This window comes from Stenotrophomonas sp. DDT-1, from assembly GCF_001580555.1.
Taxonomy (GTDB): domain Bacteria; phylum Pseudomonadota; class Gammaproteobacteria; order Xanthomonadales; family Xanthomonadaceae; genus Stenotrophomonas; species Stenotrophomonas sepilia.
Genome location: NZ_LEKR01000023.1, coordinates 1 through 55312, shown reverse-complemented (window position 1 = coordinate 55312; position 55312 = coordinate 1). Strand labels below are relative to the sequence as shown.

Annotated in this window: 55 protein-coding genes and 1 pseudogene (1 of these 56 cut by a window edge); 29 read left to right on the top strand and 27 right to left on the bottom strand. The window is 67.4% G+C overall.

Features of this window, described 5'->3' with window-relative positions:
* From AB839_RS12595 to AB839_RS12580, 4 genes are all read left to right on the top strand, one after another.
* A protein-coding gene (locus AB839_RS12595; RefSeq protein ID WP_061479625.1) for an SIS domain-containing protein crosses the window boundary here: on the top strand, positions 1-688 show its 3' portion. Its footprint begins 341 nt before the window's first position; the window shows 688 of its 1029 coding nt (coding positions 342-1029); the start codon falls outside the window, past its left edge; its stop codon occupies positions 686-688.
* The gene (gene nagA, locus AB839_RS12590; protein ID WP_061479624.1) at positions 688-1836 is read left to right on the top strand and encodes an N-acetylglucosamine-6-phosphate deacetylase; all 1149 of its coding nucleotides are present in this window, start codon (positions 688-690) and stop codon (positions 1834-1836) included. Before AB839_RS12595 ends, nagA begins: the two co-directional genes overlap by 1 nt.
* Positions 1836-2903, top strand: coding sequence for a heparan-alpha-glucosaminide N-acetyltransferase domain-containing protein (locus tag AB839_RS12585; RefSeq protein ID WP_061479623.1), 1068 nt, complete (start codon positions 1836-1838; stop codon positions 2901-2903). The genes nagA and AB839_RS12585 overlap by 1 nt, the downstream gene beginning before the upstream one ends.
* Before the next feature lie 262 nt (positions 2904-3165).
* The gene (locus tag AB839_RS12580) at positions 3166-6192 is read left to right on the top strand and encodes an autotransporter outer membrane beta-barrel domain-containing protein (protein WP_061479622.1); all 3027 of its coding nucleotides are present in this window, start codon (positions 3166-3168) and stop codon (positions 6190-6192) included.
* A gap of 103 nt (positions 6193-6295) precedes the next feature.
* Here AB839_RS12580 and AB839_RS12575 read toward each other — a convergent pair whose 3' ends face one another.
* On the bottom strand, positions 6296-6730 hold the full coding sequence (locus AB839_RS12575) for a hypothetical protein (RefSeq protein WP_061479621.1): 435 nt from the start codon (positions 6728-6730) through the stop codon (positions 6296-6298).
* Positions 6731-7145: 415 nt separating this feature from the next.
* On the opposite strand from AB839_RS12575, the gene AB839_RS12570 reads away from it, so the two are divergent.
* From AB839_RS12570 to AB839_RS12550, 6 genes and pseudogenes are all read left to right on the top strand, one after another.
* On the top strand, positions 7146-8189 hold the full coding sequence (locus AB839_RS12570) for a S41 family peptidase (RefSeq protein WP_061479620.1): 1044 nt from the start codon (positions 7146-7148) through the stop codon (positions 8187-8189).
* The gene (locus tag AB839_RS12565; protein ID WP_061479619.1) at positions 8186-8524 is read left to right on the top strand and encodes a hypothetical protein; all 339 of its coding nucleotides are present in this window, start codon (positions 8186-8188) and stop codon (positions 8522-8524) included. Before AB839_RS12570 ends, AB839_RS12565 begins: the two co-directional genes overlap by 4 nt.
* Positions 8525-8573: 49 nt before the next feature.
* Positions 8574-8708: pseudogene (locus tag AB839_RS21940) on the top strand (type II toxin-antitoxin system HigB family toxin); the annotation flags it as partial.
* A 74-nt stretch (positions 8709-8782) separates the two neighbouring features.
* On the top strand, positions 8783-8875 hold the full coding sequence (locus AB839_RS21935; protein WP_241776779.1) for a type II toxin-antitoxin system HigB family toxin: 93 nt from the start codon (positions 8783-8785) through the stop codon (positions 8873-8875).
* Positions 8872-9231 (top strand): hypothetical protein, encoded by a 360-nt coding sequence (locus AB839_RS12555; protein ID WP_061479618.1) that lies wholly within the window; start codon positions 8872-8874, stop codon positions 9229-9231. The genes AB839_RS21935 and AB839_RS12555 overlap by 4 nt, the downstream gene beginning before the upstream one ends.
* 78 nt (positions 9232-9309) lie before the next feature.
* On the top strand, positions 9310-9744 hold the full coding sequence (locus AB839_RS12550; protein ID WP_005419309.1) for an SseB family protein: 435 nt from the start codon (positions 9310-9312) through the stop codon (positions 9742-9744).
* Between the two features lie 342 nt (positions 9745-10086).
* Here AB839_RS12550 and AB839_RS12545 read toward each other — a convergent pair whose 3' ends face one another.
* The 3 genes from AB839_RS12545 to AB839_RS12535 all read right to left on the bottom strand — a co-directional run bounded on the left by AB839_RS12545 (position 10087) and on the right by AB839_RS12535 (position 13653).
* Positions 10087-11307, bottom strand: a complete 1221-nt coding sequence (locus tag AB839_RS12545; RefSeq protein ID WP_061479617.1) for a multifunctional CCA addition/repair protein — start codon at positions 11305-11307, stop codon at positions 10087-10089.
* A 55-nt stretch (positions 11308-11362) separates the two neighbouring features.
* Positions 11363-11599 carry a hypothetical protein gene (locus AB839_RS12540; protein ID WP_019338423.1) on the bottom strand — a complete coding sequence of 79 codons (237 nt, stop codon included), beginning with the start codon at positions 11597-11599 and terminating at the stop codon, positions 11363-11365.
* A gap of 68 nt (positions 11600-11667) precedes the next feature.
* Complete coding sequence (locus AB839_RS12535; RefSeq protein ID WP_061479616.1) at positions 11668-13653, bottom strand: transglycosylase SLT domain-containing protein; 1986 nt, start codon at positions 13651-13653, stop codon at positions 11668-11670.
* 151 nt (positions 13654-13804) lie between these two features.
* Here AB839_RS12535 and AB839_RS12530 point away from each other — a divergent pair, with 151 nt between their 5' ends.
* The 3 genes from AB839_RS12530 (at position 13805) to AB839_RS12520 (ending at position 17603) form a co-directional block, all read left to right on the top strand.
* The gene (locus AB839_RS12530; RefSeq protein ID WP_061479615.1) at positions 13805-14212 is read left to right on the top strand and encodes a biopolymer transporter ExbD; all 408 of its coding nucleotides are present in this window, start codon (positions 13805-13807) and stop codon (positions 14210-14212) included.
* 90 nt (positions 14213-14302) lie between these two features.
* Positions 14303-14497: a hypothetical protein gene (locus tag AB839_RS12525; protein WP_241776778.1), complete on the top strand. Its 195-nt coding sequence runs from the start codon at positions 14303-14305 to the stop codon at positions 14495-14497.
* 244 nt (positions 14498-14741) lie between these two features.
* Positions 14742-17603 carry a TonB-dependent receptor gene (locus AB839_RS12520; RefSeq protein ID WP_061479614.1) on the top strand — a complete coding sequence of 954 codons (2862 nt, stop codon included), beginning with the start codon at positions 14742-14744 and terminating at the stop codon, positions 17601-17603.
* A gap of 132 nt (positions 17604-17735) precedes the next feature.
* Here the strand turns inward: AB839_RS12520 and fhuE are convergent, their stop codons facing one another.
* The 3 genes from fhuE to AB839_RS12505 form a co-directional block, all read right to left on the bottom strand.
* On the bottom strand, positions 17736-19898 hold the full coding sequence (fhuE, locus tag AB839_RS12515) for a ferric-rhodotorulic acid/ferric-coprogen receptor FhuE (RefSeq protein ID WP_061479613.1): 2163 nt from the start codon (positions 19896-19898) through the stop codon (positions 17736-17738).
* 185 nt (positions 19899-20083) lie between these two features.
* Positions 20084-20635: a M23 family metallopeptidase gene (locus AB839_RS12510; RefSeq protein ID WP_061479612.1), complete on the bottom strand. Its 552-nt coding sequence runs from the start codon at positions 20633-20635 to the stop codon at positions 20084-20086.
* A 78-nt stretch (positions 20636-20713) separates the two neighbouring features.
* Positions 20714-21196 carry an Lrp/AsnC family transcriptional regulator gene (locus AB839_RS12505; RefSeq protein ID WP_061479611.1) on the bottom strand — a complete coding sequence of 161 codons (483 nt, stop codon included), beginning with the start codon at positions 21194-21196 and terminating at the stop codon, positions 20714-20716.
* A 72-nt stretch (positions 21197-21268) separates the two neighbouring features.
* Between AB839_RS12505 and AB839_RS12500 the strand changes: the two genes are divergently transcribed.
* Complete coding sequence (locus AB839_RS12500) at positions 21269-22138, top strand: EamA family transporter (protein WP_061479610.1); 870 nt, start codon at positions 21269-21271, stop codon at positions 22136-22138.
* Positions 22139-22248: 110 nt separating this feature from the next.
* On the opposite strand, the gene AB839_RS12495 is transcribed toward AB839_RS12500, so the two are convergent.
* The 4 genes from AB839_RS12495 to AB839_RS12480 all read right to left on the bottom strand — a co-directional run bounded on the left by AB839_RS12495 (position 22249) and on the right by AB839_RS12480 (position 25540).
* Positions 22249-23016, bottom strand: a complete 768-nt coding sequence (locus AB839_RS12495; protein WP_061479609.1) for an endonuclease/exonuclease/phosphatase family protein — start codon at positions 23014-23016, stop codon at positions 22249-22251.
* A gap of 23 nt (positions 23017-23039) precedes the next feature.
* The gene (locus tag AB839_RS12490; protein WP_061479608.1) at positions 23040-23876 is read right to left on the bottom strand and encodes a thiol:disulfide interchange protein DsbA/DsbL; all 837 of its coding nucleotides are present in this window, start codon (positions 23874-23876) and stop codon (positions 23040-23042) included.
* A gap of 106 nt (positions 23877-23982) precedes the next feature.
* Positions 23983-24633: a thiol:disulfide interchange protein DsbA/DsbL gene (locus tag AB839_RS12485; protein WP_061479607.1), complete on the bottom strand. Its 651-nt coding sequence runs from the start codon at positions 24631-24633 to the stop codon at positions 23983-23985.
* A 106-nt stretch (positions 24634-24739) separates the two neighbouring features.
* Complete coding sequence (locus AB839_RS12480) at positions 24740-25540, bottom strand: c-type cytochrome (RefSeq protein ID WP_049414654.1); 801 nt, start codon at positions 25538-25540, stop codon at positions 24740-24742.
* Between the two features lie 156 nt (positions 25541-25696).
* Between AB839_RS12480 and yihA the strand changes: the two genes are divergently transcribed.
* Positions 25697-26299 (top strand): ribosome biogenesis GTP-binding protein YihA/YsxC, encoded by a 603-nt coding sequence (gene yihA / locus AB839_RS12475; protein ID WP_049414655.1) that lies wholly within the window; start codon positions 25697-25699, stop codon positions 26297-26299.
* A gap of 99 nt (positions 26300-26398) precedes the next feature.
* On the opposite strand, the gene AB839_RS12470 is transcribed toward yihA, so the two are convergent.
* The 3 genes from AB839_RS12470 to AB839_RS12460 all read right to left on the bottom strand — a co-directional run bounded on the left by AB839_RS12470 (position 26399) and on the right by AB839_RS12460 (position 29527).
* Positions 26399-27373, bottom strand: coding sequence for an MBL fold metallo-hydrolase (locus AB839_RS12470; RefSeq protein WP_061479606.1), 975 nt, complete (start codon positions 27371-27373; stop codon positions 26399-26401).
* Positions 27374-28001: 628 nt separating this feature from the next.
* Positions 28002-28826, bottom strand: coding sequence for an AraC family transcriptional regulator (locus tag AB839_RS12465; RefSeq protein WP_061479605.1), 825 nt, complete (start codon positions 28824-28826; stop codon positions 28002-28004).
* The gene (locus tag AB839_RS12460; RefSeq protein ID WP_061479604.1) at positions 28823-29527 is read right to left on the bottom strand and encodes a VIT family protein; all 705 of its coding nucleotides are present in this window, start codon (positions 29525-29527) and stop codon (positions 28823-28825) included. The genes AB839_RS12465 and AB839_RS12460 overlap by 4 nt, the downstream gene beginning before the upstream one ends.
* A gap of 152 nt (positions 29528-29679) precedes the next feature.
* On the opposite strand from AB839_RS12460, the gene AB839_RS12455 reads away from it, so the two are divergent.
* On the top strand, positions 29680-31044 hold the full coding sequence (locus AB839_RS12455) for a glutamate--cysteine ligase (protein WP_061479603.1): 1365 nt from the start codon (positions 29680-29682) through the stop codon (positions 31042-31044).
* Positions 31045-31136: 92 nt separating this feature from the next.
* On the opposite strand, the gene AB839_RS12450 is transcribed toward AB839_RS12455, so the two are convergent.
* The gene (locus tag AB839_RS12450) at positions 31137-32195 is read right to left on the bottom strand and encodes an NAD(P)-dependent alcohol dehydrogenase (protein ID WP_061479602.1); all 1059 of its coding nucleotides are present in this window, start codon (positions 32193-32195) and stop codon (positions 31137-31139) included.
* Between the two features lie 107 nt (positions 32196-32302).
* Here AB839_RS12450 and AB839_RS12445 point away from each other — a divergent pair, with 107 nt between their 5' ends.
* Positions 32303-33187, top strand: a complete 885-nt coding sequence (locus AB839_RS12445) for a LysR family transcriptional regulator (protein WP_061479601.1) — start codon at positions 32303-32305, stop codon at positions 33185-33187.
* Positions 33188-33313: 126 nt separating this feature from the next.
* On the opposite strand, the gene AB839_RS12440 is transcribed toward AB839_RS12445, so the two are convergent.
* Positions 33314-33730, bottom strand: a complete 417-nt coding sequence (locus tag AB839_RS12440) for a VOC family protein (protein ID WP_061479630.1) — start codon at positions 33728-33730, stop codon at positions 33314-33316.
* A 114-nt stretch (positions 33731-33844) separates the two neighbouring features.
* Between AB839_RS12440 and AB839_RS12435 the strand changes: the two genes are divergently transcribed.
* Entirely contained in the window at positions 33845-34522 is a 678-nt protein-coding gene (locus tag AB839_RS12435) for an SMI1/KNR4 family protein (protein WP_061479600.1), read from the top strand.
* A 49-nt stretch (positions 34523-34571) separates the two neighbouring features.
* On the opposite strand, the gene AB839_RS12430 is transcribed toward AB839_RS12435, so the two are convergent.
* The gene (locus tag AB839_RS12430; RefSeq protein ID WP_061479629.1) at positions 34572-35675 is read right to left on the bottom strand and encodes an alkene reductase; all 1104 of its coding nucleotides are present in this window, start codon (positions 35673-35675) and stop codon (positions 34572-34574) included.
* Positions 35676-35805: 130 nt separating this feature from the next.
* Here AB839_RS12430 and AB839_RS12425 point away from each other — a divergent pair, with 130 nt between their 5' ends.
* Positions 35806-36711: a LysR family transcriptional regulator gene (locus AB839_RS12425; RefSeq protein ID WP_061479599.1), complete on the top strand. Its 906-nt coding sequence runs from the start codon at positions 35806-35808 to the stop codon at positions 36709-36711.
* 10 nt (positions 36712-36721) lie between these two features.
* On the opposite strand, the gene AB839_RS12420 is transcribed toward AB839_RS12425, so the two are convergent.
* On the bottom strand, positions 36722-37141 hold the full coding sequence (locus AB839_RS12420; protein ID WP_061479598.1) for an Imm70 family immunity protein: 420 nt from the start codon (positions 37139-37141) through the stop codon (positions 36722-36724).
* Positions 37142-37328: 187 nt separating this feature from the next.
* Between AB839_RS12420 and frmR the strand changes: the two genes are divergently transcribed.
* From frmR to AB839_RS12395, 5 genes are all read left to right on the top strand, one after another.
* Positions 37329-37604, top strand: a complete 276-nt coding sequence (frmR, locus tag AB839_RS12415) for a formaldehyde-responsive transcriptional repressor FrmR (protein WP_005411009.1) — start codon at positions 37329-37331, stop codon at positions 37602-37604.
* A 59-nt stretch (positions 37605-37663) separates the two neighbouring features.
* Positions 37664-38773: an S-(hydroxymethyl)glutathione dehydrogenase/class III alcohol dehydrogenase gene (locus tag AB839_RS12410; protein ID WP_061479597.1), complete on the top strand. Its 1110-nt coding sequence runs from the start codon at positions 37664-37666 to the stop codon at positions 38771-38773.
* Positions 38774-38781: 8 nt separating this feature from the next.
* Entirely contained in the window at positions 38782-39129 is a 348-nt protein-coding gene (locus AB839_RS12405; RefSeq protein ID WP_061479596.1) for a YqcC family protein, read from the top strand.
* A 22-nt stretch (positions 39130-39151) separates the two neighbouring features.
* Complete coding sequence (gene fghA / locus AB839_RS12400) at positions 39152-39982, top strand: S-formylglutathione hydrolase (protein WP_061479595.1); 831 nt, start codon at positions 39152-39154, stop codon at positions 39980-39982.
* A gap of 191 nt (positions 39983-40173) precedes the next feature.
* On the top strand, positions 40174-41619 hold the full coding sequence (locus tag AB839_RS12395) for a GGDEF domain-containing protein (protein WP_061479594.1): 1446 nt from the start codon (positions 40174-40176) through the stop codon (positions 41617-41619).
* Positions 41620-41733: 114 nt separating this feature from the next.
* Here AB839_RS12395 and AB839_RS12390 read toward each other — a convergent pair whose 3' ends face one another.
* From AB839_RS12390 to AB839_RS12370, 5 genes are all read right to left on the bottom strand, one after another.
* The gene (locus AB839_RS12390; RefSeq protein WP_006469105.1) at positions 41734-42072 is read right to left on the bottom strand and encodes a hypothetical protein; all 339 of its coding nucleotides are present in this window, start codon (positions 42070-42072) and stop codon (positions 41734-41736) included.
* A 77-nt stretch (positions 42073-42149) separates the two neighbouring features.
* Complete coding sequence (locus AB839_RS12385) at positions 42150-43091, bottom strand: DegV family protein (RefSeq protein WP_019662081.1); 942 nt, start codon at positions 43089-43091, stop codon at positions 42150-42152.
* A 95-nt stretch (positions 43092-43186) separates the two neighbouring features.
* On the bottom strand, positions 43187-43819 hold the full coding sequence (locus tag AB839_RS12380) for a 2-hydroxychromene-2-carboxylate isomerase (RefSeq protein ID WP_061479593.1): 633 nt from the start codon (positions 43817-43819) through the stop codon (positions 43187-43189).
* A gap of 25 nt (positions 43820-43844) precedes the next feature.
* Positions 43845-45107, bottom strand: a complete 1263-nt coding sequence (locus AB839_RS12375) for an amidohydrolase family protein (RefSeq protein WP_061479592.1) — start codon at positions 45105-45107, stop codon at positions 43845-43847.
* Positions 45107-46516 carry an amidohydrolase gene (locus AB839_RS12370; RefSeq protein WP_061479591.1) on the bottom strand — a complete coding sequence of 470 codons (1410 nt, stop codon included), beginning with the start codon at positions 46514-46516 and terminating at the stop codon, positions 45107-45109. The genes AB839_RS12375 and AB839_RS12370 overlap by 1 nt, the downstream gene beginning before the upstream one ends.
* A gap of 152 nt (positions 46517-46668) precedes the next feature.
* Here AB839_RS12370 and AB839_RS12365 point away from each other — a divergent pair, with 152 nt between their 5' ends.
* Together AB839_RS12365 and AB839_RS12360 are read left to right on the top strand one after the other, a co-directional pair.
* On the top strand, positions 46669-47445 hold the full coding sequence (locus tag AB839_RS12365) for an AMP nucleosidase (RefSeq protein WP_049415280.1): 777 nt from the start codon (positions 46669-46671) through the stop codon (positions 47443-47445).
* A gap of 43 nt (positions 47446-47488) precedes the next feature.
* Positions 47489-48028 carry a DUF924 family protein gene (locus tag AB839_RS12360; RefSeq protein ID WP_005419210.1) on the top strand — a complete coding sequence of 180 codons (540 nt, stop codon included), beginning with the start codon at positions 47489-47491 and terminating at the stop codon, positions 48026-48028.
* Between the two features lie 121 nt (positions 48029-48149).
* Here AB839_RS12360 and grxD read toward each other — a convergent pair whose 3' ends face one another.
* Positions 48150-49076 (bottom strand): Grx4 family monothiol glutaredoxin, encoded by a 927-nt coding sequence (gene grxD / locus AB839_RS12355; RefSeq protein ID WP_061479590.1) that lies wholly within the window; start codon positions 49074-49076, stop codon positions 48150-48152.
* Positions 49077-49135: 59 nt separating this feature from the next.
* Here grxD and AB839_RS12350 point away from each other — a divergent pair, with 59 nt between their 5' ends.
* Positions 49136-49915, top strand: a complete 780-nt coding sequence (locus AB839_RS12350) for a polysaccharide deacetylase family protein (RefSeq protein WP_061479589.1) — start codon at positions 49136-49138, stop codon at positions 49913-49915.
* Positions 49916-50040: 125 nt separating this feature from the next.
* Here the strand turns inward: AB839_RS12350 and AB839_RS12345 are convergent, their stop codons facing one another.
* Genes AB839_RS12345 through AB839_RS12335 form a run of 3 tightly spaced genes read right to left on the bottom strand, consistent with a single transcriptional unit; the run spans position 50041 to position 52660 of the window.
* Complete coding sequence (locus AB839_RS12345) at positions 50041-50760, bottom strand: class I SAM-dependent methyltransferase (protein WP_061479588.1); 720 nt, start codon at positions 50758-50760, stop codon at positions 50041-50043.
* A gap of 4 nt (positions 50761-50764) precedes the next feature.
* On the bottom strand, positions 50765-51382 hold the full coding sequence (locus AB839_RS12340) for an SGNH/GDSL hydrolase family protein (protein WP_061479587.1): 618 nt from the start codon (positions 51380-51382) through the stop codon (positions 50765-50767).
* A gap of 3 nt (positions 51383-51385) precedes the next feature.
* Positions 51386-52660 (bottom strand): pyridoxal phosphate-dependent aminotransferase, encoded by a 1275-nt coding sequence (locus AB839_RS12335; RefSeq protein WP_061479586.1) that lies wholly within the window; start codon positions 52658-52660, stop codon positions 51386-51388.
* 113 nt (positions 52661-52773) lie between these two features.
* Here AB839_RS12335 and rsgA point away from each other — a divergent pair, with 113 nt between their 5' ends.
* Positions 52774-53883, top strand: coding sequence for a ribosome small subunit-dependent GTPase A (rsgA, locus tag AB839_RS12330; protein WP_061479585.1), 1110 nt, complete (start codon positions 52774-52776; stop codon positions 53881-53883).
* A 123-nt stretch (positions 53884-54006) separates the two neighbouring features.
* Positions 54007-55260 (top strand): flavohemoglobin expression-modulating QEGLA motif protein, encoded by a 1254-nt coding sequence (locus tag AB839_RS12325; RefSeq protein ID WP_061479584.1) that lies wholly within the window; start codon positions 54007-54009, stop codon positions 55258-55260.
* The last annotated feature ends 52 nt before the right edge of the window (positions 55261-55312 follow it).

Here is a 55312-nt window from a genome sequence, read left to right as displayed (position 1 = left end):
GGCGGCCAAGGCCGCTGGCGCACGCGTGATCGCGCTGGTCAACGTCGAGGATTCGCCGCTGGCGCAGCTGGCCGACACGGTCATTCCGCTGCATGCCGGTGCCGAAAAGAGCGTGGCGGCAACCAAGAGCTACCTGGCCTCGCTGGCGGCGCTGCTGCAGCTGGCCGCCTACTGGAAGCAGGACAGCAGCCTGCGCAACGCGCTGGACCTGCTGCCGGACGCGATGCGTGAAGCCTGGCAGTGCGACTGGAGCGCGGTGACCGAAGGCCTGGTCGAGGCCACCAACCTGTTCGTGCTCGGCCGTGGCCTGGGCCTGGGTGCGGCGCAGGAAGCGGCGCTGAAGTTCAAGGAAACCTGCAGCCTGCACGCCGAAGCCTACAGCTCGGCCGAAGTGAAGCATGGCCCGATGGCACTGGTCGACCGTGGCTTCCCGGTGCTGGCCTTCGCGCAGCCCGATGAAACCGGTGCCGGCACCCGAGCGGTGGTCGAGGAGTTCACTTCGCGCGGCGCGCAGGTGTGGCTGGCCGGTGCCGGCGGCAACCTGCCGGTGGCGCCCGCGCCACACCCGCTGTGCGCACCGCTGCTGACCGTGCAGAGCTTCTATCGCGCGATCAACGCGCTGGCGCTGCGCCGTGGCTTCAACCCGGACCTGCCGCCGCACCTGAACAAGGTGACGGAGACCGTGTGATGGCAACCGTGCTGCGCAATGCCCGCATCCTGACAGGCGATGAGTTCCGCGACGATCTGGCCGTGGTGATCGAAAATGGTCGCATCAGCGCGCTGCTGCCCGACGCCGCACCACAGCTGGGTCCCGCTGCCGAGCAGGTAGACCTGGGCGGTGGCTGGCTGCTGCCCGGCTTCATCGACGTGCAGGTCAATGGTGGTGGCGGCGCGCTGTTCAACAACACGCCGGACGTGGCGGCGCTGCGCACCATTGCGCAGGCGCATCGTCGTTTCGGTACCACCGCGATGCTGCCCACGCTGATCAGCGATGACGTGGCGGTGATGCGCGAAGCCATCGGTGCGATGCGCGAGGCGATCGCGCAGGGCGTGCCGGGCGTGATCGGCATCCATCTGGAAGGGCCTTACATCGCGCCGGCGCGCAAGGGTACGCACGATGCCAGCAAGTTCCGCGTGCCGGACGAAGAAGAGATCGCGCTGGCGGCGTCGCTGGACAACGGCGTGACGCTGCTGACGCTGGCGCCGGAGCGCGTGCCACTGGAAACCATCCGTGCGCTGGTCGAACGTGGCGTGATCGTGGCCGCCGGCCATACCGCAGGCACGTACGAAGAGATCCGCGCCGGCCTGGATGCCGGCGTACGCGGCTTCACCCACCTGTACAACGCGATGTCGCCGCTGCAGGGCCGTGAGCCTGGCGCAGTGGGCGCTGCGCTGGAGGACCGCGACAGCTGGATTGGCATCATCGTCGATGGCGTGCATGTGCATCCGGCCAGCCTGCGCGTGGCGCTGGCGGCTAAGCCGCGCGGTCGCCTGCTGCTGGTGACCGATGCGATGCCGCCGGTCGGTGCCGACGATCCCAGCTACGTGCTGTATGGCGAAACCATCACCGCCATCGATGGCGTGGTGCGCAATGCCGCCGGTTCGCTGGCCGGTTCTGCGCTGGACATGGCCACGGCGGTGCGCAACACCGTGCAGCTGCTGGGCCAGCCGCTGGCCGAGGCCGCGCGCATGGCCTCGACCTACCCGGCACAGTTCCTCAACGTCGACGACCGCCTGGGCCACATCGCCGAGGGCTACCAGGCCGACCTGGTGCTGCTGGATGACGCCCTGCAGGTGCGTGGCACCTGGATTGCAGGTCAGTACGAGGCCGCCTGATGAACAGTACCCCGCCACGCCGTCTGGGCTCGATCGATGCCCTGCGCGGCATCACCGTGGCGGCGATGCTGCTGGTCAACAATCCAGGCGACTGGAGTGCAGTGTTCGCGCCGCTGCGCCATTCGGAATGGCATGGCTGCACGCCCACCGACCTGGTGTTCCCGTTCTTCCTGTTCCTGGTGGGCGTGTCGATGGCCTTCAGCGTGGCACCGCGCGCGTTGGATGCCGCCGCACGCCCGGTGTTGGCGCGCGGCGTGCTGGAGCGCGCACTGCGCATCCTGGTGGCCGGCGTGCTGTTGCATCTGCTGATCTGGTGGGCGCTGCATACGCACCACTTCCGCATCTGGGGCGTGCTGCAACGGATCGCCGTGTGCGCGGCATTGGTGGGCGTGCTGGCGGTGTATGCACGGCCGCGCATGCAGGCCGGCGTGCTTGTTGGACTGCTGGTGGGGTACACGATGCTGCTGCTCGGCATGGGTGACCTGGCGCCGTGGACCAACCCGGCCAGCCGCTTGGACACCACGCTGTTCGCACCGTGGATCTATCAATGGCATGCCGATACCGGCCTCGGCCATGACCCGGAAGGATTGCTGAGCACGCTGGGTGCACTGGCCAGTACCGTGCTCGGCCTGTTGGCCGGTGGCCTGCTGCGCAGCGGGCGTTCGACGGCACTGGCCGGGCTGGGCGTGGCGACCGCCGTGCTGGGCCTGCTGCTGGCCGGGGTGCTGCCGTTGAACAAGCAGCTGTGGACGCCCAGCTACGTGCTGTGGACCGGCGGCCTGGCGGCGCTGGCGCTGTGGCTGGGCCACCTGTTGATCGACCAGAAGGGCTGGCCGGCGCTGGGCCGGCGCTTCGGCGTCAATGCGATCACCGCGTATCTGGGGGCCTCGGTGATGTCGGTGGCGTTGATGGCCAGCGGTGCCTGGGGCTGGATCTGGCAGCAGCTGGCCAACGCGATGCCGGGTGCGCTGGAGCTGGCGTCGATGTTGCAGGCACTGGCGTTTGTCGCGCTGTGGTGGGGCGTGGCCTGGTGGCTGGACCGCCGGAAGATCTACTTGAAGATCTGAGCAGTCCCGGGGTCGGACCCCTTTCCGCAGGAAAGGGCCCTGACCCGATCCGCCAACGGCATCCACGCATGTGCGGCTCCCAACGCCCAGAAAAAATGAACGATTTCAGCCACATCACATTGGCGTGAGGGCCCGGCGATTTCATATCCGAAGTGTGATTTCCTGCACGCAAGTTCACCTATCGAAACGGTTCACATGACGGCAGACTGCACACGCAGCAGCGTGCATCTGCAGTTCCTGATTCCCTGTCCAGGAGGACTGTATGACCCGTGCCGTCCCGCGCGCTTTCCGTCCGCGCCGCCTCACCGTTTCCATGCTTCAGGCACTGGCAGTCCCGTCCATGGTGCTGTTGACCGCCAGCGCCGCCTGGGCCGGCTGCAGCACCGTCGCTCCGGTCGCCGGCCAGACGGTCACCTGCGACGCCAACGCGCCGAATCCGCAGACGGTGCCCATCTCGGCCAGCGGCGAAGCGGGCATCACCGTCAACGTCGCCAGCGGTGCCCAGTTGCAGCAGAGCGGTGGGGCGTCGGCCGTTACCCTGGTCGGTGCAAGTGGTCACTTGTTGACCAACCAGGGCGCGATCAGTTCGGTGGGGGGTGTGGCGGTCCAGCTCGGTGGCGGCAGCCGTGTCGAGAATTCGGGCAGCATCAGCACCGGCAACAACACCGCGCTGCAGTTCGTCGGTGCGGGCGACAGCGTGCTGGTCAACCGCGGAACGATCAGTGGGCGTACCGGCGTACAGTTCGATTCAGGCAACGACCGCCTGGACATGCAGGCCGGCAGCATCAGCGGCGGTGTCCTGCAAGGGGATGGCAACGACGTGCTGCTGCTGGGCAATGGCACCATCGACAGCGTCGACCAGGGCAGTGGCGATGACCAGATGACCGTCACCGGCGGCACCGTCACCGGCCTGGTAGCGCAGGGCAGTGGCCGCGATGATTTCGTCATGAGTGGCGGCACGATCGGCGCGCTGCAGCAGGGCGACAACATCGATACCTTCCGCATGAGCGGTGGTCGCATCATCGGCGCGTTCGAGGATGGCGACCAGGCCTGGATGACCGCTGGCCGCATCGGCCGCGTCAACATGAAGCTGGACAAGAACCTGTGGGACCAGTCCGGCGGCACCGTGGATGGCAACGTGGTGACCGGCTTCGACACCGACACCATCATCATTTCGGGCACGGCCTACATCGGCGGCAACATCAGCGTCAGCGGCGGCAACGACAGCGTGACCATCACCGACGGCACCGTGCGAGGGCAGGTACTGCTCAGCACCGGCGATGACACCTTCAACTGGAACGGCGGTGGCATCGTCTACGGTGCGATCGATATGGGCCCGGACAACGACGTGGCCAACCTCAGCAACCTCAACCAGGGCAACCTGGGTGCGGTGCCGCTGTTCGACGGGGGCAGTGGCATCGACCAGTTCAACCTGAGCAACGTCAAGACCGCAGGCGTGGGCCGCTTCCAGAACTGGGAGGCGATCAGCCTGGCCAACAGCACGGAGCTGAGCTTCGATGGCGACCTGGTGCTGGGCGACAGCGCAACCGGCACCGGTACGCTCACGGTGGACGACACCAGCACCGTCTACGCGGGCAGTGGCGGCCATGCCATCCGCCCGTTCAACAGTGCTGCACTGGTGGAGATGGTCAATGCCGGGCGCATCGACCTGACCGGTACCGGCGCCGGCGACGTGTTCACCGTGCGTGGCAACTACCGCGGTGACGGTGGTGGCCTGTACCTGCGCACCGTGCTGGGCGCGGACAACTCACCCAGCGATCGCTTGGTGATCGATGGCGGTACCGCCACCGGAACCACCGGCATCGGCGTGCTGAATGCCGGTGGCAGCGGCGCGGCCACGCTGGCCGATGGCATCCTGGTGGTGCAGGCCTTGAATGGTGGCCGCACCGCGCCGGGCGCGTTCTCGCTGTTCGCACCGGTCGCGGCCGGTGCCTACGAGTACTTCCTGTTCAAGGGCGGTGTCAGTGCCGGTACCAGCGAGAACTGGTACCTGCGTTCGACGCTGGTGAGCGGCCCGACGCCGGCACCCAACGGTGGTGGCAGTGCCACCCCGCCGCCGCCGACGCCGCCGGTGGCACCACCGCCTCCCATTACCCCGGCGCCGCCACCGCCGCCCGAAGGCGCCACCGATCCGGACCTGACCGCAGGCGAGACCGCACCACCACCACCGCCGCCGGAACCGGCGCCGGTGGCACCGCCCAGCGATCCGGCGGTGCCGGATGTGCCCGTGGCCGGCGGTGCATTGCCCGGTACCGGTGCACCGCCGACGCCGGGTGCACGCCCGGCCGAAGGCGCGGTGGTACCGCTGTACCGCGTGGAAACCGCCGCCTATGCCGTGGTGCCGCCGCTGCTGCGCGAGACCTCGCTGGCCAGCCTCGGTACCTTCCACGAGCGGCAGGGCGAACAGCGCCTGCTGTACAACCAGGGCGCATTCCGCACCGCCTGGGGCCGCCTGGTGGGGCAGAGCAGCGAGATCCACTGGAAGGGCGATGCGCAGCCCGGCTTTGATGGCGATGTAATGGGCCTGCAGGCCGGCCTCGACGTGTGGGCCGCGGCGTCGGACAACCACCGCAACCAGATCGGCGTGTTCGTCGGCCGCACCCGCGCGCAGGGCAAGACCACCGGCCTGGCACTGGGCTGGGAGAACGTACAGGTGGGCCAGAACCGCCTGGACGACAAGCACGTGGGCCTGTACTGGACGTTCACCGACAGCAGCGGTGGCTACATCGACGCCGTGGCGATGCAGAGCCGCTACGACGGCCGCGTGCGTTCCTCGCGCGGGCTCGGCTTCGGCCTGAGCGGCGACGGCACCAGCGTGTCGGTGGAGGCCGGCAAGCCGCTGCTGCACGTCGGGCAGTCCGCATGGTGGCTGGAACCGCAGGTGCAGGTGATCTGGCAGCGCACTTCGCTGGATGACCGTCGCGATGAAGTATCGAGCGTGCGCTTCGACAACGACAACGCCTGGACCGGCCGTGTGGGCCTGCGTTTGGCCGGCGATTACCAGCTGGCCGACAACGGCTGGCAGCCGTATTTCAAGCTGAATTACTGGCATGGTCGTTCCGGCGAGGACCGCGTCGGCTTCGACAACGATACGATCATCAATTCGCAGCGCTCGCGCGCGCTGGAAGCCGGTGTAGGTGTGGTAGGGCGCTTCAACCGCACCATCAGCGCCTATGCCGTGGCCGACTACACGCGCGAGCTGGGCGGCGACCGCAACGAGAAGCGCCGCATCATCGAAGGCAACATCGGGCTGCGCGCGGACTGGTAGCGCGCGGTGCAGATGTCATGACCCGCTCTGGTGGGTGCCGACCTTGGTCGGCACGAATCCCACCGGCGCCATGACCTCCGCGCAGCCGAGCATAGGCTCGGCTCTACAACAGCGGTGCGCAAGCATCCGGTTCCACCAGCGCCCCGGCATGATCGGCCAACACCACCACCGCATGTAGCAACCCTTCCTCCACCTGCGGTGGACACTGTGCCTGCGCGTCATCCATGTCGCGCGCCGATTGTGCGGCCAGCAACACACCGCCGCAGGCGGACAATGCGGCAAGACAGCGCGTCGCCTCGGCCAGTTCCCGACCGCGTGCCTCGCTGAGTTGCCGCTCGCGCCACGCCTGGCCGTCGGCTCCGTGGCTGTGTGCGATGCCGCGCAACCGGGCGAAGAACGCCGACGGCGGCGCCTGTTCGTGGGCTTCGGTGAGCGCATCTTCCAGCGCTTCGGCGGCCGTAGTGGACAGCTGCAGGCCGGGCAGGGCAGCGCCGAGCAGAGCTTGCAGGCGTGGATAGGTGGGGTAGGGCGAGTTCATGGCAGCAACCTCACAAGGCAAGGCCACCTGCGGGATGCAAGGTGGCGGGCGGTGCGGGTTGGCGTGCCGGTGAAGCTCTTCACGAGGAATGACGCCGGCGGATCCGGGGATCCCCACGCACCGCCCGCCGCAGAACGACGGACGGTGCATTGTTCGGGCCGGCAACGACGTTGCAAGCCCGCTCGTGAAAAGCTTCATTCAGGACGCCAATCCCGGTCAGCGCAGGAAGCGCCGACGGAGGCCACCTTGGCGCGTTGTGCGCCGCGATGACATGGGCAAAGTTGCAATGTGGTGACTGCACGCAAGCCGCCTTGCTGCAACCCGCGACCGGGCCGGATACGACAGTTCGCGCGTGGCGCAAGCGATCATGCCCCGGTTATGCTGCGGTCCTGACTCAACGACAAGGAAGCGTCGCATGCAGGTTCGCAAGGGAGTGCGTCGCATCGGCACGCTGATGTTCGTGTTGCTGGCGACCGGCGCCATGGCCGATACGCCAAGCACGGTCGAGGTGCCCTCGCCGGAGACCCTGGCCGAGATCCTTAGCCTGCTTGAACGCCAGGCGCTGTATCGCGATCGGGTGGACTGGCCCGCCATCCGCATCCGCCTGCAATCGGCGCAGGGCGACCCCGCGCAACGGCTGGCCGTTCTGCGCGAAGGCATTGCGCTCAGCACCGGCCACCATGGTGCATGGACCACGACCCAGCGCCAGCGTGAATCCCTTGTGCGCGCGCAGCAGGCCGGTGCCGCCGCCGTGGACCGGGCCAAGGCCGTCGATGCGGTGGATGCGCGCATCGGCTGGGTGGTCATCGAGGGCTATGCCCCTATGCCCGGCGCGACGCCGCAGGAGAAATTCCGCCAGGACATCCAGCGCGCCGCGCGGTGGCAGCAGGTAATCCGTAGCAAGGACGACGGCATGCGCTGTGGCTGGATCGTCGACCTGCGTGACAACAGCGGTGGCAACATGTGGCCGATGCTGCTGGGCATGGCACCGTTGCTGCGCACCTCGGTGGTGAACAACGAAGATGTGGGAGCGTTCGAAGCCGCACAGGGGCCGGAGCGCTGGACGTTGACCGCGACCGCTGTACAGCGTGCAGGCAAGTCGGTGCTGGACTTCGGCCAGTCCGGCTATGTGCTGCGGCAGCCCGGCGCGCCGGTGGCGGTGCTGTTCGGGCCGCGCACCGGCAGTTCGGGCGAGGCCTCGGTGCTGGCGTGGCGTGGTCGTCTGCAGACGCGGAGTTTCGGTCAGCCTACTGCGGGTGTCTCCACTGGCAATGTCGTGCACACGCTTGCCGATGGCAGTCGCCTGCTGTTGACCACCAGCGTGATGCGGGACCGCAATGATCGTGGTGATGGCTTGAAGATCGAGCCCGACCAGCGCGTCGAGGGGGACGCCGCCACCGTGGCCGCCGCCCAAGCCTGGCTGCTGGCCCAGCCCGCCTGCCAAGGCACCCGGTCATGATCCTGATCGGCCAACAGGAACGGGTGCTGATCGTCGGCCCCACCGAAGCCCACCACTGCCTGCGCTGCCAGACCGAAACCGAATTCGCCCCGCAGCTGCGCTACAAAATGGCGCGCATCGACCTGCTGTTCGGCTTCACCTACCAGCGCCGCTACGAACTGGCCTGTACCCGTTGCGAGCACGGCTGGGTGCTGGATACCGAGACCATGGACCAGCAGCTGGGTGGGGTGCCGATCCCGTGGCGGCACCGCTTCGGCCTGCCGTTGATGCTGGTGGTGGTGGCCGGGCTGGCTGCGCTGGGCTGGCTGTGGCGGCACGGATACATCGGCCGCTGATGAAGATGAAACGGTTGCTTATGTCCCATATTGGGACTAGGATGTCCGAATGAAAGTGGTTGCTTTGGCGACGCTGAAACGATTCTGGGAACGTCACCCTGATTCGGAAGCAGCGCTGAGGTCCTGGTATGACGAAGTGAGGCACGCCGTCTGGGACACACCGCATGACGTACGCCAACGTTACGCAAGCGCAAGTTTCGTGGCCAACAGTCATGTGGTGTTCAACATAAAGGGCAACAGCTACGGCTCATCGTCGCTGTGGGTTACAGGTTTCAAGTGGTCTACATCAAGTTCATTGGCACCCACGCCGAGTACGACCGGATCGATGCCGACACTGTGGAGCTTCTATGAACATCCATCCCATCCGTACGGAAAGCGACTACGAAAACGCGCTGCGCGAGATTTCGTTCTATGTCGACAACGAGCCGGAGCTGGGCAGCGAGGATGGCGATCGATTTGAAATTCTCGTAACGCTGGTTGAAGCCTACGAAGCGAAGCACTACCCGATCGAGCCGCCAGATCCTATCGATGCAATCCGCTTCCGCATGGAGCAGGGCGGTCTGACCGTGAAGGATCTGGTGCCCTCCATCGGCCAGCTCAACCGTGTCTATGAAGTGTTGAATCGCAAGCGCGGTCTGACTCTTGAAATGATCCGGAAGCTTCACCGCAACCTGGGCATTCCCGCAGAAAGTCTCATCGGCCGCTGAAGCCCCTGCCGATACGCTGCCGTGCCTCACTCCCGGCCTGTTAAAGTTGCAGCCTGCAACCACGTACCGGAACCGACCATGGACCACGACACCCCGTTCGAACCCCTCAACGACCTCGAGGTGCGCCTGCTGCAGGCCCAGGACGGTACGCTGACCGCAGCGCAGTTCCTCGACGGCCTGCTGACCTCGACGGCGTTCGTGCTGCTGGACAAGGCCATCGGCGAAGATGGCGCCTGGGACGAGAGCATCTCGCCGCTGGTGCTGACCAGCGAGAGCGGTGAGCCGATGTTCGCGGTGTTCACTGCCCCCGAGCGCGCGGGCCTGTGGCACGAGCAGCTGCCGCAGTTTGCGCATGCCATGCCGATCGCGGTGCACGCGCTGCTGGCCGGTATCGGCGACGGCGTCGGCCTGGTGCTGAACCCGGGCCTGGACGTGGGCATGGAGATGATTCCCGATGCCGTGGCCCAGCTGAAGCAGCGTGCGGCGGCGATCACCCGTGGGATGGCGCACTGATCCCGCGATTGTCTGGTTGCCGGCCAGCGGCCGGCACTACCCGTGGTGCCGGACGGCGGCGATGGCTTGCAAGTGCGTCCTGTTCAATGGAGAGGAGCATCGTGGGCAGGCGTTCTAACCGATCGCTGTGGGTCTATGAGATCGGCCTTGTTGCGGGTTTGGCACTGGTAGCTGCGTTCATCACCCGGTTCAATCCGGTGGAGACGCTCCGATTGGGTGGATGGCTGTTCCTCTTGATGCAACCCATCTTGTTGGGTGCTCATGCTGTCGACCACTTCTCGCGTAAGCGTCGTCGATAGACGGGCGATCGGTGCCGGCCAGCAGCCGGCATCACCAGGTGCTTCAGCGGGCGGCGGCGATGGCTTTCACCCGCGCCTTGGCCAGCGCCTCGCCAATGGCCGGCCCCTTCAGGTGCGTGGTATCCAGATCACGTGCCTGCACTGACAGCGCCGCCTGGTGCAGGCGCTTGAGCGTTTCGCCCTGCGGGTAGTCGGCGTCCTCGAAGCCGAGCCGGCCGCGCTTGTCGGCTTCGCAGCACAGTGCGATGCGCGCCACGCGCTCCGGCCGACGCAGCGCATCACAGCGGCCCAGTAGTTCCAGCACGGTGGCATCGCGCAGTTCGTCGATGCGGTGCACGTTCAAGTGCTCGCGGCACACCGCTTCAGCCAGCTGCTGGTGCTCGGCTGGAATCTTCAAACGCGCACACAGTGCCTTCAACGGCTTGATGCCGCGCTGCTCGTGCATGATGTGGCGCGGCCATTCCTCCGGCGGGGTCAGGCCCTTGCCGAGATCGTGGGTGAGGGCAGCGAAGCCGACCAGGTCATCGCCGGGGGCGAGCTTCGCGGCCATGTCGCTGACCATTTCCTGGTGGATGCCGGTGTCGACTTCCGGGTGGAATTCGGCACGCTGCGGTACGCCGTACAGTGCTTCCAGTTCGGGCAGGATCGGGCCCAGTGCCTGCGCATCGTGCAGCGTGCGCAGGAAGGCGGAGGGCCGTTCACTGACCAGCGCCTTGCGCAGTTCCTGCCAGACGCGTTCCGGCACCAGTGCGTCCAGTTCACCGCTGGCGGCGACCTCGCGCATCAGTGCCATGGTCTCTTCGGCGACGCTGAAGCCCAGTGGTGCAAAACGGGCCATGAAGCGCGCCGCGCGCAGCACGCGCAGCGGATCCTCGACGAAGGCCGGCCCGACATGGCGCAGCACGCGCTGTTCCAGGTCACGGACACCGCCATAGGGATCGACCAGCGTGCCGGTGTCTTCGTCGCAGGCAATCGCATTGATGGTGAAGTCGCGGCGCTGCAGGTCTTCTTCCAGCGTCACCGCCGGATCGGCATCGACCACAAAGCCGCGATAGCCGCGGCCGGATTTGCGCTCGGTGCGCGCCAGCGCGTATTCCTCACCGGTCTTCGGGTGCAGGAACACCGGGAAATCACGGCCGACTGCGGTGTAGCCCTGTGCTTCCATCTGCGCGGGCGTGGCGCCGACCACCACCCAGTCGCGGTCGCCGGCAGGGCGCTGCAGCAGGCGGTCGCGTACGGCGCCGCCGACAAGATAGATCTTCATGGGGCGATGATCGCATGGCTGGCGCAGATGTTCCGGCACGACCGATGCTGAGGCCTCACGGCAGGCCGCGCCACTCCGGCACGAACAGGCCGGCCAGGAACCATAGGCCGTAGACGATCCACAGGCAGAGGACGTACAGCTTGATCTGGGCTTCGTCCCACAGGCTGCCCCAGCTGTCGACGAAGGCCAGCGACTTCCAGCCTTCCATCCAGGCCGCGCCACCCCAGCGCAGTACCCAGGTGGCGAACAGGCTCCAGGCGGCGAATATCCCGATCCAGGCCAACAGGCTCATTGCGTTCCCCTCCCCGGGAAATGGCTACCAGGTCGTGCCAGCCAGAAGCCGGCACGACCGCAGTGCGATCAATCGCCGCCCTGCTCAGCGTCGGCCGCGCAGCTGAATTTCTTGCGCTTGTCCACCAGGCGGCCCATCAGGCGGTCGCTCAGCGGCAGCGCATCACCATTGAGGCGCCAGTCGTAGATCACGCTGAAGGCCAGCACGCGGGCGACGTACTCGCGGGTTTCCTTGTAGCTGATGGTCTCGATCCACAGATCCGGATCGAAGCCCGGGCGTTGGCTCTGCCAGCGTGCTGTCGGCGTTGGCCCCGCGTTGTAGGCGGCGATGGTCACGTACGGCAGGCCGTCGTACTTGTTCATCAGCTGGCGCAGGTAGGCGGTGCCGATGGCGATGTTGGTGTCCGGGTCGTACAGGCTGTCGGCGCCGCCGTAGCCGGTCAGGCCGATCGACTTGGCGACGCTGGCACCGGTGGCCGGCAGCACCTGCATCAGGCCCATGGCGTTGGCAGGCGAGCGCGCGCGCGGGGTGAACGTGCTCTCGGCGCGGATCTCCGCGGCCACCCAGGCCGGGTCGATCGCGTTGCGAGCCGATTCGCGGCGGATGGTGGCGTCGTGGTGCAGCGGGAAGCGCAGGTCGTACAGGCGCTGTTCCTGCGGCTGCTTGCCGAGCGCGAACACGGCGCGGTCGAACCAGCCGTTGTCCTGCGCCACGCGCACGGCGAGGCGGCGCTGGGTGTCGTCGAAGCGCGACAGCGCGCTGTTCCATTCGGCCACGGCCCAACCGGCGCGGTCGATCTGGTACAGCGCCATCGCGCGCTGGATGGCCGGGTCGCGCGCGACCGCTGCCTGTGCCTGCGCGCTGTCGTTCGGCTTCCACGGGCACAGGGTATAGCCCTGCTGCAGCTTGTCGGCGGCAAGGAAACCGTGGAAGGTCGGTGCGCGTGCGGCTTCGCGGAACAGCGGCTGCGCCTGCTGGGCCTGGCCGGTCTTCTCCAGCATGCGGCCTTCGAAGTAGCGCCAGCGCGGGTCGCTGCGCTGCTTGCTGCCCATCTTGCGGATCGCGGTCAGCGCCGCCGGCCAGTCGCCGCGCGACATCGCTTCGCGCACGCGCCACTCGTGCAGGCGTTCGTCATAGGCCGACTCCGGCACCGCGTTGAGGCGGCGTGCCGAATCGGGCAGGTAGGAGGCCACCGTCCACAGCGCGATCTGGTACAGCACCTGGCCCTGCTGGTCGGCACTCAGGCCGAGCGCCTGGGCGTACTGCGGCAGCTGCTGCTCGGTGGCGCCGGGGTCGGCCTTGGCCAGCTTGGCCAGGCCATCGGTGGCGATGCGCCGGCTGCGCTCGTTACGCGGCCAGTTCAACGCGCTGGCGTTGGGCTTGTCGACAAAGGCGGCGTAATTGTTCGCCAGCGCCAGGTCGGCGGCGGGCAGGCCGCGTGCGGCGCTGCGCATCACCGCCGGTTGCTGGGCATCGGCGGCGGCATCGATGCGTTCCCAGCGCAGGGCGTCGCTCAGGCCGCCTTGTGCCTGCAGTACGGCAAAAACGGCATCACAGCCGTCCGGCAGCGACTTGCCGTTCTTGCGCCACAGGTCCTGCGCTTCACTGATCCACAGCGGATCGACCTTGCCCGTCACCTGGCGCGCGGTCAGCTGCGCACAGCGCAGGCCGGTGTTGTCGGTGGGCGCCCAGTTGGCCAGCAGGGTCGGCCAGTCCTGGCGGCGTGCGAGCGAGGGCAGCCACACGCTGCGGAAGGTGGTGGCCACGGCCTGGCCGTCGTAGCGCTTGAGGAAGGCCTGGGCCTGCGCGGTATCGACGGTGTCGATGTTGCGCCGCAGGTTGGCGTACTCCAGCCAGCCATAGGCCGGATGGCGGCTGAGCGCAGCGGCCTGGCCAGGATCGTACTGGCCGCGTTCGGCGGCTGCGATCGCGGCTTTCAGCTGCGCGTTCTGGGCATCGAGGGACTGGGCATTGGCGCAGCCGATCAGCAGCGTGGTGGCCAAGGGCAGCAGGGACAGGGCGGTCGAAGTGCGTCGGGTCATGGCATGCAGCATAGCGGGCAGTGGCTGAATTCAGTTTCGCATTGCGTGCACGCCCGGCGGCGGCAACGACAGCTGAATGAATCCGCGCAGGCCCCTGCCGCACGGGGTCGCAGGCGTCGTAACGTCGGCCTTGGGCGAACGGCCCGGCTGCAGGGAGCGGCACATGGCGTTCAGTAGCGCAGGAAGAAGCGGCCCGCTGGCGGACATCAATGTCACGCCACTGGTGGATGTGATGCTGGTGCTGTTGATCATCTTCATTGTGACCGCGCCCATCGTGGCCCGGCCGATTGCGGTGCAGTTGCCGCAGGCCACCGATCGGGTGGTCGACCGTCCCGAACCGCCGCCTCCGATCGAGCTGCGCCTGGATGCCTCGAACCAGCTGAGCTGGGATGGCCAGCCGATGGCCATCGGCGATCTGCAGGCGCGCCTGCAGGCGCAGGTGGACGAAAATGTCGGCAACCTGCCGGAGCTGCGCATCGCCACCGATCCGTCGGCCGAGTACGAAGGCATGGCGAGGATTCTGGCCGCGGCCGAGGCGACCGGTATGGAGCGCATCGCCTTCGTGCGTTGAGTCCGGCAACGGGCGGTCTGCCATCGGCGGGCCGCGCTTCCTGCCGGGGAACGTGGCGTGCGATACGGGACACAGCGCGCCACCTCCTTGGTGGCCACTCCCAATCTGGCACCGCTGGTGCAGGCGCAGCAGATGCCGCAGCAGCATCGCTCCCCGGTGCATCTGGCGACCGCCGACGACACCGACTATGAAGATATGGCGCGCAGCCCATGCTGGCTGTCAGCCAGCATGGGCTGCGCGTCGACGCGCCCGGTCACTAGCGCTGGCATCGACAAGGCCCCTTGATGAGCTGTGGCGGATCTCGGCGCGCGCTGTCGCCACCGGCATCACAGCGAAGGGCGTTGAACAGTACCGTCCGGTTCTAAACGGCCCCCATTTGACGCAAATGGCCGTCAATTGCGTCAATTCCGCGTGAAAGAGTGTCGATCGTCACGCCGTGATTTTTACCGCTTGTTTACAAAGGAGACGCTGCCGCCATGCAGGGGGGTGCGGCAGTCCATGTCCCGACATTCCTTTGGAGAGAGAGCGAATGAATCACCTGCACCACCGCCCTTTGGCGGTTGCCGTCGCGCTGTGCGTGATGACCCTGGCACCGTTGGGTGCCGCTGCACAATCCACCACCAACCTGGATGCGGTGGAAGTCACCGGTACCCGCATCAAGCGCGCTGAGGTGGAGGGCCAGGTGCCGATCCAGACGCTGACGCGCGGCGATATCGAACGCACCGGCCTGACCTCGATCGGCGAAGTGCTGCAGCAGCTCACCGGTTCCGGTTCGGCGCTCAACGCCAAGTTCAACTCATCCGGCAACTTCGGTTTCCCGCCCGATGGCAGTGGCGTGGGTGCCGGTTCGGCGCAGGTCGATCTGCGCCACCTGGGTGCCAAGCGTGTGCTGGTGCTGGTTGACGGCATCCGCTGGGTCAACGAGTCGTCCGCATCGGGCGTCGGTGCGGCCACCGACCTCAACACCATTCCGCTGGCCATCGTCGAACGCATCGAGGTGCTGGAAGACGGCGCGTCGTCGCTGTACGGCTCCGATGCCATCGCCGGCGTGGTCAACATCATCACCCGCCGCGACTTCGATGGCGGGCAGGTGACCCTGAACTATGGTGAGTACAGCAAGGGCGACGGCACCCAGAAGGGCGTGGACCTGGCGTGGGGCAAGAGCGGCGACCGCTTCAGCCTGTTCCTGGGCGCCAGCTGGACCAAGCAGGACCCGGTATTCGCCAAGGATCGCGAGCAGTCGCGCTTCCCGATTCCGGGCACCGGCCTGGCCTTCGGCAGCGGCGGCATTCCACAGGGCCGCTTCGCCTTCGTCGACCCCAACACCGGTGCCGAGCAGGACATCGTGCCCAACAGCGGCGTGCCCAACCCGCGCTATGACGGCAGCGCCGGCTGCAACCGCAGCGATGACTACCACTGCTTCACCAGCGCCGACCGCTTCAACTTCGCCGAATACAACATGGTGCTCACGCCGTCCGAGCGCAAAGGCCTGTTCGGCCAGTTCCGCTTCGACATCACTGACAACGTGCAGTGGTACATCAAGGCGCTGGGCAACCGCCGCGAGTCGACCAACCAGGCCGGTCCGGAGCCGCTGTTCTTCGGTCCTGACGGCGCCACCGGCAATCCGCTGGCCGACAACATCGTGGTCTCGCGCCTGAACCCGTACAACCCGTTCGGTTTCGATCTGGTGTCCGGCGACAACATGAGCCTGATCGGGCGCCGGCCGGTGGAAGGTGGCGCGCGCGTGTTCAAGCAGGAGGTCAACACGACCTACGTGGCCACCGGCCTGGTCGGCAACTTCCAGGCCGCCGACCGCAGCTGGTATTGGGACGTCAACGGCATGTACAGCAAGAACAAGGCCGAACAGACCAACTACGGCAGCTACAACATCTACAACGTCAACATGGCGCTGGGTGACCCGGCGGTGTGCGCGGCAACCCCGGGCTGCGTGCCGTTGAACATCTTTGGTGGCGTCGGTTCGATCACCCCGGACATGCTGAAGTGGATCCAGCCGGTGGTGCACGACCGCAGCCAGAACGAGCTGAGCCTGTTCACCGCCAACCTGTCCAGCGAGCTGTTCTCGCTGCCGGCCGGCCCGGTGTCCTTCGCCACCGGTTTCGAGTACCGCAAGTACGAGGGCTGGTACCAGCCGGATCCGCTGACGGTGATCGGCCACTACAACGGCGTGCCGTCGCAGCCGACCTCCGGTTCCTACGACGTCAACGAGGCCTACCTGGAGTTGAGCGTGCCGATCTTCGCCGACTCCTCGTTCGGCAAGAAGCTGGACCTGAGCCTGGCCGGCCGCTATTCGGACTACTCCACTTTCGGTGGCGAGTTCACGCCCAAGTACGGCCTGCGCTGGCAGGTGACCGATGACTTCGTGCTGCGCACCACGTACGCCGAGGGTTTCCGCGCACCGTCCATTGGCGAACTGTACGGCTCGGCCGCACGTGCCGACCTGCAGCTGTTCGATCCGTGCTCGGTGGGCCTGGGCGGTACGCCGCCGCGTGGCAGTGCCGCCAATTGTGCCGCGCTGGGCGTGCCGGCCGGCTTCCAGCAGGCCAACTCGCAGATCTCGGTGACCACCGGCGGCAATCGTGATCTGGAACCGGAGCGCTCGCGCAGCTTCAGCACCGGCTTCGTGTGGAGCCCGTGGTTCGGCAACAACGCGTCGTGGTCGGAGCGCTTCGACGTGGAAGTGACCTTCTACCGCCACGCCATCGATGGTGCGATCCAGGCCATCAACGCCCAGACCCAGCTGGACCTGTGCGTGGACACGCTCGACCCGGTGTACTGCGATGGCATCACCCGCGCCAGCACGGGTGCGGTCAGCAGCTTCAACAACCGCTTGACCAATCTGGGCTCGATCAAGACCGACGGCTGGGACGTGGACCTGTTCTGGACGTTGCCGCAGACCTCCTTCGGCCAGTTCAAGCTGGCGTGGAAGAACACGTTCGTCGGTCGTTACGAAGCCACCGGCGCGGCCGGGCAGAAGCAGCCGCAGAAGCCGGGCGTGGAAGTGGCCGACAGCTCCATTCCGGAGTGGACCAGCAACGCCAGCATCGCCTGGACGATGGATCGCTGGAGTGCGAACTGGACGGTGCGGCACATCTCCGAGCTGACCGAGAACTGCGGCGATGCCGTGGCATTCCCGGTGTGCAGCAACCAGGCCGACGGCACCAACACGCTCTCGGCCACCACCTTCCACGACATGCAGGTGGGCTACAAGATCGACTGGATGAAGGGGCTGCAGCTGACCGCGGGCCTGAACAATGTGTTCGACAAGGATCCGCCGATCTGCCTGTCGTGCTCGTTGAACGGGTATGACGCTTCGACCTACGACATCCCGCGCGGTCGTTACTGGTACCTGCGCGCGGACCTGCGGTTCTGATGTGAGGGGGGCAGCGCCGGTCAGTTCCGGCGCTGCCTTGCGGATGTAGCGCCGAGTCCGCGCTCGGCTGATTCTCTGAGCCGAGCATGGGCTCGGCTCTACAGGTGCGGGGCGGTCGTACCCCGCGTCTGATCAGAACGCCCAGGTGAACGTCAGTGAGCCATTGCGGCCATCGCCGTACGCACCGTAGCCGGTGATCTGCGAGTAGTACTTCTTGTCCAGCAGATTGTTGAGGTTGGCCTGCACGCTCCATTCCGGCGACAGGCGGTAACGCACGAAGGCGCTGACCAGGGCGTAGCCGCTCTGTTCGATGCGGCCGTAAGCCGGCACCGCGTAGTAGATGCGGTTCTGCCAGTTGGCGCCGCCGCCGACGGTCAGTGCCTGCAGCGACTGCGGGGTGTAGCTGGTGAACAGTTTCAGCGCGGTCTGCGGCAGGTTGGTGTTGATGTCGGCGCCGTTGATGTCCTTGGCCACGTAGCGCGAAGCACCGAAGGTCGCGTTCCAGCCGGGCGTCAGTTCGCCGTTCACTTCGAACTCGAAGCCACGGCTGACGGTGCCGCGCGCGGCCACGTAGGCCGTTTCGCCGCCGGTGCCGCCGATGACCGGCTCGCCGGTGGACTGGCCGACGTTGTCCTGCTCGATGCGGAACACCGCCACCGAGGCATTCAGTCGGTTGTCGAACCAGGCACCCTTCACGCCCACTTCGTAGCTCTTGCCGTCCACCGGGTCCAGGTAGCTGCCGTTGCGGTCCTTCAGCATCTGCGGCTGGAAGATCTCGGTGTACGAGGCATAGGTGGAATAAGTGTCGTTGATGTCGAACACCAGGCCCGCATACGGGGTGGTGACTTTGTGCGAACGGTCGGCGCCTTCGCCTTCGCTCTTCCAGTCGGTGTAGCGCGCGCCCACGATCAACTTCAGCGGATCAGCCAGCGACAGGCGTGCTGCAGCATAGGCGGCCTTCTGGGTGATGGCGCCTTCGCTGGCCAGGGCCAGCGGATTCCAGTTCGGTTCGCTGATGTTGCCGTTCCAGTTCAGGTAGCTGGAGAAGGGGTCCCAGGCGAGGCCGGCGCCGCCGATCTGGTAGTCGCCGTAGTTGGCGTACTCGCGCTTGTTGTAGCTCAGGCCGCCCATCACTTCGTGCTTCAGGCCAAACAGCTCGAACGCGCCACTGAAGTAGCCGTCCACCGCATTGACCTTGCGTTCGGTGTTGTAGAAGCCGGCCGACGGCGAAATGCCGGCACCGGTGTTCTTGTCGAAGAACGAAGCGCCGGTGACCCAGTCGTTGTAGGCCGGGTAGAACAGCTTGTCGTCGGCCTTGGTTTCGTCGTGGGTGGCGCCGATGCGGACTTTCCAGTCATCGTTGAAGGCGTGTTCCAACGTGGCGAACGCGCGCTTGCTGGTGGTGTCCCAGTAGGTCCAGCTCGGGTTCGGATTGAACGATTCGTCGTAGCCGGTGCTGGTTCCATCGGAGAACAGCATCGGGAAACCACCCCAGGTGGCGCCGTTGGCGCGCTTCTGCTGGTAGTCGTAGCCCACGCTCAGCTGGGTGTCCGGGGTCAGGTCGGCGTCGATGACGGCGTAGCCCAGCGTCTTGTGCTGGTTGTAGCGGTCCATCTGCGCGTCGGTGTCCAGGTAGCTGCCGATCACGCGGGCGCGCACCGAACCGCTCTTGTTCAGCGGGGTGGTCACGTCCACGGTGCTGCGGGTGCGGCCCCAGCTGCCGACGTTCACCGAGACGCTGCCGGTCAGTTCGGCGCTGTCGGCGTGCTTGCGCACCAGGTTCACCGACGCCGACGGGTTGCCGGCACCGGTCAGCAGGCCGGTGGCGCCACGCACCACTTCCACGCGGTCATACAGCGCCAGGTCCAGGCCGGAATCGCCGTAGCTCCAGTTCTGCACCATCTGCGTCGGCAGGCCATCGAACTGGTAGCTATCGATGTAGAAGCCACGCGAATAGAACTCGGTGCGCTCGCTGTCGGACTGGGTGCTGCTGACGCCGGTGGTGTTGGCCAGCACGTCGATGATGTCGTCCAGGTTCTGATCTTCGATGCGCTGGTGGCTGATGATGCTGAGCGACTGCGGGATCTCGCGCGGCGCCAGGTCGAAGCGGGTACCGGCCGAGGTGCGGCGCACCGAATAGCCTTCGGCGCGTTCGCCCTTGACCACCACTTTGTCGAGCGTGGTCGGGTCGGCGGCGGTGTCGGCGAAGGCGGCCGGGGCCACGGCGCAGAGTGCAGCGAGCACGGCAACGGACAGCCGTTGCGGCTGCGGGACACGGAAGGCGGAACGGTTCATGGGGGTCCTGGACGAGCACGCGCGCTCGGCCAGCATCCAGAAGGCGAGGCGCTACGGGTGGGAAACGGGCGGGCAGGCCGTCCTGGCACCACCGGAAACGAAAGAAATAGTAATACGAACTATTCCTATTTACAAACCATGAACGCGGAAGGCGCTCACGCAGGACTCGACGCAGCACATGGCGTTCAGCGCAGCAGCGGCAGTGGATCGCGGGCACCGTCGGTGCCGTAGATGCCCCAGTGCAGGTGCGGCGGCGTGCCCTTGGCGTTGCCGCTGTCGCCGACGTGGCCGAGAAGGTCGCCGGCCTGGACCACCTGGCCGCGCGCCAGGCCCTCGGCCCAGTCGTCCAGATGGGCGTAGTAGTAGCGCTCGCGCCCGGGCCCGATCACCCACACCTGGCGGCCACCGAGGCCGCGGTCGCTGACATCCACGACGACGCCGGCGGTGGCACTGCGCACCGGGGTGCCGCGCCTGGCGAAGATGTCGATGCCGGCGTGGGAACGGTCACGGCCGCGCGGAGCGCCGAACGTATCGGCGATCTGGCGGGGCCGCACACCTTCCACCGGCACCGGAAGCTCGGTGGCCGGAGGCATCCGCGAGAGTGTCCACAGCAGTTTCGGTGCAGCGGCCCATGGGCTGTTCCACAGCGCCATCGCGGCAACGATCGCGATGGCCAGCCACAGGCCGCGCAGCAGCCAGCGGCGCAGGCGACGGGCGGGGGAGGGCGGTGTGTTCATGGTCTCCGACTGTAGCGCCGAGCCACGCTCGGCGGCTGTTACTTTGTGGTCAAAGCGCAGTCGAGCATGGCTCATGCGCTACAGAACCGGGGCCAGCGGCACTTCGAAACTGCGCTTCAACGTTCCCAGTGCCACCGAGGTGCGGAAGCGCTCGATGTTGTCATCGCCACCGAACAGGCGCTCGGTGATCGCTTCGTACTCCTCCATCGACGCGGCCGAAAGCAGCAGCAGGAAATCGCCATCGCCGGTGATCGAGTAGCACTGCTGCACCGCCGGGTCGTCCTGCACGCGGCGCTTGAACGGCGCCACGCGTTCACGCAGCTCGCTGACCACGCGCACCTCGACGATGATGGTCAGCGGCCGGCCGATCTTTGCAGCATCGATCACCGCCACATTGGCCGCGATCACGCCGCTGTCCTGCAGCCGCTTGATGCGTCGCTGCACGGCCGGGGTGGACAGGTGCACGGCCTCGGCGATCTCGCGCTGCGGCAGGGTGTTGTCCCGCTGCAGCAGGTCGAGGATGGCGCGGTCGAAGCTGTCGAGCACGGGGGCGGTGGCCATGGCGAGCAGAAGTTGCACGAACGGGCTGTCAATTGAGCCAAGTGCTCGGCGCCGGCGCAATAGACTTTGCCCATGCAGACCTCACGACTTGCGCCGATGTTGCCGGCGCTGGCGGTGCTCGGCTCGGTCACCTCGCTGGCCATCGGCACTTCCTACGCCAAACACCTGTTCCCGCTGATCGGCGCACAGGGCACCAGTGCGCTGCGCGTGGGCTTCTCGGCACTGTTGCTGCTGATGTTCTGGCGGCCATGGCGCTGGAAGACCCGCCGCGTGGACGCGATCACCATCCTGCGCTACGGGCTCACCCTGGGCCTGATGAACCTGCTGTTCTACATGGCGCTGCGCACGATTCCCTTCGGCATCGCGGTGGCCATCGAGTTCACCGGGCCGCTGACGGTAGCGATGCTGTCATCACGACGCCCCATCGACTTCGTCTGGGTGGGCTGCGCGGCGGTGGGGCTGTTGCTGCTGCTGCCGATCGGCGGTGGACCGGCGCTGGATCCGGCCGGCGTGCTGTATGCCATGGGCGCAGCGGCGTGCTGGGGCCTGTACATCGTGTTCGGCAAGCGTGCCGGCCACCTGCACGCCGGGCATTCGGTGTCGCTGGGGCTGCTGGCGGCTTCGCTGGTGGTGGTGCCGGTGGGCGTGGCGCATGCCGGTGCCGCGCTGCTCGATCCGAAGATCCTGGCGGCCGGCCTGCTGGTGGCGCTGGTCTCCAGCGCGATCCCGATGTCGCTGGAGATGATGGCGCTCAAGCGCCTGCCAAAGGAAACCTTCGGCATCCTGATCAGCATGGAGCCGGCGGTGGCCGCGCTGTGGGCGATGCTGCTGCTGCACGAGCACCTGCATGGATTGCAGTGGCTGGCGATCGGCTGCACGGTGCTGGCTTCGGTGGGCAGCACGATGACTGCGCGGGGGTTGAAGGCGTCGGCCACCGCCTGAAAAAAGGGGACGGAGGGGATTAAGTCGTTCATGCCCTGATTTAGGGGGCGCCAGGCGGCGGCAGGCGCGAAGCGTGCGGACCAACGGTCCGCACCTACCAGGGGGGCGGTTCAGCGCAGGGCGTCGGCCGGGACGTCGATCTGCATCGCCAGGGCGAGGTGATCGGAGAACGCGGCCGGTATGGCTTCCACGGTGCGGGTCTGCAGGCCACTGCTGACCAGGATGTGGTCGATGGCGCGGTCGGGGCGCCAGCTGGGGAAGGTCGGCACGATGCAGCCGGGCGGCTGCAGCCGGGTCTTCTGGTACAGCACCTGCATTTCCGGGCGTTCTGCCAGGCAGTTGAAGTCGCCCATCAGCACCGCGTTGGGATGGTCGGACAGCAGTTCGGCGATGAAGCCCAGCTGCGACATCCGCGATCCCGCGCCCAATGACAGATGCGCCACCGCCACCGCCAGGCCGTCGGTACCGTCGCCGAACTTGGCCAGCAGCACGCCGCGCCCGCCGATGCGGCCGGGCAGGGCGTGGTCCTGCACTTCCACCGGTTCGAGCTTGCTCAGCAGGCCATTGGCGCTGGAGGCGACCCCGCCCATGCGCCGGTTTGGCTGGTGGCTCCAGTAGTTGAAGCCGGCGCGCTGGGCCAGGTAATGGGTCTGGTTGGTGAAGCCCGAGCGCAGGCTGCCCGGGTCGGCCTCCTGCAGGCCGACGATGTCATGTTCGCGCGCCAAGGTGGCGATCGCGTCCAGGCTGCTGCGCTTGCGACCCGCCGGCAGCGCATGTGACCAGCTGCGGGTCACATAGTCGCTGTAACGGCGGGTACTTGAGCCGGCCTGGATGTTGGCCGTCAGCAAGCGCAGGGTCCGTGTACGGGGGGAATTCACGGCCGGGAAATGCTTCTCTTGGATCAGTGAGCCTGGGCCGCACCGCGTTCGCGGGCGATCAGGTGATCGGCGATGCGCAGCATGTCCGGGAAGCTCTTGCCCTTCACCAGGTACTTGCCGTTGACGATGATCGACGGGGTGCCGCTGATCTGGCTGCGCTGGGCGAACTGCTTGGCCGAGTTGGTCTTGGCATTCACCGCGAAGCTGCCCATGGTGGCCGCGAACTGCTTCGGATCGACGCCGTAGGCGGCGTAGAACTTGGCGATGTCTTCCACCGAGTCACGGCCGCGCTCGCCCTTCAGGGTCTTCTGCGAGTGGATGGCGGCGTACAGCGCTTCGTGGGTCTTCTCCTGCACGCCCAGGGTCTGCGCGGCGTAGAAGGCACGCGCGTAGTCATCCCAGGTGCCGCCGAACATGGCCGGCACGTAGACGAAGTTCACGTCGCTGGGCAGGCCGGCCTTCCACGGGCCGACCAGCGGCTGGAACGCGGCGCAGGCCGGGCAGACGTAGCCGAAGATCTCGGTCACTTCGATCTTGCCGGCGGCCGGCTGGAACGGCTGGCCGTTCGGGATCACCTGGTAGTCGGCACCTTCCACCGGAGCCGGGCCGGTCAGTGCGGCGGTGGTCGGGGCCGGTGCGGCGGCCGGCGCCGCTTCGGCCGGGGCCTTCTCGCCTTCAGCGGCAGCCGGCGCGGCGCCTTCGCTGCCCGCTGCCGGCGCAGCAGCCGGTTCGGTGCTGGCTGCCGGGGTGGCTGCCGGTTCGGCCGGGGCTGCGGTGGTGTTGGTGCTGCCGTCGTCGGCCTTGCAGGCGGCCAGGATCGGCAGCAGCGCTGCGAGGGCGAGGGCGTAACGGATCTTCATGGAAACGTCTCCAGCATCTGGAAAGGTGGGGCCGGCGGCATGCGCCGGCCAAGGGGAAATGATGACATGCGGCGGCGACAACGCCGTGTCGGTGGTGGGTGTTGGTTCAGCGGCCGCGGGCGGCGCGCGCCTGCGCGATCAGCGCCGAGGCAATGCGCAGCTGGTCGTCGAAGCTGTTGCCGCGCACCAGGTACTGGCCGTTGATGATGATGGCCGGGGTGCCCGGAATCTTGGTGCGCTGGGCGAACGCGCGCGCGGCGTCGACCTTCTTCTGCACGGCATCGCCGCGCAGGGCCTGGATGTAGCGGTCCGGGGTCACGCCGTAGGCCTTGTAGAAGGTGGCGAGCTCATCGGCCGAGACGTTCTGCATCGGCAGCGACCCCTGCTCGTGCAGGGCCTTGAACACGGCGGCATGGCTGCGCTTGGCCACGCCGACTTCATCGGCGGCGTAGTAGGCCAGGGCCCAGGCATCCCAGGCACCGCCGAAGGCCGCCGGGACCGGGGTGAAGCGCACGTCGGCCGGCAGCTTGGCCGCCCAGGCTTCCAGCTGCGGTTCGAAATGGGCGCAGTGCGGGCAGGTGTAGCCGAAGACTTCGACCACCTCGATCTTGCCGGCCAGCGGCTGGAACGGGCCCGGCTGGGCGATGCGCTCGTAGTCTTTGCCCTCGACCAGCGGGGCATTGGCGGGAGTGGCGGCGCAGGCTGCCAGCGGCAGCAGCACCAGCAAGGACAACAGCAGGCGGGAAATCAACCTCATCGACACGCATCTCCGTTGAAAAAAGCAACGCCGGCGCAGCCGCCGGCGTGAAGGAAACATACCGCAGCCGTGGGCCGACGTCGCGGCCCGGGCCGACCAGTGGTGGTCAGGGGGCGGCAGCCGGTTGTGCTGGCGTGGCCGTGGTGGCCACATCGTCGGCCTTGTTGTGCAGGCCCTGCAGGTAGCTCGACAGCGCCTGCACCTCCTGCTCGCTGAGCTTCTGCGCGACCGTGGCCATGATCTGGAAGTGCGCCTTGTCGGTCTCGTTGGTCTGGCCGGCCTGGTACTCCTGCAGGCGGCGCGCGACATAGCTGGCGTGCTGGCCACCGAGATGCGGATAGGCCGGGCCGGGATTGCCGGCACCGCTGGGGCCATGGCAGGCCATGCAGGCCGGCAGGCCACGCTTGGCATCGCCGCCGCGGTACAGCTGCTGGCCGATCTCGTAGAACTTCATGCCCTTGTAGGGACCCTCGGTGACCGCCGTGTCATCGGCGATGCCGGCGTTGGCTTTCTGCGTGGCGAAGTAGGCGCCGATATCACGCATGTCCTGCGGGGTGAGGTTCTGCACGAACGGCACCATCGCCACTGCCGCGCCGGAACTGCGCTGGCCGTTGGCGATCAGGGCCATCTGCTGGGCCACGTAGCGCTCGCTCTGGCCGGCAATGGACGGATACATCTCCACCGTGGAATTGCCGTCGACGCCATGACAGGCCGCGCAGGCCGAGGCCTTGGCCTGGCCGGCCTTGGCATCGCCCCAGTGGGTCTTGCTGAAATCCACCTCCAGCGAGGCGGTGTTGATCGGCCCATTGTCGGGCAGCGGGGTCAACGTGGTCTGCGCGAACGCAGCAGCGGCAACGACTACAGCAGTGGCAAGGGCGGATACGGCAAGAACGCGAGCGTGGCGCATGCTGAAGCTCCGTATGGACCGGGCCGGGCGGTGGCCGCCGGCATCGTTCGGATTATCAACGCCGTTTCCGCGCACGGTCAACGCAGCAGTGCAGCAAAATGCCCGCAAAGGCCGCCGGCACGGGCGCGCGGCGCCGCAACATGCGATCCTAGGCACATGTCATTGCTCATCGAACGCGCCCGTTACCACCTTTCGGCCCATAACGTGCGGCAGCTGCCGCCCGACGAAGGGGCCGAAGTGGCCTTCGCCGGCCGCTCCAACGCCGGCAAGTCCAGTGCGCTCAACGCGCTGACCCGCCAGAACGCCCTGGCGCGTGTCTCCAAGACCCCCGGCCGTACCCAGCAGCTGGTGTTCTTCCAGGTCACCCCGGAGGCGCATCTGGTCGACCTGCCCGGTTACGGCTACGCCAAGGTGCCGCTGGACCTGCAGGCGCACTGGCAGGCCTTCATCGACAAGTACTTCCGCACCCGCGAGGCCCTGAAGGGGCTGGTGGTGGTGATGGACATCCGTCATCCGCTGAAGGACTACGACCGGCAGATGCTGTCCTATGCCGTGCAGCGCGGCCTGCCGGCGCACGCCCTGCTGACCAAGGCCGACAAGCTCAGCCGCAGCCAGCAGATGCAGTCCCTGCAGAAGGTGCGCAAGGAGCTGCAATCGGCCTACGGTGACAGCGTCAGCGTGCAGGTGTTCTCCGGCGAAGACCGTACCGGCGTGGACGAAGCCCGCGCCGTGATCGGCGGCTGGCTGGGGCTGGAATAGGGCCTTCCCTGCCTTCCTGTAGAGCCGAGCCTACGCTCGGCTGCGGAATCCCGGCACGCTGCGCGTGGTAGCCGGGCATGGGCTCGGCGCTACACGAGGTCATTTCAACGGCGAATACTCCGCCGGCACCCAAGCGTAGGCCTGGCCTTCGCTGCGGACGTGGCCCAGGCCCGGGAACGGCAGGTGCGCACCGGCCACCCACCAGCCGTTGGCGGTGGCCTGCTGCAGCAGCCCGCGACGGCTGGCGATGGCCGCCTTGCGGTCCGAATCGGCCTCGAACGAGGCCTCCGGGTGCGCGAACTGCACCGCATGGAAGTGCAGCACGTCGCCCCACACCAGCAGTGACTGGCCCTGGCTGTCGAACCGGTAGGAGACGTGGCCGGGGGTGTGGCCATGGGTGTCCATCGCCACCGCGCCGCCGGGCAGGGCATCGCCGGGGTTGAACGTGCGCAGGTGGCCACTGGCCTGGTACGGCGCCACCGCGTTGCGCGCCAGCGGGAAGGCGAAGCGCACACCCTTCGGCGCAGAAGCCTCGCTGGCCGGGTTGAGCCAGTAGTCGGCATCGGCCCTGGACAGCCACACCGTGGCATTCGGGTAGGCCGGCTTGCCCTGCGCATCGAGCACCCCGCACAGGTGGTCCGGATGGGCGTGGGTCAGCAGCACCTCGTCCACCTCGGCCGGGTCCACGCCGGAGGCGCGCAGGTTGCCCAGCACCTGGCCCAGGCCGGGGCCGAAGCACTGCGCGGTGCCGGTATCGACCAGGGTCAGGTGGTTGCCCTGGCGCACCAGGAAGGCGTTGATCGCGGTCTGCAGGCCCTTCTTGTCTTCGGGCACGTAGCGGCCTTCCAACAGGCGGCTGACCAGTGTCGGCGGCACGTCGACCACTTCCTGCCGACCCAGCGCGACCACGCCGTCGAACAGGGCGGTGACCTGCAGCGCACCGACGCGCTGGTGGTAGACGCCGGGCACCTGCTGGGTGGGCGCGGGCGAGGTGGCTTCGGCCAGCGCGGCCAGTGGCAGGGCGGACAGGGCCAGCAGCAGGGCGGTGCGCAGGGGCAGGTAACGCAGGGTCATGGCGGTTCTCGGTGGACGACGGGCGATTCCGTTGCTGCATAGCGTGCCGCGGCCGGCGTGTGCACGGCGCTCAAACCACTACGTGGAATGCTCAGGGAAGGGTGGGGCAGGGCTGCGCCCTGCACCCGCAGAGGCAACAGCAACAGCAACAGCAACAGCAACAGCAACAGCAACAGCGGGCTATCCGTGGGATGGCGGGGCGGGTCCGGTTGCGGGGGACGCCGCAAGTACGTCCCTGTAGGCTCGGTCGCGCCATCCATGGCGCTCACGCCCCCGCAACCGGACCCACCCCGCCTTCGACAGTTTTCCGCGAACTGTTGGAGATGCTCTTGGGGTCAGATCCGTTTTCCGCAGGAAAACGGATCTGACCCCAGAGTTTCATTCGATATCTGACAGATGTGTCGACCAAGGTCGACACCTACCAACAGCCGAGTGAACCTGTCGAAGGTGGGGCGGTGTCGGAGTGCGGGGTGTCAGCCGCATGGATGCGGCTGCCAAGCCTACAGGGACGTACTTGCGGCGTCCCCGCACTCCGGCACCGCCCTGCCATCCCACGGATAGCCCGGTGTTGCTGTTGCTTCTGCCGTTGCCTCTGCAGGTGCAGGGCTGCAAGCCCTGCCGCCCCCCCTCAAATGTCTGTGGGAGCCAGCCCGTACTGCTCGGCGAAGCGCTTGCTGAAACTGGCCGCAGACCGGTAGCCCGCGCGTGCGGCTACGGTCTTCAGCGGCAGGTCGGTGGTGTAGAGCAACTGCATGCCATGCGCCAGCCGGGCCTCGGTGAGCAGCTGGCGCAGGCTGGTGTCCTCGGCGGCGAGCCGACGGCGCAGGGTCGCGCCGCTCAGCGCGAACAGCGCTTCCACATCACGCGATTGCCAGTCGCGAGCCGGCTCGGCGGCGATGCGGTCGCGGATCTGTTCGCCCAGGCTCGGCGCCTGCGGCAGCAGCAGGTTGCCGTGGCCCTGCCGGCACAGGGTCAGTACCAACGAGGCCAGGGCCAGCCGCGCTTCGCTGTAACGGCCGTCCTGCAGCGATTGCCGCCACTGGCGCAGCACCACGCCATGATCGATCAACGGCAGTCGCGCCATCGCATGACCGGCGGCGGGAAGCTCCCCGCTCCACAGCGTACGTGCGGCCGCCAGCACTTCGGCACACAGCGGCACGATGGCGCTGAGGTAGCGGCCACTGCGTGGGTCGGGGGTGTTGACCACATCGATGCGGCAGCGCTGGGTCAGCAGCAGGATGTCGCCGGGGATGAACTCCAGCGACTGGTGCGCGGTACGCACCTGCTTGCGGCCTTCCAGCAGGATCGCGAACTGTGGTTGTGGAATCTCCACCGAGCTGGCGCCATGTTCGCGCCGAGCGGTGATGCACGCATAACCTTCGGCGCGTGCGCAGCCGGCCAGGCTGGCCATCTCGGCCAGCAGTGCGGTGGCCGGTGGCAGCATGGCGGTCATGACACGTGGGCACCGAACAGGCGACCGACGCCGGCCGCCGCGGCCATCGCCAATGCGCCCCAGAACATCACCCGGATCGCGCCGCGAACCGGCGGTGCGCCGCCGGCCCCGGCCGCCACTGCGCCGGTCAGGCACAGGCCGAGCAGGGTACTGGCCGTGGTCATCAGTGCGACCCTGTCGGCCGGCGCGAGCAGGGCGGTCAGCACCGGCAGCGCCGCGCCGCAGGTGAACGCACCGGCCGAGGCCAACGCTGCCTGCAGCGGGCGGGCGCGCAGGGTATCGGTGATGCCCAGTTCGTCGCGGGCGTGGGCACCCAGCGCATCATGGGCGGTGAGCTGTTCGGCCACCTGCCGTGCCAGCGCAGGCTCCAGGCCGCGGTGGCGATAGATCGCGGCCAGCTCCTCCAGCTCGCTGTGCGGATTTTCGCGCAGCTCGCGCTTTTCCATTGCCAGGTCTGCGTCTTCGGTGTCGGCCTGGGTCTGTACCGAGACGTACTCGCCGGCGGCCATCGACATCGCGCCGGCCACGGTGCCGGCCACGCCGGTGGCGAGGATGGTGGTAGCGGAGGCGCCGCCGGCGGCCACGCCCACCACCAGGCCGGCCACCGAGACGATGCCATCATTGGCGCCCAGCACGGCGGCACGCAGCCAGCCGACGCGCTCGGAGCGGTGCAGTTCGGGGTGTCGTGAATGGCGGCTCATGACGTTGAGTGTACGAGGGTCAAGAGGGCGTCGGTAGGATGCTGAAACCCGTCACCGTCGCATGACGCAACGAGGTGCCACGCTATAGTGCGCCCTTGCGATGGAAGGCCGCGAGCCCCACATCCCCCGCCACCGTCCAGCGAGCCTTCCCCTTGTCGAGCCCCAGCCACGTCGCCGATACCCCCATTACCGACCGCTCGCAGCTGGTGGAGGTGATCGCCTCCGGCGAGAAGCCCCGCGCGCAGTGGCGCATCGGCACCGAGCACGAGAAGTTCGGGTTCCGCCTGGATGACCTGCGCCCGCCGACCTTCGAGGGGGAGCGCGGCATCGAAGCACTGCTCAACGGCCTGGTCCGCTTCGGCTGGGAGCCGGTACAGGAGAATGGCCGCACCATCGCCCTGCTGCGCGATGGGGCCTCGGTGACGCTGGAACCGGCCGGCCAGCTGGAGCTGTCCGGTGCGGCGCTGGAGACCATCCACCAGACCTGCGTGGAGACCGGCACCCACCTCAACGAAGTGGCGCAGGTGGCCGGCGAACTGCAGCTGGGCTTCCTCGGCATGGGCTTCCAGCCGAAGTGGAAGCGCGATGAAATGCCGTGGATGCCGAAGGGCCGCTACAAGATCATGCGTTCGTACATGCCCAAGGTCGGTTCGCTGGGCCTGGACATGATGACCCGCACCTGCACGGTGCAGGTGAACCTGGACTACGCCACCGAAGCGGACATGGTGAAGAAGTTCCGCGTGTCGCTGGCGCTGCAGCCGATCGCCACCGCGCTGTTCGCCGATTCGCCGTTCACCGAAGGCAAGCCGAACGGCTACCTGAGCTATCGCTCGCACATCTGGACCGACACCGACGCCGACCGCACCGGCATGCTCGACTTCGTGTTCGAGGATGGATTCGGCTACGAGCGCTATGTCGATTACCTGCTCGACGTGCCGATGTACTTCTCCTATCGCGACGGCACCTACCACGACGCCAGCGGGCAGAGTTTCCGCGACTTCATGCAGGGCAAGCTGCCGGTGCTGCCGGGCGCGTTGCCGACCCTGCGCGACTGGTCGGACCACATGACCACCGCGTTCCCGGAAGTGCGCCTGAAGAAGTACCTGGAAATGCGCGGCGCCGATGGTGGCCCGTGGAGCCGCCTGTGTGCGCTGCCGGCGTTCTGGGTGGGCCTGCTGTACGACGACACTGCGCTGGACGCTGCCTGGGACCTGGTGCGTGACTTCACCCTGGCCGAGCGCCATGCGCTGCGTGACGGCGTGCCGAAGCATGCAATGAACCTGCCGTTCCGCAACGGCACGGTGCGCGACCTGGCCCGGGAAGCGGTCAGGATTTCCGTGGAAGGCCTCAAGCGCCGTGCGGCGCGCAATGCCGATGGCCAGGACGAGAGCAAGTTCCTGGACGTGCTGCAGGAGATCGTCGAATCCGGCCTGACCCCGGCCGAGCGCAAGCTGGCGCTGTTCCATGGCCGCTGGCATGGTGACGTCGATCCGGTGTTCCGCGAGTTCGCGTACTGACCGTCATGCGGGGTTGCCGGCCAGCGGCCGGCATTACCCAAAAGAAAAACCCCGGCATTGCCGGGGTTTTTCATTTCCAGATCCGTCTTGGCTCAGGCCGCGTTCTTCAACGTCGCCATGTCGATCACGAAGCGGTAGCGCACATCGTTCTTCGCCATGCGCTCCCAGGCTTCGTTGACGTTCCTGATGTCGATCATCTCCACATCGCTGACGATGCCGTGCTCGGCACAGAAGTCCATCATTTCCTGGGTTTCGGCCATGCCGCCGATCGCCGAGCCGGTCAGGTGCTTGCGGCCGAAGATCACGCTGCCGCCGGTCAGCGGCGGGTCCAGTTCGGTCAGCACGCCCACCAGGCACATGGTGGCTTCGCGCTTGAGCAGGCCCATGTACGGATTGGTGTCATGGCTGACCGGGATGGTATTGAGCAGGAAGTCGAAGCTGCCGGCGTGCGCCTTCATCTGCGCCGCATCGCGCGAGACCAGCACCTCATCGGCGCCCAGGCGCTTGGCATCGGCGCCCTTTTCCGGGGTGGTGGTGATCATCACCACGTGCGCGCCGAGCGCCTTGGCGAACTTCACGCCCATGTGGCCGAGGCCGCCGAGGCCGATCACGCCGACCTTCTGGCCCGGGCCGACCTTCCAATGGCGCAGCGGCGACCACGTGGTAATGCCGGCGCACAGCAGCGGTGCGGCCGCCTTCAGGTCGAGGGTATCGGAGACCTTCACCACGAAGCGCTGCTCTACCACCACGTGGTCGGAATAGCCGCCGTAGGTCGGTGCGCCGCTTTCGCGTTCACGGCCGTTGTAGGTCCAGGTCGCGCCCTCGGCGCAGTACTGCTCCAGGTCGTGCTGGCAGGCGTCGCAGTGGCGGCAGGAGTCGACCATGCAACCCACGCCGGCGTGGTCGCCGACCTTGAAGCGGGTAACGTTGCTGCCGACCTCGGTGACGCGGCCGATGATCTCGTGGCCCGGCACCATCGGGTAGATCGAGCCACCCCAGTCATCGCGGGCCTGGTGCAGGTCGGAGTGGCAGATGCCGCTGTAGAGGATCTCGATGCGCACATCGTCGGGACCGACCGCACGGCGTTCGAACTCATAGGGGACCAGCGGAGCGGTATGGGAATGGGCGGCGTAACCACGGGCGAGGGACATGGGGAATCCTTGGCAGGGTTTATCGAAAGGCGCTTTACAATACGCCGCGTTCCCAATGGCAAGAAGCGTGGATATCGGCATGATTCATCAAGTGAAACTGCACAATCATGGCCACTGACAACCTTTCCCACCTGGCCGCGTTCGCGGCGGTTGCCCGCCACCGCAGCTTCCGCCGCGCTGGCGCCGAGCTGGCGCTGTCGACCTCGGCGGTGAGCTATGCGATCCGCGCGCTGGAAGAACGACTGGGCGTGGGCCTGTTCCACCGCACCACGCGCAGCGTGGCCCTGACCGAGGCCGGGCAGCGCCTGCTGGAGCGCTTGCAGCCGGCGCTGGGGCAGGTGCATGACGCGTTGGAAGAAATGAACCACTTCCGCGCCGCCCCGGCCGGCCTGCTGCGCATCAACGCCACCCGCGCGGCGGTGGCGACCCAGCTGCGGCCGCGGCTGGCGCGCTTCCTGCACGCTCATCCCGACGTGCGGGTGGAGCTGACCGAAAATGATGGGCTGGTCGACATCGTCGCCGAGGGCTACGACGCCGGCGTGCGCCTGCACGAGTTCGTGCCCGAGGACATGGTGGCGGTGCCGATGGGGCCGCCGCTGCGTGGGCTGATCGTCGGCTCGCCGGATTACCTGCGGCGGCATCCGGCGCCGCTGCATCCGCGCGACCTGGCCGCGCATGAATGCATCCGCTTCCGCTTTGCCAGCGGGCATCTGTACAAATGGCAGTTCGAGCGCGGTGGGCAGGCGCTGGAAATCGACGTGCCCGGACGGCTGACGCTGAGCGAGCAGGGCACCGTGGTCGGCGCGGTACTTGATGGCATCGGCCTGGCCTACGTGCTGGAAGACACCGCGCGGCCGTATATCGAATCGGGGCAGATGGTGGCGGTGCTGGAAGACTGGAGCGAGCCGTTCGCCGGGTTTGCGCTGTACTACCCGAAGCAACGGCAGATGCCCGGTGCGTTGCGTGCGTTCGTGGATATGCTGCGCGAGTGAGGTGCGGTGGTTTGCATCCACGCCGTGCGTGGATCTACTGCCGAACGACAACCTCCATGCGTTGCTTGAAGCGGATCAGTAGATCCGCGCCATGCGTGGATTGGCGCCCGCGACGCAGCCAGCAATTCATTCGACCAGCGCGTCGTAGCCTTCGCCACTGAACTGGATCAGGCAGAAGCCGTGCCCGAACGGATCGGCCAGCACGGCGATACGGCCCCAGCGGCGCTCGCGCACCGGTTGCTCGAGCATCGCCCCGGCCGCGACCGCACGCATCAACGCGGCATCGATGTCCTCCACCACCCAGTCCAGGTGCAGCGGGGTCCAGTGGCGCTCGTAGTCACGCACGTCGCCGTCTTCGGTGGCGGCGCTGCCAGCCTCGTTCTGCAGCAGATAGAGCGGTGTTGGCCCACCGAGCAGTTCCACCGCGCCGGTACCGAGCCGACGACCGATGCGCAATCCAAATGAGGCCAGGTAGAACGCTTCGGCGGCGGCCAGGTCGGGCACGTCGATGTTGATGATGAAGTTGCGGGCAGTGGCGTTCATGGCAGTGATTTCCAGCATCCGGTGATTGCAGTCTAGTCCCGCCACCTGTTGCTGCCGGTTCATCTCCTGCGAGGATTCGGGCAAGCTGGGCGACCTCTATCGACAAGGACTTCCATGAGCGCGCTATCCGACATCGAACAGGCCACCGGCCAGGCCTTCCCGCCCCTGTTCAAGCAGTTGCATGCAGCGGGTCGGTTGAGCTGGGGCAGTCCGCATCCGGAATGGTCCGAGGTGGTGTTCCCGACGCTGCAGGCGGATCCGCCGGTGCTGCTGTACGCGCAGGAATACGAACCACTGGAACACGATGAGCTGCTCGAAGCGTGGCAGGAGCTGACCGCCGAGGATCATTACAATCCCCTGCGTCCCGACCTGCAGTTGCTGCCGTTTGCGCGGACCGGCGGCGGCGACAGCTACTGCTTCTGGAGCAACGCGCCCGATTCTGCCGAGCCGCCCGTCGTGCTCGTGTGGCATGACGATGATCGTGCCGATGTGCTGGCCGCCAACTACCAGGATTTCCTGTTCCGCAAGATGGTCGAAGCCGTTGCCGACTACCAAGCGCCGTATACGCTGCTGTCGCACGGCGAGCTGGCCGGCAATCTGCAGCGCTGGCTGCAGAGCCACCAGTCGTTCCTGCGCGGCGACCAGTTCGCGGCGTTGCAGCGGTTGTTCGCCCGCGTTGACGATATTGAAGAAGGAAACATCAGCGAAGACGACGCACAGGCCATCGTCGTTGAAGTGATCGGCTTCGAGCGGTTGGACGAGTCGTTCGCTTACGTGCGCGAGGAGGCTTGAACCAAGGGTCGGAGCCGCACCTGTGGCGGGGATCCGACCCCGTGCGGGATCAGCCTGCGGCCGGGTAATCGAGGTAGCCTGCCTCGCCGCCCCCGTAATAGGTGCTGCGGTCCGGCGTGGCCAGCGCGACGTTGCGCTGCAGGCGCTCGACCAGATCCGGGTTGGCGATGAACGGCTGGCCAAACGCGGCCAGGTCGATGGTGCCAGCTTCGACCAGCTGCAGGGCGCGTTCGCGGGTCATGCCACCTGCCAGGATGACGGTGCCGCCGTAGGCCTGCTTGAACTGCCGCAGGAACACCTCGCCCAGCACCGACTGGCCCGCCTGCAGGTTGTCGTTGAGATGCACATAGGCCAGGCCGCGCTTGCCCAGCTCCTCGGCCAGGTACAGGTAGGTGGCCTCGTTGTCGGGGTAGAACGGCATGTCGAAGGTGAGGTTGTTCGGCGCCAGGCGCACGCCGATCCGCTGCGCACCGATGCGCTGGGTCATCGCATCGACGGTCTCCAGGATCAAGCGCGCACGATTGGGCAACGAGCCGCCATAGCGGTCCTCGCGCTGGTTGATGAGCGGGTTGAGGAACTGTTCGAACAGGTAGCCGTTGGCGGCATGCAGTTCGATGCCATCGAAACCGGCGGCGATGGCGTTGTCGGCGCCGCGCGCGAAGTCGTCGACGATGCCGGGGATCTCTTCGGTGGCCAGCGCACGTGCCGGCGTGGGATCGGCGTGGCCGCGGCTGCCGTCGTCCAGATAGACGAACGAGGTGTTCTTCGGTGCGCTGGCGACCGGCCGGGTACCGGCGCTTACCGGTTGGCCACCGTCGGGCTGCAGCGAGTAATGCGACATGCGGCCGACGTGCCAGAGCTGGGCGAAGATCGTGCCCTGTGCGGCATGCACCGCCTCGGTGACGAGCTTCCACCCGGCAACCTGCTTGGCCGACCAGATACCCGGCACGTCGATGTAACCCTGGCCCTGCGGCGAGACCGGGGTGCCTTCACTGATGATCAGGCCGGCGCTGGCGCGCTGCCGGTAGTACTGCGCGGTGAGTTCATTGGCCACCGCGCCGGGGTTGCGGGCGCGGGTCATCGGGGCCATCACGATGCGGTTGCGCAGGGCGATGCCTGCCAGATCGAAGGGGCGGAACAGGGCGGCGGTCATGTCGGTCATCTTGGTGCGGGGAGGAGGCGCCAGCGGCGCGATGCACACAGAATGGAGTTGACATGCAGGCGCATAAAGCGCTTCGATCTCCCCAGGTGCGGGACTATTTGTCCCCAATGGAGCGCGATAGATGCTGCCGCTGGAATCATTGAATGGCCTGGTCACGTTCGTTACCACGGCCCGCTCAGGCAGCTTCACCGAGGCTGCCGACGCGCTGGGCATCTCACGCTCGGCGGTCGGCAAGGCCATCGCCCGGCTGGAAGCGCGGCTGGGCGTGCGCCTGTTCCACCGCACCACGCGGCGCATCGCGCTGACCACCGACGGCGAAGCGTACTACGCATCGTGTGCGGCGGCGCTGGAAGAAATCTCCGCCGCCGAGGCCTGCCTGGGGTCGGCCGGCCTGCCCAGCGGACGGCTGCGCATCGACATGCCATCCTCGTTCGGGCGCCTGGTGGTGCTGCCGGTGCTGCTGCGCCTGTGCCGGCAATACCCGGACCTGCAACTGACGATGACCTTCACCGATCACTTCGTCGATCCGGTCGAAGAGGGCATCGACCTGCTGATCCGCTTCGGCGGATTGCACCAGGCCGAGCATCTGGTCGCGCGCCGGCTGGGTCGCCAACGACTGGTCACCTGCGCATCGCCGGAGTACCTGCAGGCGCATGGCGTGCCGGCCTCCGTGGAGGATCTGGCGCAGCACCGCAGCGTCGTTGGTTTCCGCCACGGCCAGCCGGTGGCGTGGCGGATCGGCAGGGACGATGCCGAGGGAACGTTCATCCCGAATGCGACCTACCAGCTCAACGATGGTGACGCGGTGATCGATGCGGCCATCGCTGGGCTGGGCATCTGCCAGATGCCCGTTTCACTGGTACGCCGTCATCTGGAATCCGGGGCGCTGCAATCGGTGCTGGATGCGCACATGCAGCGGCATATCGACATCCATGCGCTGTGGCCACCGACCCGCCACCTGCGGCCCAAGGTGCGCTACGTGGTAGATGAGCTGGCGCGGTTGGCGGCTCAGGGCGTGTTTGATTGAGCGTAGGGCATCAGTAGTTGATGATCCGGGCGGACGTGTCTTCGCCTTCCTGAAGTGCTTCAAACACCTCGGCCAGAAGCGCGATCAGATCGCGCCCATGTGAGGTGACGAAGTAGGTCGCCAGGCTGTCGATGTCGCCAGCGATATCGTCTCCCCACGGTGGACGCTGGGTTCTATCCTCGAACGACCATATGACACGGGCTGGCGCAAGCTCGGCCAGCTCTCGGCGGACCCTATGTAGTTCGGCCAGCGCGGCGGCAGCATCTGATTGCTGCAGTCTGCCGGCGTATAGCTGATTCAAGAGGATTGGGAATCGACTTCCCCAGCCATTCGGCTCCAGGTTGCCGGATATGGTCGAGAAGAAGGCATAGAGAAACGCGCCACTGCCGATCTCATCGGTGATGCGCCCGGGTTGGATGCCAACACCCATTGCCTGGTTCCTGATTCTGCCGATCCTACAGCATGCCCCGATGCGTTAACGGTAGAAGCGCAATTGCTCTAATTGATTGATATGAAAGGATTCAACGGCACTATCGCGGAGGCGGGAGATGCCATTTCCGTCACTTTGCCAATACGCATGTATACTATCCCCCAGTATAGTTCCGAGCTGGCCCGCCATGCCGCACTCCCCCGAAGAGAAGAAGAAGGTCCTGGCCCGCGTGCGCCGCATCCGCGGCCAGTGCGATGCGCTTGACCGCGCGCTCGAAGCTGGCGCCGACTGCGGGCCGGTGCTGCAGCAGATCGCCGCCATCCGTGGCGCGGTCAACGGCCTGATGTCCGAGGTGATGGAGGCCCATCTGCGCGAGGAATTCGGCCAGCCCGCCGCCTCCGACGAACAACGCGCCGAACGCGTGCGCGACATGAGCGCGTTGATCCGCTCGTACCTGAAGTAAACGACGGCGCAACATGGCGCCGCCCATCCTGTCATTGCCTGTCTCTGGAGAGTCCACCCATGAAATCCCGTGCCGCCGTCGCCTTTGGTCCCGGCCAGCCGCTGCAGATCGTCGAGATCGACGTCGCCCCGCCGAAGAAGGGCGAAGTGCTGGTGAAGATTACCCACACCGGTGTCTGCCACACCGACGCGTTCACCCTGTCCGGCGATGACCCGGAAGGCCTGTTCCCGGTGGTGCTGGGCCATGAAGGCGCCGGCATCGTGGTGGAAGTGGGCGAGGGCGTGACCAGCGTCAAGCCGGGCGACCACGTGATTCCGCTGTATACCGCCGAGTGCGGCGAGTGCCTGTTCTGCAAGAGCGGCAAGACCAACCTGTGCGTGTCGGTGCGCGCCACCCAGGGCAAGGGCGTGATGCCCGATGGCACCAGCCGCTTCAGCTACAACGGCGAGCCGCTGTATCACTACATGGGCTGCTCGACCTTCAGCGAGTACACCGTTGTTGCCGAAGTCTCGCTGGCGAAGATCAACCCGGACGCCAACCCGGAACACGTCTGCCTGCTCGGCTGTGGCGTCACCACTGGCATCGGCGCGGTGCACAACACCGCCAAGGTGCAGGAAGGCGACAGCGTGGCGGTGTTCGGCCTGGGTGGCATCGGCCTGGCGGTGATCCAGGGTGCGCGCCAGGCCAAGGCCGGCCGCATCATCGCGGTGGACACCAATCCGTCCAAGTTCGAACTGGCGCGCGAATTCGGCGCCACCGACTGCATCAACCCGAAGGACTTCGACAAGCCGATCCAGCAGGTCATCGTGGAAATGACCACCTGGGGTGTGGACCACAGCTTCGAGTGCATCGGCAACGTCAACGTGATGCGCGCGGCGCTGGAATGCGCGCACCGTGGCTGGGGCCAGAGCGTGGTGATCGGCGTGGCCGGTGCCGGGCAGGAGATCTCCACCCGCCCGTTCCAGCTGGTAACCGGCCGCAAGTGGATGGGCACTGCCTTCGGTGGCGTGAAGGGCCGCAGCCAGCTGCCGGGCATGGTCGAGGACGCGATGAAGGGCGACATCGAACTGGCCCCGTTCGTCACTCACACCATGGACCTGGACAGGATCAACGACGCCTTCGACCTGATGCATGAAGGCAAGTCGATCCGTTCGGTGGTCCACTACTGAGGCGCGGCGTGGGCTGGTTCGATGCCCTGCGCCGGCCGCGTGCGGAAGACCCGCGCGCGGCCCTGGTGGCGCCGATCGAGCAGGCGTTGCGTGCGCTGGGCTGGGTCGACGGCGAGGTGGGACCACCGCGTGCGGTGACTTCGGCCTTCGGCAGCGACGATGGCATACCGTTCGAGCAGTGGCTTGCGCAGGTATTCCTGCCGCGCCTGCACGAAGCCCGCGCCGACGGCCAGTGGCCACCGCGCAGCGACGTGGCGGTGGCGGCGTACCGCAATCTGGATGGCCAGCCTGGCGTCGAATCGCTTCTGCGCCTGCTGTCGCAGCTGGATGAGTTGATCAACACACGTGACGGCTGACGCCGCCGCGCAGGAGAGCACCATGGAACGCATTGAACACCGCGCCTGTTTCGGCGGCTGGCAGGACGTCTACCGGCATCATTCCACCACGCTGGGCTGCGACATGCAGTTCGCCGTGTACCTGCCGCCGCAGGCGGAAACGCAGAAGCTGCCGGTGCTGTATTGGCTGAGCGGCCTGACCTGCACCGAGCAGAATTTCATCACCAAGGCCGGCGCGCAGCGCTATGCGGCCGAGCACGGTGTGATCATCGTCGCGCCCGACACCAGCCCGCGCGGTGATGACGTTGCCGATGCCGAGGGCTACGACCTGGGCAAGGGGGCAGGCTTCTACCTCAATGCCACCCGTGCTCCGTGGGCGAAGCACTACCGCATGCACGACTACGTGGCGCAGGAACTGCCGGCGCTGATCGAGGCGAACTTCGCGGTGACCGACGCGCGCGCGATCAGTGGCCATTCGATGGGAGGCCATGGCGCGCTGGTGATCGCGCTGCGCAACCCCGGGCGCTATCGCAGCGTGTCGGCGTTTTCGCCGATCGTCGCGCCCAGCCACGTGTCGTGGGGGCAGAAGGCCTTCCATGCCTATCTGGGCGACAACCCGGCCGACTGGGCGCAATGGGATGCCTGCGAGCTGATCGCTATGGCTGACGAGCGCCTGCCGCTGCTGGTCGACCAGGGCGAGGCGGACGAGTTCCTGCAGACCCAGCTGCAGCCGCAGCGCCTGCAGCAGGCCTGCGCGGCCGCCGGCCATCCGCTGACCCTGCGTCTGCAGCCGGGCTACGACCACAGCTACTACTTCATCGCCAGCTTCATCGGCGAGCACATCGCCCACCACGCCCGCGCCCTGCAGGGCTGAGCGCGTTCCGGTGGTGCCGGCCGCTGGCCGGCACCACCGGAACGCCCAGGGATTCCCCGGAATTGCCGGCCAGCCGCCGGCACTACCATGGTGATGCACGCGGAGTGTCGTTTTGCCGCAGTGGATCACGCCGCTGTGGCGTGCCGGCGCGCTATCGTGCGCTCAGACGGCCTTGCGGATCGGGGGGATGCATGCCGGTAGTGCTGGCGCTGCTGTACGTGCTCTGCCATGGGCTGGCCGTGGCGTTCTGGCCGAGCCCGGCGGGCGTGGGCTCTTTCCTGTTCCTGACCGGCGCACCGCTGCTGGCCGCCGCCGCGTGCCTGGTGCGGGCGCAACGTGACCGCGCCGCTCTGGGCTGGCGTTCTACCGCGATGGCACTGCTGCTGTGGGCCGGTGGCATGACGTTCAACATGGTGGATGCGCTGGGCGCCGGCCGGGCTGACTTCACCCCACGCGTCAGCCTGTTGTTGTACGTGCTGTATGGCGTGCCGCTGGTGTTCATCCTGGCCCGGGCACGCCGCGAGCGCCCGAGCATCAGCCTGATCGATGCGGCGATGGCGGCGCTGCTGGGTGTGCTGTTCTTCGTGCACACCGCATCGTTCGCCGCCCGTGTCGAGGTCGACGCCCATGCCATGTCCAACATGCAGCGCATGTTCGACATCCAGAACCTGTGTATCGCCGCGTTCGCCGTGGTGCGATGGCTGGCCGGCGACGTGCCCGAACGGCGCAGGTTCTTCCGTGCACTGGCGTTGTACGCACTGGCCTATCTGCTGGCGGCCTACTACATCAACCACTACACCTCCGATGATGCATTCGGTGCGTTCAACGACCTGCTGATCGACGTCCCTTTTCTGCTGATCGCCTGCATGGCGCTGGACACGGCGCCGGACACAGGCACCACGGCACACCCGCGGCTGGCGAGGACGGTGCAGGCCGCCGGTCCGATCATCCTGCCGTTGCTGCTGCTGGTGGTCGGCACGCTGGTGGTCGATCATGCGCGGCCGTTGGCCGTCGCGGGCTTCGTCGTAGCCACCCTTGGTTTCGGCCTGCGCAGCGTCCTGCTGCAGACCGATCTGCTGGAGCGTCAGGCAGCGCTGGATCAACTGGCGCGGCAGGATGGCCTCACCGGCGTGGCCAATCGCCGCGAGTTCGACGCGCGGCTGACCTCCGAGTGGAATCGCGCGCGGCGCAGCGGCACCGAGCTGGGCCTGCTGCTGGTGGATATCGACCACTTCAAGGCCTTCAACGACCGGCACGGCCATCCGGCCGGTGATCGTTGCCTGCAGACGGTGGCCGGGGTGCTGAAGGGCGTCGCAGGTCGCGGCGGTGACAGCGTTGCGCGTTATGGCGGTGAAGAATTCGCTGTCATCGTGCCTGGAAGCCCACTGTCGGGCGTGCTGGCGCTGGCCGAGCGCCTGCGCGAAGCGGTCGAAGCGCTGCCATTGCCGGAAGGCCCGGTCAGCATCAGCGTCGGCGTGGGCTACCTGCACCCACCGGCGCTGGCCAGTGCCGACCAGCTGCTGGCCGATGCCGATGCCGGCCTGTATGCCGCAAAGCGTGCCGGCCGCAACCGGGTGGTCCTGCATGCGCGCGTGCTGGATGACGAGGGCAACGCGCACGGCACCATGGACTGTTGAGCGGACCAGCCCATGGCGTGCCGCCCGTCCAGGGACATCGCACTGGGTAGTGCCGGCCGGTGGCCGGCATCTCCTCGGTTGCCGGCCAGCGGCCGGCACTACCACGGCGTGGCCTCAACGCACGTCGCGCAGTTCCCAGTGGTGGCCGGCCAGCAGGCGCAGGCGCTGCTTGAACACGTCACTGTCGATACGGGTGGTGGCGACCAGGTTGATGCGCAGGTCCTTCTGCTCGCCGGTCACGGTGGCGTCCGGATCGGTCACGCCCCACTGCGGTTCCACCGCATCCGGGTCGGGTTGCTTGGCTTTCCAGCGCTCGAACAGCGTGCCGCTGCGCAGGGCGTCCTGCAGCTCTTCGGCGAAACCGGCGGCGCCCTGCGAATGGAAGGACAGGTCAGGGTCGTTGCCGCGGGCTTTGGACGGGTCGGGCAGGCTGATGTGGTACTGCGCAGGCATGAAGTTCTCCTTGAAGTGCGGCAAGACTGGCACAACCGCGGTGGAATCGATGTGCAGATTCCAGCCACGGTCGGCCTTCATTCAAACCGGTGTGGCCCATCGGCGAAACCCACCGTGACCGCGCCCTTGCCGACATTGACCATGCCGGTCAGGCTCATCACCGATTCGTAGACGGTCACGCCATGGCCGGCGCAGACCTCTTTCAGCTGTGCGTAGCCGGGCAGGGCACGCAGCTCGTCCAGTTCTCCGCCGTAGCTGACGCACACCGTCGGCGTCATCAGCCCGGCACGCACGCGCTGGCCGACCACCGCGAACAGCTTCTGCACGGCGCTGTCGAAGCCCTTGATCTTGGCGACCGGCCCGGTTTCGCCGCGGTAGCCGTGCAGCACCGGCTTGATGTCCAGTGCGCTGCCCAGCGCCGCACTGAGCAGGCCGACGCTGCGGTCGCCCTTATGCCGGGCGCGCGCACGCATGTAGTACAGATCACGGGTGACCATGTAGCCGTGCACGTTGCCGGCCAGTTCTTCCAGCCGCTCGCGGATCTGCTGCACGCTGGCGCCACTGTCACGCAGGCGAACCGCCTCCACCGCAGTCACCGCCTGCGCAGCGAACAGGTTCTGGGTATCGAGCACGCGCAGCGCGAACGGTGAGTTGTAGCCCGCTGCCTGCCGAACCGGCTTGTAATCGTTGAGGATGGCGAAGCTGGCCTGCAGCGCATTGTCGTGGATCGGGCTGCGGGTCTTGGTGATGGTCATGCAGAACACGTGGTCGTAATCGATGACCAGCTGCTGCAGGAACAGGTCGCGGATCTGGTTGACACTGAAGGGGATGGTCTCCGCCTCGGCACCGTGCTCGGCCACGTGTGCATGCAGGAAACTCAGCGTGGCCTGCTCATCGCGATGATCGGCCAGCACGGCTTCGCCGATGCGGACGGTGATCGGCAGCAGCACGATGTTGTGCTCGGCAATGAAGTCCTGCGGCAGGTCGCAGGCCGAGTCGACGACGATTCCGATGCGCATCCGCGGCTCCCCCTCCAGGGCGGTTGTAGGTTCGGAAACGTGAAATCTATCTCAAATTATGGCGTGGCGCGCGAGGGAAATGCGCCAGGCCCTGTTCAGCGACTGCGCTGCACGGCCACCGGAAGTTCGGCCAGGCGCTGCCATTCGGGCTGCTGCAGCAGGGCGGGATCGGCCAGCACGGCGGCCATCAACGGATGGGCGTCGTTGCCCCAGAACAGTTCGTCATCGATGGCCAGGGTCGGTACCCCGAACACGCCGGCAGCAATGGCGGCCTCGGTGTTCCTCCGCAGCTGCTCCTTGACCGCGGGGGCCGCGATGGCGCTGGCGACATCCTCGATGCCCAGCCGCGCAGCCGGTTCGCGCAGGGCCTCGGCGCTATCGGCGGCATTGCCGTCGCGCCAGATCCAGTCGAACAGCACGTCCACCGCCTGCACGCTGCCACCGGCGGCCAGGCACAGCCGCAGGGCAGACAACGGGTTGAACGGGTGGCCCGGCGGGAACCGCAGCGGTGTGCCTTCGGCCTGCGCAGTCCACAGCAGCTGGCGGTACATGAAGCGGCGCTTGGCCGGAATCTCGGCCGGCCCGAGGTTGCCCAGGTGATGCAGCACCGCACCGAAGGCGATCGGCACGGTCTGAATCTGTGCGAACTGGGGCAGCTGCTTCAGCTTCTGCCAGTGCAGGTAGGAATAGGGCGAGACGAAGTCGAAGTACCAGCGCAGGGTGGCCATGCGGGTTTCCTTGGATGACTGGAGGTCAGGGCTGCGCGTTGCGCTGCAGGTAGCGGTCGCGCAGCTCGGTCTGGCGCGAGCGCATCGGCATCGCCCGGCCGCCCAGCCAGACCTGTTCGGCATAGTGCGCCACGTCCAGCGGGTCGCCTTCCCACAGCACCAGGTCGGCACGCTTGCCCGGCTCGATGCTGCCGATCTGGTCGGCCACGCCGAACGCCTGCGCCGGCACCCGGGTCAGGCCGGCCAGGCCGTCGGCCCAGGGCAAACCGTTGGCCACGGCATTGCCGGCCAGCTGGCGCATCTTGCGGGCGTTGTGCGAGGCGTCGCCACGCTGCACGAACGAGACCGCCACGCCGGAACGTTGCAGGCGTGCCGCATTTTCCAGCGTGGCGCCGATCTGGTCGAAGTTGGCCGGCAGGTTGGACAACACATCGACGAACACCGGTACCTGTGCGGCGGCCAGCTCCGGCGCCAGCTGCCAGGCTTCGCTGCCACCGGCGATGGCGATCTTCACCTTTTCGCGGGCGGCCCAGCGCAGCAGCTGGCGAATGTCCGCCGCGCGGTCCACCTCCACCACGATGCGGCCGTGCCCGGCCAGGTAGCGGCTGAGCGTGCGGCGCCCGGCCGGCGTCAGCAGCGCGTGCGGTGAGTCCGCGGCAACCTGGCCACGCGCCTCGTCCACCATCTGCTGCAGCAGCATCCATTGCGCTGCACGCGACTGCCCGGTCAGCTCCACTGCGGCCGACCCCAGGCGCAGGAACAGCGCGCGCGGCCCGAGGGGATCGGCGCTGCCGTCCAGCCGCATCACGCCACCCTGGCCTGCAACGAAGCCGCCGCCGGTGGCCGCCCCCAGGGCGGTGAAGCCGATGCCGTCCAGGCGTGCCACCGGGATCAGCACCGAGGCCGGGTTGTACGCCAGGGTGACATCGAACTCGGGGCGCAACGGTTGTTCGCCGATCTTCAACGTGCTGTCGACCGTGCTCGCTTCACCGGAGACCTCTTCGATGCCGATCTCGGTGATGCCCCCGAACAGCGCCGGTGTCAGCGGGCGGCCATCGGCCTCGACCACGCTGGCCCCGGCCGGGGCGGACAGCCCGCTGCCGACTGCGCGGATGATCCCGCCCTGCACCAGCACATCGGCGTGCTGCAGGCTGCCGCGCGTGCTGGCCGTATGCACGGTCGCGTTTCGCACCAGCAGGTCCTGCGCCTGCGCGGATGCGGAGAGGCAGGCCAGCACCATGACCGTAGCGCCGAGCCATGCCCGGCGACGCTTGTTCAACGCGCCCATCAGTGCACCTCCTGGCCAAGCTGGAAGTCGGAACGTGGCGTGGCCGCAGGTGCGCTGCGGTCGTACAGGCGGCGGCCGTCGATGAAGACCTGCTCGGCCAGCGCGTACGAGCTGAAGGGGTTGCCGTTCCACACCACCACGTCGGCCATCTTGCCGGCCTCCAGGGTGCCGGTCTGGCCTTCAATCCCCAGCGCCCTGGCGGCGTTGGCGGTCATCCAGGTGATGGCGTGTTCGGGGGGGATCTCCGGCATGCGTGCGCGGCGCGCGGCGGCGATCACCTTGGCCGCTTCCTGGTTCAGGCGCTGGATGCCTTCGGGTGAATCGGAATGGACGATGGCGCAGCTGTTCTTCGGGCGATCGACCAGTGCGATGTTCTCCGGAATGCCGTCGAAGGCTTCCATCTTGAAGCCCCACCAGTCGGCCCACAGCGCGCCGCAGACGCCGTCGGCGGCCAGCCGGTCGGCCAGCTTGTAGGCCTCCACGCCGTGGTGGAAGGCGGCCACCTTGAAGCCGAATTCCTTGGCCAGGTCGAGCATGGTGGCCATCTCGTCGGCGCGGTAGCAATGGATATGCACGCGGATGTCGCCCTCGATCGCACCGGCCAGCGTGTCCAGCTTGAGATCGCGCTTGCCGCCGGCATCACCGGCGCTGTCGCCCTTGTCGCTGCCGAACCAGCTCCTGCGCTTGGCCGGCTTCGGTTTGTTCTTGGCGATGTAGTCGGCGGCATCGATGAAGGCGGCGCGGTAACCGGCAACGTTGCCCATCCGCGTGGCCGGAGCGACGCCCTTGCCTCCGCCGTACACCCGCTTCGGGTTCTCGCCACAGGCCATCTTCAGTCCCCACGGTGCGCCGGGAAACTTCATCGCCTGGTAGGTGATGGCGGGGACGTTCTTCAGGGTCACACCACGACCACCGACCAGGTTGGCCGAGCCCGGCAGCACCTGCATGCTGGTCACGCCGCCGGCCAGTGCGGTGGCGAAACCCGGGTCCTGCGGCCACACCGAGTGCTCGGCCCAGACGTTGGCGGTGACCGGCGCGGTCATCTCGTTGCCGTCGCTGTGCGCGCCGACGCCCGGGCTGGGGTACACGCCCAGGTGCGAGTGCACGTCGATCAGGCCGGGTGTGACCCACTTGCCCTGCGCATCGATGCGGGTGACACCGGCATCGGCCTGCAGCTGGCGGCCGACGGCAACGATGCGGCCCTCGCGCAGCAGCACGTCGGCGTTGTCCAGGCGCTGGCCGGTGCCGGTCAGCACGGTGGCGTTCTGGATCAGCACCGGTGCATCGGGGTGTGCCTGGTAGGTGCTGGGGTAGGGATCGGCGACGAAGCGCGAGGCGCCCACCGCCGGTGCCGTGCTCAATGAAACCAGCGCCAGTGCCACCCCGGTGCGCAACAACGTCGATGCCATGCAGTTCCCCTTGCAGCCTGGTCCAACCGCCGACGCTAGCCCGGAGGCGGCGGGCTTGCCAAGTGACCTTCTTCACAGGCCTGCCGACGGTAGCTCGACGGCACCGGCCGGGTGGCTGAAAATACCCGGTCCCACGCCGTACCGGACCGCCCATGAAGAGCAAGCAGGAAATCGTCGACAACTGGCTGCCGCGCTACACCGGCGTGCCGCTGGACCAGTTCGGCCAGCACATCCTGCTGACCAACTTCGGCGGCTACCTGCACACCTTTTCCGAGCTGACCGGTGCGCCCATCATCGGCCTGGACCGGCCGATGGCCAGCGCCACCATCGATGGCATCACCATGATCAACTTCGGCATGGGCAGCCCCAATGCCGCGATCATCATGGACCTGCTGTCGGCAGTGATGCCCAAGGCGGTACTGTTCCTGGGCAAGTGCGGTGGCCTCAAGCGCAAGAACCAGCTGGGTGACCTGGTGCTGCCGATCGCGGCGATCCGCGGCGAAGGTACGTCGGGCGACTACCTGCCGCCGGAAGTGCCAGCCTTGCCGGCGTTTGCGCTGCAGCGTGCAGTCTCGACCATGATCCGCGACCTCGGCCACGACTACTGGACCGGCACCGTCTACACCACCAACCGCCGGGTCTGGGAGCACGACGAGGCCTTCAAGGAGCGGCTGCGGGCGATGCGCTGCATGGCCATCGACATGGAAACCGCCACGGTGTTCGCGGCCGGTTTCGCCAACCACATTCCCAGTGGCGCGCTGCTGCTGGTCTCGGACCAGCCGATGATCCCCGACGGGGTCAAGACCGAGGCTTCCGATGCCAAGGTCAGCTCCCAGTTCGTGGAAAACCATATCCAGATCGGTATCGAGGCGCTTAAGCTTATCCGGCGCAACGGCAAGTCGGTCCGCCACCTGCGCTTCGATGAATGATGATGATGGCCTGGCGCGGCGCGCCGGCCCTGGGGAGTAGGTCATGGACGTTGCCGCGCAAGTGGTGGATTTCTGGAAAGAAGCGGGCCCTGCGAAGTGGTTCGCCCGCGACGATGCGTTCGACGCGCAGTTCCGCCAGTTGTTCCTGGATGAGCATTTCGCCGCCGCTTCGCGTGGGCGTGAACACTGGCTGGGCAGTGCCGAGGGCGCACTGGCGCTGATGCTGCTGCTGGACCAGTTCCCGCGCAACTGCTTCCGCGGTACTGCCCATTCCTATGCCACCGATGGCCTGGCCCGGCACTACGCCATGCGCGCCATCGAGGAAGGCCTGGACCTGCAGCTGGTGCCGAAGCTGCGCGCCTTCATCTACCTGCCGTTCGAGCACTCCGAGGACCCGTTGGACCAGGACCGTTCGGTGGCGATGTTCGATGTGCTGGGCGACAAGGAATACCTGCAGTACGCCGAGCTGCACCGCGACATCATCCGCCGCTTCGGCCGTTTCCCGCACCGCAACGCCGTGCTGGGGCGCATTCCCTCGCCGGAGGAACTGGACTACCTGGCCGAAGGCGGTTTCGCCGGCTGAAAGAAAGGGGACGGAGGGGATTAAGTCGTTTGTGGCATAAACGACTTAATCCCCTCCGTCCCCTTTTTTTGGGGGCCAGATCCGCTTTCCGCAGGAAAGGGCGCTGACCCCGCGCCGTCAATCAGTACTTCGGCACGCCGTTGTCGACGTCTTCCGACCAGGCGTTGATGCCGCCGGTCACGTTGAACACCTTGGTGAAGCCCAGGGCGCGGAACTGCTCGGCGGCCTGCGCGCTGCGACCACCGTGGTGGCACATGAAGGCCAGTGCGGTGTCCTTCGGCAGGGCTTCCAGCGCGGCACGGCCGTTGCCGTCGAAGGTCTTGAACGGCACGCCGACGGCGGCGATCTCACGTTCGTCGGCCGGGCGCACGTCCACCAGGGTGATGTTGCCGGCACGCACCAGGTCGTCGGCATCGCGCACGCTGATTTCCTGCACCGGCTTGGGCGCGTTCGGGTTGTCGATGGCCAGGCCCTTGCCGCGGATGTCGTCCACCCAGTCGATGGTGATGCCGTTGGCGCGACGGGCACTGGCCAGGTCGAACTGCACGCGCAGGCCATTGGACTCGGCAGCGATCGCGCCTTTGTCGTGCGGGGCCAGCTGGAAGTTCGGCTGGAAACCGGCGTCGATGGACAGCTGCAGGGCCGCGCCCGGGGCATCGGCCAGCGCGCCCTTGAGCATTTCCACGGCGGCCGGGGTGACGGTGATGCTCGGCGGGGTACGGTCCGGCGCAGCCAGGCCCAGCACGCTGCTCAGCTCGCCGCTGGCGGCCATCTGCAGCACGATGTCGCTGCCGCCGACCAGTTCGCCGTCGATGTACAGCTGCGGGATGGTCGGCCAGTCGCCATAGGCCTTGATGCCTTCACGGATTTCCTGGTCGGCCAGCACATTGACGTGGGCGAACTCGACGCCCAGGTCCTGCAGGGCACCCACGGCCTTGGCCGAGAAACCGCACTGCGGCATCGACGGCTGGCCCTTCATGAACAGCACGACGCGGTTGGCGTTGAGGATGGATTCGATGCGCGAACGCAGGGCGGGATCGAGGGACATGGACGTCGGGGTTCCGGGAATTCGAACCATCGATTCTACCCCTCATGGCATCATGGGGGATGAGCAACGCAGGAACATTGCATCGCATTCCGACCCGGCCCTGGCGCTGGCTGCCCTGGCTGGTGGCGTCGCAGCTGCTGGTGATCCTGGTCTGGGTCCTGGCGGGCTGGCACTGGGGGTTGCCGCTGATGGTGGCCAGCCACGCGCTGTTCTTGGTGCCGGTGTTCCTGCCCAACAGTCGCTTCTATGCGCCGGTGCTGAGCCGGTTGCCGGATGCCGGCAACAGCGTCTGGTTGACCATTGATGACGGTCCTGGCCCGGAAACCCGTGCCGTCCTCGACCTGCTGGACCGCCACCAGGCCCACGCTACCTTTTTCCTGGTGGGCGAGCGCGCGCTGGCGCAGCCGGAACTGGTGCAGGAGATCCTGCGCCGCGGCCACGACCTGGGCAACCACAGCCACAGCCATCCGCAGGCGCGCTTCTGGCGGCTGGGCCCGGCGGCGATGCGCGCCGAGATCGAGGGCTGCCAGCACGCGCTGCAGGCGGTAAGCGGTCGCCCGGTGCGCTGGTACCGCTCGGTGGTGGGCATGACCAATCCGTTCGTGGCGCCGGTGCTGCAGCGGCTGGGCCTGGTCCGGGTCGGCTGGAGCGCGCGCGGCTTCGACGGCATCGGTTGCACGGCGCAGGGGGTGCTCGACCGCCTGCTGCCGGATCTGCGACCGGGGGCCATCGTGCTGCTGCATGAGGGGGCCGCCCACGGCCACAACCTGGCGATCATCGAGGGCGTGCTGCAGGCACTGGACGAGCGCGGGCTGAAAGCGCGGCTGCCGGTCCCGTAACGCCGGCCCTGGTGATGTAGAGCAGCCGGGCATGGGCTCGGCTCTACAAGGGGGGCGCTACTGTAGCGCCCGAGCCGATGCTCGGGCGGCGGTGCGCAGCACCGGAAAAACGTCGCAGCGCGGCTCTACAGCGCGGGGCGTTCGGCCACCAGCAACCAGCTGTTGAATGGCGTGCGCCCATGCAGGGGACGCGGCGCCGTCACCTGCAATCCGGCCTCGGCCAGTGTCGCTTGCAGCACGTGCGGGTCGGGGTAGTGGCGCGGCCGCGTGCCCATCCAGCCGACCAGCCAGGCCAACCGGTCCGCCACCCGCGTGGTGCGGTCGCGACCATCGCCGGTGGCCAGCGGCGTGCGCAGCAGCAGGCGGCCGCCGGCGGCCACCCGCGCGCTGGCCGCACGCAGCAGTGCCAGTTGTGGGCCCGCGTCCAGGTACTGCAACACATCCAGCAACAGGACGTGTCCGGGCTGCGCCGGCAGTGGCGCCTGCACGTCCAGGCAGTCGAAGCGCACAGCGTGCAGGCCGGTGGCGGCACGCTGGGCACGGGTGATCTTGCCGGCATCCACGTCCACGCCGAGGTAGGGGTGGGTGCCGCCGCGCTGGCGCAGCACATGGGCGAACAGCCCCAACCCGCAGCCCAGGTCCAGCACCGGCTGCCCGTCGTCGCGCAGATGCTGCAGCACGCCGTCATACAGCGGGTCGCTGCCGAGCTTGCCGCGGGTGTAGTAGTAGTCGCGATGGCTGCCCCAGGCCCGTGCCGGGCGGAACGCTTCGGCGATCGCGCGGGCCTGCGGGGCGGTCAGCGGTGTGCAGGGCAGGGGCGGGCCGTTCCGTGGCTTACCATCCATCGTGTCAGTCCGTTCCGCCGAGCAGGCGTGCGGCGACCGGCAGCGCGCGCGCGCTCCACAATGCGTACATCCGCGCCGACGGGTGCAGGCCGTCTTCGGCGATCATTGCCGGGTTGCCGCCCTGGTCACGGCTGATGTCGGTGATGTCGACGAAGGCCACGCCCTGCTGGGTGCTGATCACCTCGGCCGCTGCGTTGAACTCGTCGGTCTCGATCTCGATGGTGGCCAGGTCGCGGCCGCTGCCGGCACCGAACGGCGTCGCGCCCCAGTCGGGGAAGGACAGCACCAGCACGCGCCCGGGGCGGCCACCGGCAAAGCCGATCGCCCGCTGCAGCAGGGCCTGGAACTGTACGCGGTACTCGTCCAGCGGCCGGCCGCGGTACTGGTTGTTGACGCCGATCAGCAGGCTGACGAAATCGAACGGGCCCTGGGGCGCAGCCGCATCGATGCCGGCGTCCAGCTCGTCGGTGGTCCAGCCGGTGGTGGCGATGGTCTGCGGGTCGGCCAGCGCCACATCCTGCGCACGCAGGGCGGCGGCCAGCTGGTGCGGCCAGCGGTCTTCGACGGCAACGGCTTCTCCGACGGTGTACGAGTCGCCCAGCGCCAGGTAGGACAGCGCCACCGCTCAGGCCACCGAACGGCGCGGCTTCAGCGGCACGACCTTGGTCGCGTCCTCGGCACGCCGGGCCAGCACGCGGTCGATGCGGGCGAACACATCGCGCATCACCGAGGCTTCCGGCAACAGGGTCACGCGGAAATGATGGCGGTAGGGCACGTTGAAGCTGGAACCCGGTACCACCAGCACGCCTTCGTTGTTCATCAGGTCCAGCGCGAAGGTGTGGTCGTCAAAGCCCTTGGCAGCGGCACCGACCACGGCCGGGAACGCATACAGCGCACCGGCCGGCGCGACCAGCGACAGGTGCTCGCTGGCTTCGCAGGCGTCGATCACCGCGCGGCGGGTTTCATACAGGCGGCCGCCCGGGGTGCACAGTTCGGAGATGGTGTCCGGGCCGTTCACTGCGGCCTCGATGGCGTACTGGCCCGGTACGTTGGCGCACAGGCGCAGCGCGCCCAGCAGGTCCAGCGCGGCGCGGAAGTCGCCCAGGCGCGCGTCGTCGCCGCTGAGATGGGCCCAGCCCACACGCCAGCCGCAGGCACGGTGCACCTTGCTCAGGCCGCTGAAGGTCAGGCACGGATGGTCGCCGGCCAGCGGCGCGACCGGCTGGAACACCGCATCGTCGTACAGGATCTGGTCGTAGATCTCATCGACCAGCAGCAGCAGGTTGTGGCGGCGTGCGATCTCGACCACGCGCTCCAGCAGTTCGCGCGGGTAGCTGGCGCCGCTGGGGTTGTTCGGGTTGATCAGCACGATGGCGCGGGTGCGCGAGGACACCAGCGTCTCGATCTCGCTCGGGTCCGGCTGGAAGCCGTTTTCGGCGGCGCAGCGGTAGTACACCGGTCGGCCATCGTTGAGGATGGTGGAGGCCGACCACAGCGGGTAGTCCGGCGACGGCACCAGCACCTCATCGCCCGGATTGAGCAGTGCGCGCAGCGACAGGTCGATCAGCTCGCTGACACCGTTGCCGACGAACACGCGGTCCGGATGTGCATCCGGTGCGCCGCGGCGGGCGTAGTAATCGGCGATGGCTTCACGCGCCACCGGCAGGCCCTGCTGGTGGGTGTACGGGTCGGTGCGGCCCATGTCGTCGGCGATCGCGCGCTGCAGGTGCTCGGGTGCGCGGAAACCGAAGTTGCCCGGGTTGCCGATGTTGAGCTTGATCAGCTTGCGGCCCTGCGCCTCCAGCTCCCGCGCTCGCCGGGCCAGTTCTCCGCGGATTTCGTAGCGCACTTCGGAAAGGCGCTCGCGGATGGCCAGGGGCTTGGGCGAGATGGTGGACATGAGGCTGGGCCGTCAAAAGGCATGGGGATTCCATCCTACCGGAATTGCTGCAGTGCATGGCAATGGCTCCGGGCCTGCCATTGCTGGGCTGGCCGGGGGCCGTCACAGGTAGAATGGCGGCGATGACCCAGACCCCCGATTTCATCGCCCTGCAGACCATCGGCTGGCCCTGGCCGGGCCCGGCGCAGCAGGCCGACTGGCAGGCCGAGATGGCCGCACACCCGCAGGCCCGCCCGGCGCGGGTGATCGAGCAGCACCGGACCCATTACGTGGTGGCCGATGGCCCGGATGCGGCGATCAAGGCCGAGTCACTGCCGGAATGGCAGCGCCCGCGCTTTCCCAGCCACGAGCGGCCGGCCGTGGGCGACTGGGTGCTGCTGGACGGCGTCCGCATCGTCGCGCTGCTGCCACGTCGCACCGCGATCAAGCGTGGCGCCGCCGGTGAGCACTACCACCAGCAGGTGATCGCAGCGAACATCGATACGGTGTTCATCGTCTGTGGGCTGGATGCCGACTTCAATCCGCGCCGCATCGAGCGCTACCTGCTGCTGGTCGGCGGTGGCGGCGCCGAACCGGTGGTGGTGCTGACCAAGGCCGACCAGACCGAGTACAGCGAGGATGCGCTGGCAGTGCTGGAAGAGCTGGAGATGCAGGGCATCGCGCTGCATGCGATCAATGGCCTGGATGCCGACAGCGTGGCGGTGCTGCGGCCGTGGCTGGGCCCGGGGCGCACGGTGGTGCTGGTGGGCTCCTCCGGTGCCGGCAAATCCACGCTGACCAACACCCTGCTCGGCGAGCAGCGGATGAAGACCAACGCGGTGCGCGCCAACGATTCGCGCGGCCGCCACACCACCACCCATCGCGCGTTGATGCCGCTTCCGACCGGCGCCTGCCTGATCGACACCCCCGGCATGCGCGAGCTGAAACCGACCGGCGAAGAAACGCTGTCCGAAGGTGGCTTCGCCGATATCGAAGCGCTGGCCACGCAGTGCCGTTTCAACGACTGCAAGCATCAGCAGGAACCGGGCTGCGCTGTTCGTGCAGCGATCGACGCTGGCGAGATCGAAGAGAGCCGGCTGCTGAACTACTTCAAGCTGAAGGAAGAAGTGGCTGCCGCTGCCGCCAAGCTGGCGGTGCGCCAGGCCGAGACCGCGCAGGAACGTGGCGGCAAGAAGGGCAAAGGCCAGCAGTTCCGCCCGGCCGGAAAGCCACGCCGGCGCTGACAGTGCAGCCGAGCGTGGGCTCGGCTCTACAACCGTTGTATCCCGGGACACCTTGTAGCGCCCGAGCCAATGCTCGGGCGGCGGCGCACTGCGCCTGGCACGGCAGGGCGCTATAGTCCGCGCATGGAACCGACCGCGACGCTGGACCGTGAGGTGGCCCACCATGCAGCGCTCGATGCGCGCCTGGTCGAGGCCGTGGGAGGCATCCGCCTGCTGGGGCTGACCAGCTGGCCGGCCACGGTGCAGGTACCGTTCCTGGACAGCGTGGCGCGCGGCCAGCCGGTGCTGCCGAAGGTGGATTACCCTCGGCTGGACTTCAGCGAAGAGCGCCGTGCGCTGGCCGCGATCGCCGCCGACTGCGATGACAGCCACCCGCTGGGCCACTATGTGCAGCAGTCGGCGCAGAGCTGGGACCTGGCCGCGCAGCTGCTTGAGGGGCTGGGCACTGCCGCCGTCGATACCTGTTCGGTGCAGCTGTTCGGCGCGCCCGAGCAGCCGCTGCCGGGCAATGGCCCGAGTACGCGCGACGCGGCACGCCACTTCATCCAGATTGCCGCCGAACTGGACCACGAACTGCTGGCACCGGAAGAGCAGGTACCGGTCTCGGCCATCGCCCTGCAACTGCAGTTGCAGAACGACCTAGATGCGTTCTTCGAATCGCGCATCATCCAGGTGCAGCTGGATCCGGAGCTGGTGTCCAAGGCGGCTGCCGGCCCGACCCGCATCCGCCTGCGTACCAGTGCGCGCTTCAGTGCCTACGACCGCGCGCAGCTGTTCCACCACGAAGCGCTGGTGCATTCGCTGACCGCATTGAACGGCCGCGAACAACCGGTGCTGCCCAGCCTGGCGTTGTCCTCGCCGCGGGTGACGGCCACCCAGGAAGGGCTGGCGACGTTTGCCGAGCAGATCACCGGCAGCATCGACATCGAGCGCCTCAAGCGCATCAGCCTGCGTACCGAAGCGATTGCGATGGCACGCGAAGGCGCCGACTTCATCGAGGTATTCCGCTATTTCTGCGACGCGGGACAGAACGCGGAAGAGAGTTTCGCCTCGGCGCAGCGCGTGTTCCGCGGCGTGCCGCCCCGTGGCGGCCTGGCCTTCACCAAGGACACGGTGTACCTGCGCGGCCTGGTGTCGGTGCACACCTTCTTCCGCCACATGCTGGCCGAGGACCGCCTGCAGGTCTGCCGCTGGTTGTTTGCCGGCAAGATGAGCCTGGCCGATGCGATCGCGTTCGCGCCGCTGTTCGAGGCGGGGGTATTGAAGCCACCGCGCTGGCTGCCGCACTGGGTGAGCCGGGCGAACGGCCTGGCCGGCATGCTGGCGTTTTCGCTGTTTGCCAACCGGATACGGATGGACCAGCTGGCACCGGAATGAAATGCGTTGGCGGGATGATGCGCTGGCGCCTCGATGGATATCGCTGGGCGGC

Bases quoted from the DNA above. Each gene is read 5' to 3' on its own strand.
- AB839_RS12375 (WP_061479592.1), bottom strand. From the start codon at position 45,107: ATGGGCGCGTTGAACAAGCGTCGCCGGGCATGGCTCGGCGCTACGGTC.
- AB839_RS12345 (WP_061479588.1), bottom strand. From the start codon at position 50,760: ATGGATGGTAAGCCACGGAACGGCCCGCCCCTGCCCTGCACACCGCTG.
- AB839_RS12435 (WP_061479600.1), top strand. From the start codon at position 33,845: ATGAGCGCGCTATCCGACATCGAACAGGCCACCGGCCAGGCCTTCCCG.
- AB839_RS12335 (WP_061479586.1), bottom strand. From the start codon at position 52,660: ATGTCCACCATCTCGCCCAAGCCCCTGGCCATCCGCGAGCGCCTTTCC.
- grxD (WP_061479590.1), bottom strand. From the start codon at position 49,076: ATGTCCCTCGATCCCGCCCTGCGTTCGCGCATCGAATCCATCCTCAAC.
- AB839_RS12465 (WP_061479605.1), bottom strand. From the start codon at position 28,826: ATGACCGCCATGCTGCCACCGGCCACCGCACTGCTGGCCGAGATGGCC.
- fghA (WP_061479595.1), top strand. From the start codon at position 39,152: ATGGAACGCATTGAACACCGCGCCTGTTTCGGCGGCTGGCAGGACGTC.
- AB839_RS12565 (WP_061479619.1), top strand. From the start codon at position 8,186: ATGATCCTGATCGGCCAACAGGAACGGGTGCTGATCGTCGGCCCCACC.
- AB839_RS12440 (WP_061479630.1), bottom strand. From the start codon at position 33,730: ATGAACGCCACTGCCCGCAACTTCATCATCAACATCGACGTGCCCGAC.
- AB839_RS12445 (WP_061479601.1), top strand. From the start codon at position 32,303: ATGGCCACTGACAACCTTTCCCACCTGGCCGCGTTCGCGGCGGTTGCC.
- AB839_RS12395 (WP_061479594.1), top strand. From the start codon at position 40,174: ATGCCGGTAGTGCTGGCGCTGCTGTACGTGCTCTGCCATGGGCTGGCC.
- AB839_RS12325 (WP_061479584.1), top strand. From the start codon at position 54,007: ATGGAACCGACCGCGACGCTGGACCGTGAGGTGGCCCACCATGCAGCG.
- AB839_RS12585 (WP_061479623.1), top strand. From the start codon at position 1,836: ATGAACAGTACCCCGCCACGCCGTCTGGGCTCGATCGATGCCCTGCGC.
- AB839_RS12500 (WP_061479610.1), top strand. From the start codon at position 21,269: ATGCAGACCTCACGACTTGCGCCGATGTTGCCGGCGCTGGCGGTGCTC.
- AB839_RS12385 (WP_019662081.1), bottom strand. From the start codon at position 43,091: ATGCGCATCGGAATCGTCGTCGACTCGGCCTGCGACCTGCCGCAGGAC.
- fhuE (WP_061479613.1), bottom strand. From the start codon at position 19,898: ATGAACCGTTCCGCCTTCCGTGTCCCGCAGCCGCAACGGCTGTCCGTT.
- AB839_RS12575 (WP_061479621.1), bottom strand. From the start codon at position 6,730: ATGAACTCGCCCTACCCCACCTATCCACGCCTGCAAGCTCTGCTCGGC.
- AB839_RS12490 (WP_061479608.1), bottom strand. From the start codon at position 23,876: ATGAAGATCCGTTACGCCCTCGCCCTCGCAGCGCTGCTGCCGATCCTG.
- AB839_RS12505 (WP_061479611.1), bottom strand. From the start codon at position 21,196: ATGGCCACCGCCCCCGTGCTCGACAGCTTCGACCGCGCCATCCTCGAC.
- AB839_RS12360 (WP_005419210.1), top strand. From the start codon at position 47,489: ATGGACGTTGCCGCGCAAGTGGTGGATTTCTGGAAAGAAGCGGGCCCT.
- AB839_RS12580 (WP_061479622.1), top strand. From the start codon at position 3,166: ATGACCCGTGCCGTCCCGCGCGCTTTCCGTCCGCGCCGCCTCACCGTT.
- AB839_RS12545 (WP_061479617.1), bottom strand. From the start codon at position 11,307: ATGAAGATCTATCTTGTCGGCGGCGCCGTACGCGACCGCCTGCTGCAG.
- AB839_RS12460 (WP_061479604.1), bottom strand. From the start codon at position 29,527: ATGAGCCGCCATTCACGACACCCCGAACTGCACCGCTCCGAGCGCGTC.
- yihA (WP_049414655.1), top strand. From the start codon at position 25,697: ATGTCATTGCTCATCGAACGCGCCCGTTACCACCTTTCGGCCCATAAC.
- AB839_RS12365 (WP_049415280.1), top strand. From the start codon at position 46,669: ATGAAGAGCAAGCAGGAAATCGTCGACAACTGGCTGCCGCGCTACACC.
- AB839_RS12380 (WP_061479593.1), bottom strand. From the start codon at position 43,819: ATGGCCACCCTGCGCTGGTACTTCGACTTCGTCTCGCCCTATTCCTAC.
- AB839_RS12510 (WP_061479612.1), bottom strand. From the start codon at position 20,635: ATGAACACACCGCCCTCCCCCGCCCGTCGCCTGCGCCGCTGGCTGCTG.
- AB839_RS12570 (WP_061479620.1), top strand. From the start codon at position 7,146: ATGCAGGTTCGCAAGGGAGTGCGTCGCATCGGCACGCTGATGTTCGTG.
- AB839_RS12470 (WP_061479606.1), bottom strand. From the start codon at position 27,373: ATGACCCTGCGTTACCTGCCCCTGCGCACCGCCCTGCTGCTGGCCCTG.
- AB839_RS12530 (WP_061479615.1), top strand. From the start codon at position 13,805: ATGGCGTTCAGTAGCGCAGGAAGAAGCGGCCCGCTGGCGGACATCAAT.
- AB839_RS12480 (WP_049414654.1), bottom strand. From the start codon at position 25,540: ATGCGCCACGCTCGCGTTCTTGCCGTATCCGCCCTTGCCACTGCTGTA.
- AB839_RS12550 (WP_005419309.1), top strand. From the start codon at position 9,310: ATGGACCACGACACCCCGTTCGAACCCCTCAACGACCTCGAGGTGCGC.
- AB839_RS12535 (WP_061479616.1), bottom strand. From the start codon at position 13,653: ATGCTGCATGCCATGACCCGACGCACTTCGACCGCCCTGTCCCTGCTG.
- AB839_RS12430 (WP_061479629.1), bottom strand. From the start codon at position 35,675: ATGACCGCCGCCCTGTTCCGCCCCTTCGATCTGGCAGGCATCGCCCTG.
- AB839_RS12425 (WP_061479599.1), top strand. From the start codon at position 35,806: ATGCTGCCGCTGGAATCATTGAATGGCCTGGTCACGTTCGTTACCACG.
- AB839_RS12485 (WP_061479607.1), bottom strand. From the start codon at position 24,633: ATGAGGTTGATTTCCCGCCTGCTGTTGTCCTTGCTGGTGCTGCTGCCG.
- AB839_RS12390 (WP_006469105.1), bottom strand. From the start codon at position 42,072: ATGCCTGCGCAGTACCACATCAGCCTGCCCGACCCGTCCAAAGCCCGC.
- rsgA (WP_061479585.1), top strand. From the start codon at position 52,774: ATGGCGGCGATGACCCAGACCCCCGATTTCATCGCCCTGCAGACCATC.
- AB839_RS12370 (WP_061479591.1), bottom strand. From the start codon at position 46,516: ATGGCATCGACGTTGTTGCGCACCGGGGTGGCACTGGCGCTGGTTTCA.
- AB839_RS12410 (WP_061479597.1), top strand. From the start codon at position 37,664: ATGAAATCCCGTGCCGCCGTCGCCTTTGGTCCCGGCCAGCCGCTGCAG.
- AB839_RS12555 (WP_061479618.1), top strand. From the start codon at position 8,872: ATGAACATCCATCCCATCCGTACGGAAAGCGACTACGAAAACGCGCTG.
- nagA (WP_061479624.1), top strand. From the start codon at position 688: ATGGCAACCGTGCTGCGCAATGCCCGCATCCTGACAGGCGATGAGTTC.
- AB839_RS12350 (WP_061479589.1), top strand. From the start codon at position 49,136: ATGAGCAACGCAGGAACATTGCATCGCATTCCGACCCGGCCCTGGCGC.
- frmR (WP_005411009.1), top strand. From the start codon at position 37,329: ATGCCGCACTCCCCCGAAGAGAAGAAGAAGGTCCTGGCCCGCGTGCGC.
- AB839_RS12540 (WP_019338423.1), bottom strand. From the start codon at position 11,599: ATGAGCCTGTTGGCCTGGATCGGGATATTCGCCGCCTGGAGCCTGTTC.
- AB839_RS12450 (WP_061479602.1), bottom strand. From the start codon at position 32,195: ATGTCCCTCGCCCGTGGTTACGCCGCCCATTCCCATACCGCTCCGCTG.
- AB839_RS12420 (WP_061479598.1), bottom strand. From the start codon at position 37,141: ATGGGTGTTGGCATCCAACCCGGGCGCATCACCGATGAGATCGGCAGT.
- AB839_RS12520 (WP_061479614.1), top strand. From the start codon at position 14,742: ATGAATCACCTGCACCACCGCCCTTTGGCGGTTGCCGTCGCGCTGTGC.